General features: G+C 45.7%; 45 protein-coding genes and 1 other RNA gene (2 of these 46 running past the window's edge). 17 read left to right on the top strand and 29 right to left on the bottom strand.

Features of this window, described 5'->3' with window-relative positions; genetic code table 11:
* The 3 genes from arcB to R8N47_RS11165 all read right to left on the bottom strand — a co-directional run.
* Nucleotides 1-739 carry the 5' end (the start) of an aerobic respiration two-component sensor histidine kinase ArcB gene (arcB, locus tag R8N47_RS11175; protein WP_053306885.1) on the bottom strand. 1,616 nt of this gene lie to the left of the window's left edge, so only the first 739 of its 2,355 coding nucleotides appear in the window; its start codon is at nucleotides 737-739; the stop codon falls past the left edge of the window.
* A gap of 237 nt (nucleotides 740-976) precedes the next feature.
* Nucleotides 977-2,722 (bottom strand): GGDEF domain-containing protein, encoded by a 1,746-nt coding sequence (locus R8N47_RS11170; protein ID WP_053306884.1) that lies wholly within the window; start codon nucleotides 2,720-2,722, stop codon nucleotides 977-979.
* Nucleotides 2,723-2,757: 35 nt separating this feature from the next.
* Nucleotides 2,758-3,717 carry a TIGR01212 family radical SAM protein gene (locus tag R8N47_RS11165; RefSeq protein WP_137281717.1) on the bottom strand — a complete coding sequence of 320 codons (960 nt, stop codon included), beginning with the start codon at nucleotides 3,715-3,717 and terminating at the stop codon, nucleotides 2,758-2,760.
* A 551-nt stretch (nucleotides 3,718-4,268) separates the two neighbouring features.
* On the opposite strand from R8N47_RS11165, the gene gltB (R8N47_RS11160) reads away from it, so the two are divergent.
* The 10 genes from gltB (R8N47_RS11160) to R8N47_RS11115 all read left to right on the top strand — a co-directional run bounded on the left by gltB (R8N47_RS11160) (nucleotide 4,269) and on the right by R8N47_RS11115 (nucleotide 21,371).
* Nucleotides 4,269-8,819, top strand: coding sequence for a glutamate synthase large subunit (gltB, locus tag R8N47_RS11160; RefSeq protein WP_064353629.1), 4,551 nt, complete (start codon nucleotides 4,269-4,271; stop codon nucleotides 8,817-8,819).
* On the top strand, nucleotides 8,819-10,288 hold the full coding sequence (locus tag R8N47_RS11155) for a glutamate synthase subunit beta (protein WP_064353628.1): 1,470 nt from the start codon (nucleotides 8,819-8,821) through the stop codon (nucleotides 10,286-10,288). The genes gltB (R8N47_RS11160) and R8N47_RS11155 overlap by 1 nt, the downstream gene beginning before the upstream one ends.
* A 448-nt stretch (nucleotides 10,289-10,736) precedes the next feature.
* The gene (gltB, locus tag R8N47_RS11150) at nucleotides 10,737-15,200 is read left to right on the top strand and encodes a glutamate synthase large subunit (RefSeq protein ID WP_053306880.1); all 4,464 of its coding nucleotides are present in this window, start codon (nucleotides 10,737-10,739) and stop codon (nucleotides 15,198-15,200) included.
* 20 nt (nucleotides 15,201-15,220) lie between these two features.
* Nucleotides 15,221-16,633, top strand: a complete 1,413-nt coding sequence (locus R8N47_RS11145) for an FAD-dependent oxidoreductase (RefSeq protein WP_064353627.1) — start codon at nucleotides 15,221-15,223, stop codon at nucleotides 16,631-16,633.
* 91 nt (nucleotides 16,634-16,724) lie between these two features.
* Nucleotides 16,725-17,153 carry a DUF1499 domain-containing protein gene (locus R8N47_RS11140; RefSeq protein ID WP_025768418.1) on the top strand — a complete coding sequence of 143 codons (429 nt, stop codon included), beginning with the start codon at nucleotides 16,725-16,727 and terminating at the stop codon, nucleotides 17,151-17,153.
* 63 nt (nucleotides 17,154-17,216) lie between these two features.
* Complete coding sequence (gene mtnN, locus R8N47_RS11135) at nucleotides 17,217-17,912, top strand: 5'-methylthioadenosine/S-adenosylhomocysteine nucleosidase (protein WP_005381837.1); 696 nt, start codon at nucleotides 17,217-17,219, stop codon at nucleotides 17,910-17,912.
* Between the two features lie 11 nt (nucleotides 17,913-17,923).
* Nucleotides 17,924-18,877 carry a cobalamin biosynthesis family protein gene (locus R8N47_RS11130; RefSeq protein WP_064353626.1) on the top strand — a complete coding sequence of 318 codons (954 nt, stop codon included), beginning with the start codon at nucleotides 17,924-17,926 and terminating at the stop codon, nucleotides 18,875-18,877.
* The gene (gene btuF, locus R8N47_RS11125) at nucleotides 18,877-19,698 is read left to right on the top strand and encodes a vitamin B12 ABC transporter substrate-binding protein BtuF (RefSeq protein WP_025768416.1); all 822 of its coding nucleotides are present in this window, start codon (nucleotides 18,877-18,879) and stop codon (nucleotides 19,696-19,698) included. Before R8N47_RS11130 ends, btuF begins: the two co-directional genes overlap by 1 nt.
* 69 nt (nucleotides 19,699-19,767) lie before the next feature.
* Nucleotides 19,768-20,388: a TRIC cation channel family protein gene (locus tag R8N47_RS11120; protein WP_005387377.1), complete on the top strand. Its 621-nt coding sequence runs from the start codon at nucleotides 19,768-19,770 to the stop codon at nucleotides 20,386-20,388.
* A gap of 128 nt (nucleotides 20,389-20,516) precedes the next feature.
* Entirely contained in the window at nucleotides 20,517-21,371 is an 855-nt protein-coding gene (locus R8N47_RS11115; protein WP_064353625.1) for a LysR family transcriptional regulator, read from the top strand.
* Here R8N47_RS11115 and R8N47_RS11110 read toward each other — a convergent pair.
* Complete coding sequence (locus tag R8N47_RS11110) at nucleotides 21,313-22,092, bottom strand: TSUP family transporter (protein WP_005381847.1); 780 nt, start codon at nucleotides 22,090-22,092, stop codon at nucleotides 21,313-21,315. The two genes, R8N47_RS11115 and R8N47_RS11110, sit on opposite strands and share 59 nt — an antisense overlap.
* A 249-nt stretch (nucleotides 22,093-22,341) precedes the next feature.
* Between R8N47_RS11110 and R8N47_RS11105 the strand changes: the two genes are divergently transcribed.
* Both R8N47_RS11105 and R8N47_RS11100 read left to right on the top strand, forming a co-directional pair.
* A complete protein-coding gene (locus R8N47_RS11105) occupies nucleotides 22,342-23,256 on the top strand; it encodes a hypothetical protein (protein WP_005381852.1) in 915 nt (304 codons plus the stop codon).
* Complete coding sequence (locus tag R8N47_RS11100; RefSeq protein ID WP_169644219.1) at nucleotides 23,246-23,665, top strand: hypothetical protein; 420 nt, start codon at nucleotides 23,246-23,248, stop codon at nucleotides 23,663-23,665. The genes R8N47_RS11105 and R8N47_RS11100 overlap by 11 nt, the downstream gene beginning before the upstream one ends.
* 75 nt (nucleotides 23,666-23,740) lie before the next feature.
* On the opposite strand, the gene carB is transcribed toward R8N47_RS11100, so the two are convergent.
* From carB to secA, 5 genes are all read right to left on the bottom strand, one after another.
* Nucleotides 23,741-26,974: a carbamoyl-phosphate synthase large subunit gene (carB, locus tag R8N47_RS11095; protein WP_005381854.1), complete on the bottom strand. Its 3,234-nt coding sequence runs from the start codon at nucleotides 26,972-26,974 to the stop codon at nucleotides 23,741-23,743.
* 16 nt (nucleotides 26,975-26,990) lie between these two features.
* The gene (gene carA, locus R8N47_RS11090; protein WP_017821483.1) at nucleotides 26,991-28,130 is read right to left on the bottom strand and encodes a glutamine-hydrolyzing carbamoyl-phosphate synthase small subunit; all 1,140 of its coding nucleotides are present in this window, start codon (nucleotides 28,128-28,130) and stop codon (nucleotides 26,991-26,993) included.
* A gap of 481 nt (nucleotides 28,131-28,611) precedes the next feature.
* Nucleotides 28,612-29,421, bottom strand: a complete 810-nt coding sequence (gene dapB / locus R8N47_RS11085) for a 4-hydroxy-tetrahydrodipicolinate reductase (RefSeq protein WP_005381860.1) — start codon at nucleotides 29,419-29,421, stop codon at nucleotides 28,612-28,614.
* Between the two features lie 110 nt (nucleotides 29,422-29,531).
* Entirely contained in the window at nucleotides 29,532-29,930 is a 399-nt protein-coding gene (gene mutT / locus R8N47_RS11080) for an 8-oxo-dGTP diphosphatase MutT (RefSeq protein ID WP_005387387.1), read from the bottom strand.
* A 155-nt stretch (nucleotides 29,931-30,085) separates the two neighbouring features.
* Nucleotides 30,086-32,815, bottom strand: coding sequence for a preprotein translocase subunit SecA (gene secA / locus R8N47_RS11075; RefSeq protein WP_064353624.1), 2,730 nt, complete (start codon nucleotides 32,813-32,815; stop codon nucleotides 30,086-30,088).
* Nucleotides 32,816-33,222: 407 nt separating this feature from the next.
* Between secA and R8N47_RS11070 the strand changes: the two genes are divergently transcribed.
* Nucleotides 33,223-33,681, top strand: a complete 459-nt coding sequence (locus tag R8N47_RS11070) for a DUF721 domain-containing protein (protein ID WP_033906094.1) — start codon at nucleotides 33,223-33,225, stop codon at nucleotides 33,679-33,681.
* Between the two features lie 113 nt (nucleotides 33,682-33,794).
* On the opposite strand, the gene lpxC is transcribed toward R8N47_RS11070, so the two are convergent.
* From lpxC to rsmI, 16 genes are all read right to left on the bottom strand, one after another.
* On the bottom strand, nucleotides 33,795-34,712 hold the full coding sequence (gene lpxC / locus R8N47_RS11065; protein ID WP_005381871.1) for a UDP-3-O-acyl-N-acetylglucosamine deacetylase: 918 nt from the start codon (nucleotides 34,710-34,712) through the stop codon (nucleotides 33,795-33,797).
* A gap of 101 nt (nucleotides 34,713-34,813) precedes the next feature.
* Complete coding sequence (gene ftsZ / locus R8N47_RS11060; RefSeq protein WP_017633617.1) at nucleotides 34,814-36,052, bottom strand: cell division protein FtsZ; 1,239 nt, start codon at nucleotides 36,050-36,052, stop codon at nucleotides 34,814-34,816.
* A 30-nt stretch (nucleotides 36,053-36,082) separates the two neighbouring features.
* The gene (gene ftsA, locus R8N47_RS11055) at nucleotides 36,083-37,345 is read right to left on the bottom strand and encodes a cell division protein FtsA (protein WP_005372946.1); all 1,263 of its coding nucleotides are present in this window, start codon (nucleotides 37,343-37,345) and stop codon (nucleotides 36,083-36,085) included.
* Nucleotides 37,338-38,120 carry a cell division protein FtsQ/DivIB gene (locus tag R8N47_RS11050; protein ID WP_005387393.1) on the bottom strand — a complete coding sequence of 261 codons (783 nt, stop codon included), beginning with the start codon at nucleotides 38,118-38,120 and terminating at the stop codon, nucleotides 37,338-37,340. Before R8N47_RS11050 ends, ftsA begins: the two co-directional genes overlap by 8 nt.
* A gap of 192 nt (nucleotides 38,121-38,312) precedes the next feature.
* Complete coding sequence (gene murC / locus R8N47_RS11045; protein WP_064353623.1) at nucleotides 38,313-39,770, bottom strand: UDP-N-acetylmuramate--L-alanine ligase; 1,458 nt, start codon at nucleotides 39,768-39,770, stop codon at nucleotides 38,313-38,315.
* 23 nt (nucleotides 39,771-39,793) lie between these two features.
* Nucleotides 39,794-40,861, bottom strand: a complete 1,068-nt coding sequence (murG, locus tag R8N47_RS11040; protein WP_031781122.1) for an undecaprenyldiphospho-muramoylpentapeptide beta-N-acetylglucosaminyltransferase — start codon at nucleotides 40,859-40,861, stop codon at nucleotides 39,794-39,796.
* Complete coding sequence (ftsW, locus tag R8N47_RS11035; protein WP_005372933.1) at nucleotides 40,848-42,044, bottom strand: cell division protein FtsW; 1,197 nt, start codon at nucleotides 42,042-42,044, stop codon at nucleotides 40,848-40,850. Before ftsW ends, murG begins: the two co-directional genes overlap by 14 nt.
* Nucleotides 42,045-42,062: 18 nt before the next feature.
* Entirely contained in the window at nucleotides 42,063-43,376 is a 1,314-nt protein-coding gene (gene murD, locus R8N47_RS11030) for a UDP-N-acetylmuramoyl-L-alanine--D-glutamate ligase (protein WP_064353622.1), read from the bottom strand.
* 39 nt (nucleotides 43,377-43,415) lie between these two features.
* The gene (gene mraY / locus R8N47_RS11025; protein WP_005372931.1) at nucleotides 43,416-44,498 is read right to left on the bottom strand and encodes a phospho-N-acetylmuramoyl-pentapeptide-transferase; all 1,083 of its coding nucleotides are present in this window, start codon (nucleotides 44,496-44,498) and stop codon (nucleotides 43,416-43,418) included.
* On the bottom strand, nucleotides 44,498-45,862 hold the full coding sequence (locus tag R8N47_RS11020) for a UDP-N-acetylmuramoyl-tripeptide--D-alanyl-D-alanine ligase (RefSeq protein ID WP_005387401.1): 1,365 nt from the start codon (nucleotides 45,860-45,862) through the stop codon (nucleotides 44,498-44,500). The genes mraY and R8N47_RS11020 overlap by 1 nt, the downstream gene beginning before the upstream one ends.
* Nucleotides 45,859-47,340, bottom strand: coding sequence for a UDP-N-acetylmuramoyl-L-alanyl-D-glutamate--2,6-diaminopimelate ligase (gene murE, locus R8N47_RS11015; protein WP_064353621.1), 1,482 nt, complete (start codon nucleotides 47,338-47,340; stop codon nucleotides 45,859-45,861). The genes R8N47_RS11020 and murE overlap by 4 nt, the downstream gene beginning before the upstream one ends.
* A gap of 62 nt (nucleotides 47,341-47,402) precedes the next feature.
* Nucleotides 47,403-49,196 carry a penicillin-binding transpeptidase domain-containing protein gene (locus R8N47_RS11010; protein WP_086046525.1) on the bottom strand — a complete coding sequence of 598 codons (1,794 nt, stop codon included), beginning with the start codon at nucleotides 49,194-49,196 and terminating at the stop codon, nucleotides 47,403-47,405.
* A complete protein-coding gene (ftsL, locus tag R8N47_RS11005) occupies nucleotides 49,193-49,510 on the bottom strand; it encodes a cell division protein FtsL (RefSeq protein ID WP_005372920.1) in 318 nt (105 codons plus the stop codon). The genes R8N47_RS11010 and ftsL overlap by 4 nt, the downstream gene beginning before the upstream one ends.
* A gap of 5 nt (nucleotides 49,511-49,515) precedes the next feature.
* Nucleotides 49,516-50,466, bottom strand: a complete 951-nt coding sequence (gene rsmH, locus R8N47_RS11000) for a 16S rRNA (cytosine(1402)-N(4))-methyltransferase RsmH (RefSeq protein WP_017633610.1) — start codon at nucleotides 50,464-50,466, stop codon at nucleotides 49,516-49,518.
* A gap of 175 nt (nucleotides 50,467-50,641) precedes the next feature.
* Nucleotides 50,642-51,072: RNase P RNA component class A (gene rnpB, locus R8N47_RS10995), an RNA gene on the bottom strand.
* Nucleotides 51,073-51,239: 167 nt separating this feature from the next.
* Complete coding sequence (gene rsmI / locus R8N47_RS10990) at nucleotides 51,240-52,103, bottom strand: 16S rRNA (cytidine(1402)-2'-O)-methyltransferase (RefSeq protein ID WP_005372907.1); 864 nt, start codon at nucleotides 52,101-52,103, stop codon at nucleotides 51,240-51,242.
* 68 nt (nucleotides 52,104-52,171) lie between these two features.
* Here rsmI and R8N47_RS10985 point away from each other — a divergent pair, with 68 nt between their 5' ends.
* The 4 genes from R8N47_RS10985 to R8N47_RS10970 are packed head-to-tail and all read left to right on the top strand — an operon-like array spanning nucleotide 52,172 to nucleotide 55,622.
* Nucleotides 52,172-53,983, top strand: a complete 1,812-nt coding sequence (locus tag R8N47_RS10985) for a penicillin-binding protein activator (protein ID WP_064353620.1) — start codon at nucleotides 52,172-52,174, stop codon at nucleotides 53,981-53,983.
* On the top strand, nucleotides 53,970-54,338 hold the full coding sequence (locus R8N47_RS10980; RefSeq protein ID WP_005372903.1) for a YraN family protein: 369 nt from the start codon (nucleotides 53,970-53,972) through the stop codon (nucleotides 54,336-54,338). Before R8N47_RS10985 ends, R8N47_RS10980 begins: the two co-directional genes overlap by 14 nt.
* A gap of 3 nt (nucleotides 54,339-54,341) precedes the next feature.
* A complete protein-coding gene (locus tag R8N47_RS10975) occupies nucleotides 54,342-54,932 on the top strand; it encodes a phosphoheptose isomerase (RefSeq protein ID WP_005372901.1) in 591 nt (196 codons plus the stop codon).
* A 21-nt stretch (nucleotides 54,933-54,953) separates the two neighbouring features.
* Nucleotides 54,954-55,622, top strand: a complete 669-nt coding sequence (locus R8N47_RS10970) for a BON domain-containing protein (RefSeq protein WP_025768401.1) — start codon at nucleotides 54,954-54,956, stop codon at nucleotides 55,620-55,622.
* A gap of 73 nt (nucleotides 55,623-55,695) precedes the next feature.
* On the opposite strand, the gene sspB is transcribed toward R8N47_RS10970, so the two are convergent.
* The 4 genes from sspB to R8N47_RS10950 form a co-directional block, all read right to left on the bottom strand.
* On the bottom strand, nucleotides 55,696-56,181 hold the full coding sequence (gene sspB, locus R8N47_RS10965) for a ClpXP protease specificity-enhancing factor (protein ID WP_005387408.1): 486 nt from the start codon (nucleotides 56,179-56,181) through the stop codon (nucleotides 55,696-55,698).
* Between the two features lie 17 nt (nucleotides 56,182-56,198).
* Nucleotides 56,199-56,834: a stringent starvation protein SspA gene (sspA, locus tag R8N47_RS10960; RefSeq protein ID WP_005372897.1), complete on the bottom strand. Its 636-nt coding sequence runs from the start codon at nucleotides 56,832-56,834 to the stop codon at nucleotides 56,199-56,201.
* Nucleotides 56,835-56,930: 96 nt separating this feature from the next.
* On the bottom strand, nucleotides 56,931-57,668 hold the full coding sequence (locus R8N47_RS10955) for a cytochrome c1 (RefSeq protein ID WP_005372881.1): 738 nt from the start codon (nucleotides 57,666-57,668) through the stop codon (nucleotides 56,931-56,933).
* On the bottom strand, nucleotides 57,665-57,671 hold the 3' portion of the coding sequence (locus R8N47_RS10950; protein ID WP_005372880.1) for a cytochrome b. The gene runs 1,259 nt beyond the window's last position; 7 of the gene's 1,266 nt are visible here — the last part of the coding sequence; its start codon lies beyond the right edge, outside the window — the gene reads right to left on this strand; the stop codon is at nucleotides 57,665-57,667. The genes R8N47_RS10955 and R8N47_RS10950 overlap by 4 nt, the downstream gene beginning before the upstream one ends.

Here is a 57,671-nt window from a genome sequence, read left to right as displayed (position 1 = left end):
CTTTACGCAGCTCAAAGTAATGCTTGCGACCATCTGGGTATTCGAGCCATTGCTCGTAAGTAATCGCTTGATTATCGGCAAAAACCTTTTGGTCAGTATCAACGATATGCTCGGCGATTTCTTTGCTATACACATCCCAAGGGCTTAATCCGACTAACTGGTGCTCTTTCTTGCCCGTTAGCTCTTCCATCGCGCGGTTACAGCCAGAGAAAACACCATCCGCATTGCGGTAGTAAATTAAGTCTGGTGAGGCATCAATAAATGAACGTAGTAATGCGGTACGTTCTGCCAGCTCTAATTGAGTACGTTCGCGTTGGAACACCTCGTTTTCGAGGTCTTGCATCGCCTCTTCACGTGCTTCTTCCGCTTTAATACGCTCTTCAATTTCTTGGTTAAGCTTTTCAATGTTTTGTTGAAGTTGGTAATTCAGCTCTTGATCTCGCGAACGCATGTCCTTCAGTTTGGACACCAGCTTAGTTAAACGCTGGCGAGACTCTTCTAGTTGATCGACAACCACAGAGAGGAAGTAAACCGCCCAAGGGGTGATCAATAGACCAAAAAACACCGAACGGACAATGTCGATATCATCTACTCGCCCTTTGAGAGCTAAAGTAATCCCTACCTGCACCACAACAGCTAATGCCACCAGCGCAAGGGCTAGCAAAATAGAGAAGCGAACAATCCCCAGTTTGACTAGCAAGTCGACATAATACTGGGCGAGATTTTTCATGGGTTTCATTAACTACTCCATGGTGGTGGCTAGATAGCGCCATTCGATGATGAAAAACAGGTAAATGCACTCGACCTAACGCAATTTAGGTCTGTTTGATTAGTGAAAAACACACGGTGCGATCTGCGCTTGTGACACGAGATAGAAAGATAAACCAACGAGCACACAGGCTTCTGTAATTTTAACGTGTTTAATACGGTGATTTAAACAATCAGCTATCAACTTAGAGCAAGCGGTCACAAAGCGTTAGCAAGAACTGGGGTGAATACAGGTGCGATTACGTCCATCAGCTTTAGCTTGATATAACGCACTGTCAGCCATAGCGATGCCCATTTCGGGTTCATCACCATGCTGAGGAATGTAAGAGACCAGACCGATACTGACGGTAAGGCGTTCAGATGCTTCTGAACTGTCGTGTTCCATATCAAGCTGTAGAATTTTCTCATGAATACGCTGCGCTACGTTGCGCGCACCTTCCGTGGTGGTATTCGGCAATATAAAACCAAACTCCTCGCCACCATAACGCGCAACACAATCCGAAGAACGATTGATGACTTGTGTAAACACGGTAGCAACACTGACTAACGCTTCATCACCTTGTTGGTGACCGTAACAGTCGTTGTAATCTTTGAAAAAGTCGATGTCACATAACATGATGGTGAGCGGCAGCTTTTCTCTAGCATGGTGGTACCACAATACCTGCAGTTGTTCATCGAAACGGCGTCGGTTCGATACTTGAGTTAAGCTATCCATAAAGCTCAATTTTTCTAACTCTAGGTTGGCTTTTTCCAACTTTTGTTCTGCAAGATAACGCTCAGAAATATCACGCGCCATGATCAGCACACCATTCGTTCCTGATGCTTTATCTTTAAAAGGCGATTTCACCACATCAAACCACGTACTTTTACCATCACTACTCACGACTTTATCTATGTATCGAACTGGCTCTAACTGGCGTAATGCTTCTAAGTCACTGTCTGCTAAGCGCGCGTACATCTCTTTAGGAATCACGTCTTGGAGGCGCTTACCTATCAAATCAGAAATTTTTGAAATGCCTAACGCCTTAACAAAAGGCTGATTACACGCTTGATAGACCATGTTCTCATTGAAAATACCAATAGAGTCCGGACTGGCATCCAGAATCGTTTGTAAGATAGTATCTCTTTGCGCTAGCGCCACCTCTGTATCTTTGCGACGCTCCATTTCATCTCGCAGATTCTGTTGCATCTTGTGCCATTCAGTCACGTCATGACTAATAGACAGCGTTCCGATAAGCTCACCACTCGGCGAAACAAGAGAGTTTTGATTGACTTCCAATAAGCAACTTCGACCTTGTGGATCCGTTGTCCATTTACGTTCGCTTTTTCTGGTCATCTCACCCAAGGTCTTGGGTGCGCAAGCTTCTTCCCTTCGCCCTTGCCAGAATTGATCAAATGCTCGATTGGTCGTTAACAGATTGCCTTGGCGGTCTTGGGTACAAATCAGCTCTGAAAGTGAGTCTAATGCCGAACGTGCGATGATTAATTGCGCAAGTTCTTGTTGCTGCTCTTGGTGAGTGGCTTGATATGGCTGAGCATAAAGAATCCAAACTCGATGATTGCGCAATAAACTCTTTCTGCCTGACAGCTCCACTTTAATAGATTCACTATCAGATAGTCGCCAGTCAAAAGCCTGCTGACGAAAATGACGACTAGAGAAGCGAGCGAGAAACTGCTCAAGCTCATGAATATCGAATAAAGCAGGATACAAATACCTCGTTCCCAAAGAGCGAATGCCTAATAACTGCATCGCAGCCTGGTTAGATAGCAAGAGCTGAGCATGGCTAGTGTCCACCACTATGACTGGATAGGGAGAATCCGTTACTAGTTTCTTAAGTGACGTCTGAAAGTGCAAATAGATCAGTGCTAACGCACACACGCCTGCGATTAATAACAAGACGACATAGCCATAACCGCCTTGACCACCCCAAAGCCAATTGAGTAACTGATCCATCGTTTAAACCTTCAAAGAACACTGGTTAAAATATATCAGTTATTTATTGAGCGATCTGCTATTAATTCCGGTTTAGTATAGATAAAGGTATTCCCCGTAAGACTCCCTTGAGCACCATGAGCACTGAGATCTCGACCAATTTCCGTCATCGCTAGCCAACGGTTTTCACACCACAGAGGCGATAATAACGTGGGCCTCCTGGCTGCTGATGAAACGCGATGATAAATCACATCTGGTGGTGTCATACGAATCATTTCACTGGCGATCGCAACATATTCTTCTAATTCAGGGGCTTCTAGCTTTCCAGCACGCCAAGCTTTCGCCATGGTGCTACCTTCGACAATATGCAAGCCATGTAACTTGATGCCATCCGTTCCCACGGCCAACACTTTTTGCAGCGTTTCAATATTTTCGGCGCGGGTTTCTTTGGGTAAACCCACAATTAAGTGAGTACAAACCTTGATTCCGAGTGTTCGCGCACGCTTAGTGATTTCGGCATAACACTCAAAGTCATGACCACGATTGATACGTTTTAGGGTGTCATTGTTGGCGGTTTGAAGACCTAGTTCTAGCCAAATTTCATAACCTTGCTGTACATAGCCCGACAGTAAATCCAATACCGCATCAGGGACGCAATCAGGACGCGTCCCCACACAAAGACCAACTATGTCTGCAGCCTTTAGTGCTTCCTCATACATGTTTTTGAGAACTTGTACTTCGGCATAGGTACTGGTGTAGGCCTGAAAATAAGCGAGATACTTCTTCGCTCTGTGAATTTCACCTGCGCGATCTTTTAACTGTTCGTGAATGCTTTTTATCTGGACTTCTTCATCTGCAAACGAAGCCACATTGCAAAATGTACATCCTCCCCGCCCAATCGTGCCATCGCGGTTAGGGCAACTAAATCCACCGTGCAATGTTAACTTATGAACCTTTTCACCGTATCGACGCTGAAGATCTTGGCCGATTGTATTGACCAACTCATGTAACTGCATAAATTCTCACCAACAATAAATCGTAATCAATCTCACTACGATCTGTGTAAATAAATTACATCCCTGCAAGAAAAAACACACAATATTAATCAATTCAAACACCCATCATGCAGGTCAAAATCAATAAACTTGCATAATTAAAGACAAAAATCGTTCATGTTGCGTAAATGTTAAACTAAAAATGCATAATTAAACGAAAAAATTGGGTCACAACGCCGACTTTTTCATTGCATTCTGAAGTGACAAAATTGTAGGATACTTACACAACCCCGTTATTTTTGTGACTTTTATTACAAAGCACACTGCGGGATTTGTCGGTGTTATCCCACTCCTACCTATATAAATCACTAGATAGTGATAATAAATAAAGGGATACCACCAAGGATTGTTTTTCTCGCAAAACTTTTCCTGCGAGATACGGAAAGGAATCAAGACCGGTCAACCTAGATCGGTGGCGATAATAAATATAAAGGACAAGACGTAATCAATAGTCTAGGTAGTATTTGCTGCCCGGTACTTTTGCGTCGACATTGAACTGGAAGGATGTATCTATGGTAGATAGAGAGCAAAATCCACAGGGTCTGTACACTCCGGAACTGGAGCATGACGCTTGTGGTATCGGTTTTGTTGCTCACCTTAAAAACCGTAAATCTCATGAAGTAGTGACTCAAGCATTGGATATGCTGGCTCGCATGGAACACCGTGGTGGTCAAGGTTGTGACCCATGCAGCGGTGACGGTGCGGGTATCTTGCTACAAAAACCTCATGAATTCCTATTAGAAGAAGCCGTTAAGCTAGGCATTAAACTGCCTTCGTTTGAAAAGTATGGTGTTGGTGTCGTTCTTTTCCCGAAAGACGAATACAAACGCGAACAATGCCGTGACATTCTAGAACGCAACGCACAGCGTCTAGACCTTGAAGTTATCGGCTACCGCGTATTACCAACCGACAACTCCATGATTGGTGCCGACCCTCTAAGCACAGAGCCTCAATTTGAGCACGTGTTTATCTCCGGCGGCCCTGGCATCACGCCTGAAGAGCTAGAGCGCAAACTGTACGTACTTCGTAACTATACTGTACGTGTTTGCCTAGAAAGCGTTTCGAACATTGGTGACGACTTCTACATTAACTCCATGTCTTACAAGACATTGGTATACAAAGGTCAGTTAACGACCGAGCAAGTACCTCAGTACTTCCTTGATCTACAAAACCCGACCATGGTGACTGCACTGGCGCTGGTACACTCTCGTTTCTCTACCAATACCTTCCCGAAATGGCGTCTTGCACAGCCTTTCCGTTACATTGCCCACAACGGTGAAATCAATACAGTTCGCGGTAACTTGAACTGGATGAAAGCCCGTGAAGCAATCCTAGAATCAGACCTGTTTACTCAGGCTGAAATCGACATGCTTCTTCCAATCTGTCAGGAAGGCAGCTCGGATTCATCTAACTTCGATATGGCACTTGAGCTCCTAGTTCTTTCTGGTCGCAGCCTGCCACACGCATTGATGATGATGATCCCGGAAGCATGGCAAGAAAACAAAAACATGGATCCTAAACGTCGCGCGTTCTATCAGTACCACGCGAACATCATGGAACCATGGGATGGTCCTGCTTCAGTATGTTTTACTGATGGTGTTCAAGTTGGTGCGACACTAGACCGTAACGGTTTGCGCCCTTCTCGCTACACAGTGACCAAAGATAACTTCCTAGTGATGGCATCTGAATCTGGTGTTGTGGATATTGAACCAGAGAACGTAGAGTTCCGTGGTCGTCTACAACCGGGTCGTATCTTCGTTGCAGACCTAGAACAAGGTCGAATCATCTCTGATGAAGAAGTGAAAGACACCATCGCAACGGCACAGCCTTACGAGAAGTGGGTAGAAGAAAACCTACTGAGCTTGAAGAAGCTGCCAGATGCGAGCAACCAGTTCAGCCAACCTAAGCCAGAACACCTTCTACACCGCCAACAAGCGTTTGGCGTAAGCACTGAAGAAGTGAACGAAATCATCGTTCCAATGGCGAATGACGCGAAAGAACCATTATCAGCAATGGGTGCCGACTGGCCTCTTGCGGTTCTCTCTCATCAATCTCAGCACCTTTCAAACTACTTCAAGCAGCTGTTTGCACAAGTAACTAACCCACCGATCGACCCGATCCGTGAGCGCATGGTTATGTCGCTGAACACTTACTTGGGTAAAGACCAAAACCTTCTGACTGAAACACCACTTCACTGTCAGAAAGTAGAATTGGAATCGCCTGTTCTAGCCAACTCTGAGCTTGAAAAATTGCGTGCGATCGATAACGAGCACCTACAAGCGAAAACATTGGATATAGTATTCCAAGCTAGTGAAGATCAAGGCAAACTTGAGCGTGCATTAAAACGTATCTGCCAATACGCAGAAGACGCGGTTATCGATGGTTATTCAATCATCCTACTCACTGACCGCGCAGTGAATTCAAACCACGCGGCGATCCCAGCAATGCTGGCAGTTGGCGCAGTACACCACCACTTGATCCGTAAAGGTCTACGTGCGAAGTGTGACATCGTGGTTGAAACTGGTGACGCGCGTGAAACGCACCACTTTGCAACGCTACTTGGTTACGGTGCGAATGCGGTTAACCCTTACCTAGTGATTGAAACCATCATTGAACTTCAACGTACGAAGAAGTTGGATCCAGAAGCGAACCCTCGCGATCTGTTCAACAACTACCGTAAAGCGATCAATGGCGGTCTTCTGAAGATCTTCTCGAAGATGGGCATCTCTACGCTACAGTCGTACCATGGTGCGCAAATCTTCGAAGCATTGGGTATCCACAAATCCGTGGTCGACAAATACTTCACAGGGACGGTTTCTCGTATCCAAGGTCTAACCCTTGATGATATCGCCAAAGAAGTACTTATCCGTCACCGCATCGGTTACCCACAACGCGAAATCCCAATTCAAATGCTGGATGTTGGTGGTGTTTACCAATGGAAACAGCGTGGTGAGAAGCACCTATTCAACCCAGAAACCATTTCTCTACTGCAAGAGTCTACGCGCAACAAGAACTACGATCAGTTCAAGCAATACGCGACTGCTGTAGATAAGCAAGGTGACAACGCGGTAACCCTGCGTAGCCAACTTGAGTTCATTAAGAACCCCGCTGGTTCTATCTCTATCGACGACGTCGAGCCAATTGAAAGCATCGTGAAACGCTTCGCGACAGGTGCAATGTCATTCGGTTCTATTTCTTACGAAGCACACTCCACACTGGCTGTTGCGATGAACCGTCTTGGCGCGAAATCGAACTCTGGTGAAGGTGGTGAAGACCCAATGCGTTTCGAGCGCAAAGAGAACGGCGATTGGGAACGCTCTGCAATCAAACAGGTGGCTTCAGGTCGTTTCGGCGTAACCTCTTACTACCTAACTAACGCTGAAGAGCTACAAATCAAGATGGCTCAAGGCGCGAAGCCAGGTGAAGGTGGTCAGCTACCAGGCGATAAAGTAGATGACTGGATCGGTGCTACACGTCACTCAACTCCAGGCGTTGGCCTTATCTCGCCACCGCCACACCACGATATCTACTCAATCGAGGATTTGGCTCAGCTTATCTATGACTTGAAGAACGCGAACCGCGCGGGCCGTGTAAACGTGAAGCTGGTATCGGAAGCTGGCGTAGGTACGATCGCTTCTGGTGTAGCGAAAGCGAAAGCGGACGTTGTACTTATCGCTGGTTTCGACGGTGGTACAGGTGCATCACCAATGTCTTCAATCCGTCATACCGGTCTTCCTTGGGAACTTGGCTTGGCAGAAACGCACCAAACGCTACTAAAGAACGGTCTACGTAACCGTATCGTGGTTCAAGCGGATGGTCAGATGAAGACACCTCGCGACCTTGCAGTGGCAACACTACTTGGTGCAGAAGAATGGGGCGTGGCAACCGCAGCATTGGTGGTTGAAGGTTGTATCATGATGCGTAAGTGTCATAAGAACACCTGTCCTGTTGGTATCGCGACTCAAAACAAAACACTTCGCGAGCGCTTTGATGGTCGCGTAGAAGACGTCGTAACCTTCTTCCAATACATGGCACAAGGTCTACGTGAAATCATGGCTGAACTTGGCTTCCGCACTATCGATGAAATGGTCGGTCAAGGTCAGAAGCTGAAGATTCGCCAAGACATTTCTCACTGGAAATACAAGAACCTAGATCTGTCTCCTGTTCTCCACGTTGAGCAACCACGTGAAGCTGATGGTGTATTCAACCAAGCTCAACAGAACCACAACCTAGAAGAAGTGCTAGACCGTAAGCTGATTCAAGCAGCGATTCCTGCACTAGAGAAAGGCGAAGCGGTGAATGCCGAGTTCCCTATCGTCAACACGGACCGCTCTGCAGGTACCATGTTGTCGAACGAAATCTCGAAAGTGTACAAAGATGCAGGTCTACCTCAGCCAATGAACGTGAAGTTCAAAGGTTCTGCAGGTCAGTCATTCGGCGCATTCCTAGCTAAGGGCGTGAAGTTCGAAGTGGAAGGCGACGCGAACGACTACTGGGGTAAAGGCTTATCTGGCGGTACCTTAGTACTTTACCCAGATGCGAAATCAAGCATTGTCGCGGAAGACAACATCGTGGTTGGTAACGTGTGTTTCTACGGTGCAACTTCGGGTGAGTCTTTCATTCGCGGTATGGCTGGTGAACGTTTCTGTGTTCGTAACTCAGGCGCGAAAGTAGTAGTAGAAGGCGTCGGTGACCACGGTTGTGAATACATGACTGGCGGTGCAGCCATCATCCTTGGTTCAACAGGTCGTAACTTTGCCGCTGGTATGAGTGGCGGCGTGGCTTACGTATGGGATAAATCAGGTGACTTTGAGTCAAAACTGAACCCAGAGCTAGTAGACCTAGATCCAATCGAGCAAGAAGACAGAGATCTATTACTCGACATGCTAACTAAGCATGTTCAATTCACAGGAAGTGAAGTCGCTCAGTCTTTCCTAGACAACTTTGAAGCAAGCCTAGCCTCTATGGTTAAGGTAATGCCGCGTGACTACAAAGCGGTTCTTCAAAAGCGTAAAGCTGAAGCACAGTCTCAAGGAAACGAAACTCAAGTGGAGGCCGTATAATGGGTAAGCCTACTGGATTTTTAGAGCATGGTCGTGAACTACCACAGAAGATCGACCCAGCTGAACGCATCAAGAACAACAAAGAGTTCGTCCTGAACGAGGAGTTTGGTGACAAAATCAATACTCAAGCTTCTCGTTGTATGGATTGTGGTGTGCCGTTTTGTCATAACGGCTGCCCTATCGGTAACATCATCCCAGAGTTTAACGATGCAGTTTATCGTGATAGCTGGGAAGAAGCATGGAACATTCTAAGCTCAACCAATAACTTCCCAGAGTTCACTGGTCGTGTTTGCCCTGCTCCATGTGAAAGTGCTTGTGTACTTGGTATCAACCAAGATCCAATTACTATCTGTAATATCGAGAAAACCATCGTGGAAACGGCGTATCGTGAAGGGTACGCCAAACCAAAAACACCACGCTCTCGAACTGGCAAAACCGTTGCGATCATCGGTTCGGGCCCTGCTGGCCTTGCGGCTGCTGAGCAGTTAAACAGCGCTGGTCATACTGTGACGGTATTCGAGCGAGACGAGAAAGTGGGCGGTCTGCTACGTTTTGGTATCCCAGACTTTAAACTGAGCATGGAAGTCATTGATCGCAAGATCAATCTAATGGCAGAAGCTGGCATTGAGTTTAAAGTAAACCAACACGTCGGTGTTGATGTAAATGCTCAACAATTGCGTCAAGAGTTCGATGTGGTTCTACTAACCGGTGGCTCAACGGTTCCACGTGATTTGCCCGTTCCGGGTCGTGAACTAAAAGGCGTTCACTTCGCGATGGAATTCCTAGGTCAAAACAACCGTCGCGCCAATAACATGGACCTGAAAACGGAAGAAATTCACGCTGCGGGTAAACATGTTGTGGTTATCGGTGGTGGTGATACGGGTTCAGACTGTGTGGGAACATCAAACCGTCACGGCGCAGCAAGTGTAACTCAAGTGGAAATCATGCCGATTCCACCAGAAAAGCGTCCTGCCAATATGCCTTGGCCACAGTACCCGATGATCCTACGTACTTCGACATCTCATGAAGAAGGCGTTGATCGTCACTGGAACATCCTGACCAAAGAGTTCATCGGAAATGACAAAGGTGAAGTCACAGGTCTTCGTCTTGCTGATATCGTTTGGGAAGAGGCGAAACCTGGCGAGCGTCCAGGCTTTAAAGAAGTTGAAGGCAGCGAGCGGGTGATTCCATGTGATATGGCATTCCTAGCGATGGGCTTCCTTCATCCTGAACCAACGGGCGTACTTGCTCAACTGGATATCGCGCTAGATGATCGTGGTAACGTAGCAACTCAAGGTTTTGCTACAAACCAAGAAGGTGTATTTGCTGCTGGTGATATGCGAACAGGCCAATCTTTGGTGGTTCGTTGTATCAACGAAGGCCGTGAGTGTGCCCGTGCTATCGATGATTACTTAATGGGTGGCACAAACCTAGAAGCAAAAGCAGATTCACTGATGCTTTCTGCTTAACGAAGCAGTCATGCTTCTCTCTTTCAATTGCCTAATAGCCATCAGCAATATCGATGGCTATCGGTGAAGAAAGAAAACAATTCCTTCCAATCTTTCTATTTTGACCAGCATTTTATGCTGGTCTTTTTTATCTCCCACAGAATCAAATGTTACTTTTTTGTAACAATCAATTTTCTATCTATTTGAAATTATTAAACTATTCTAGCTTATTAAATGGTAAATCGTATATTCACGTGATGATCCACTAATAACTTGACCTTTTTTACAATAAGCTATAGCTTGTGAAGTTGATGAAAATAAAACACTCAAAAAATGTTAAATATTTCACAACTTTTACTGAATAATTATACATAAAGCTATAAAGATGACGCATAGTTAGTCATCGATATCAACGTAAGCAGTGTTGATATATCTGTCGGGATGACGGATAAGCAAAGGGAGAATTGCAATGGCTCTTTATGATCCAAGTCTTGAGAAAGACAACTGTGGATTTGGCTTGATCGCGCATATGGAAGGCGAACAAAGCCACAAGCTGGTACGTACAGCAATTTCTGCACTTGACCGCATGACTCACCGTGGTGGTATCGCCGCCGATGGTAAAACTGGTGATGGTTGTGGTCTTCTATTACAAAAGCCCGATTCCTATTTACGTCTTATTGCCGAAGAAAATGGTTTCAACCTTGGCAAGCAATACGCCGTAGGGATGATTTTCTTCAACCAAGATCCAGTCAAAGCTCAACTCGCTAAAGACATCGTCAACAAAGAACTGGCGCAAGAGACGCTAACTGTGGCTGGTTGGCGTGAAGTACCAACTAATTCAGAAGTACTCGGTCCAATTGCGGCCAACTCGCTTCCAAATATTCAGCAAGTCTTTGTCTCTGCACCGGCAGGTTGGCGCGAACGCGACATTGAACGTCGCCTCTACATCGCACGCCGTCGCATCGAGAAACAAATCACCGAAGATCCGGATTTCTACATCTGTAGCTTGTCGACTCAAGTTTTGGTGTACAAAGGCCTATGCATGCCTGCGGACTTACCGCGCTTTTATCTTGATCTTGCCGATCTACGTATGGAATCTGCTATCTGTCTGTTCCACCAGCGTTTTTCTACCAACACTCAACCGCGTTGGCCATTAGCTCAACCGTTCCGCTACCTTGCTCATAATGGTGAGATCAATACCATTGAAGGTAACCGACAATGGGCACGCGCTCGTGCTTACAAGTTCTCGTCACCACTGCTGCCTGACCTACAAACTGCAGCACCGTTTGTGAACGAGACAGGCTCAGACTCGTCTAGCTTAGATAATATGCTAGATCTCTTTTTAGCTGGCGGCATGGATATCTTCCGTGCCATGCGTATGCTCGTACCGCCAGCATGGCAAAACCACCCGGATATGGATCCGGATTTGCGTGCGTTTTACGATTTCAACTCCAAACACATGGAACCATGGGATGGCCCAGCAGGTATCGTACTGTCCGATGGTCGTTATGCTGCTTGTAACCTAGACCGAAACGGTCTACGTCCTGCGCGTTATGTAATTACCAAAGACAAGCTGATCACTCTGGCATCTGAGGTAGGGATTTGGAATTACGCCCCAGATGAAGTTGCCAAAAAAGGTCGTGTAGGTCCGGGGGAATTACTCGTCATCGACACTCGTAAAGGTAAGCTTTGGCAGTCTAGCGAGATCGATAATGACCTGAAATCTCGTCACCCTTATCGCGAATGGATGGAGAACAACGTTCGCAAACTAACACCGTTCTCTCAGCTGCCTGAAGATCAAGTAGGTGAGCGCAGCTTTGATGAAGACTTGCTTAAGACTTATCAAAAGCAGTTTGCCATGAGCAATGAAGAAGTCGATCAAGTATTGCGTGTCCTCGGTGATATGGGGCAAGAAGCCGTCGGTTCGATGGGTGATGACACCCCGATGGCGGTTCTTTCTTCGAAAGAGCGCTTGGTGACTGATTACTTCCGTCAGAAGTTCGCGCAGGTCACCAACCCACCAATCGATCCGCTGCGTGAGAAACACGTCATGTCGCTGGCGACCAGCATCGGCCAGGAGATGAACGTCTTCTGTGAAACCGATGGCCACGCGCATCGTGTAACCTTTGATTCTCCAGTACTGCTCTATTCAGACATGCAGCAACTACTAGAGCTGAGTGACGATCATTACCGTAATACCATTCTCGATATCAACTACGACCCACAACAAAAAGATCTTAAACAAGCCATTAATGATCTGTGTGAGCAAGCAGAGCAAGTCGTTCGTGAAGGCACGGTTTTAGTGGTGCTTTCGGACAGAGCCTTGGTCAAAGGTAAGTTGCCAATTCCGGCAGCAATGGCAGTCGGCGCCGTTCAAACTCGTCTGATTGACGCGAACTTGCGTTGCGATGCCAACATTGTTGTCGAAACCGCAACAGCCCGTGATCCACACCAATTTGCCGTCTTGCTTGGTTTTGGTGCCACTGCGGTTTACCCATACCTTGCTTATGAAGCGTTAGGTAAACTGATTGATGATAAAGCACTAGAGAAAGACTACCGCGATGTGATGCAAAACTACCAATACGGCATCAACAAAGGCCTGTACAAGATCATGTCGAAAATGGGGATCTCAACCATCGCCTCTTACCGCTGCTCACAACTGTTTGAAGCAGTTGGCTTGAGCCAAAATGTGGTCGATCTGTGTTTTAAAGGCGTCACAACTCGAATTGAAGGCGCGAATTTTGACGACTTCCAGCAAGATCTTACAAACTTATCTCGTAAAGCATGGGCGAAGCGCAAATCGATTGATCATGGCGGCTTGTTAAAGTACGTCCATGGAGGTGAGTATCATGCTTACAACCCCGATGTTGTCGGCACGCTGCAACAGGCCGTTAAATCTGGCGAAAGTAACGACTATCAGAGCTTTGCTAAGCAGGTAAACCAACGCCCTGTTGCCATGCTGCGTGACTTAATGTCGCTGAAAAAATCAGACTCACCGCTGCCACTTGAGCAAATAGAACCACGCACTGAACTGTTCAAACGCTTTGACTCAGCGGCAATGTCCATTGGCGCACTTAGCCCAGAAGCGCATGAAGCACTTGCAACGGCGATGAACCGTCTTGGTGGTTACTCTAACTCGGGTGAAGGCGGTGAAGATCCTCGCCGCTTCGGTACTGAGCGTAACTCACGTATCAAACAGATTGCTTCTGGCCGATTTGGTGTAACGCCTCATTACCTGACTAATGCGGATGTACTGCAAATCAAGGTGGCACAAGGTGCGAAACCGGGTGAAGGTGGACAGCTACCAGGACACAAAGTCACCGCAGAAATCGCAAAACTGCGTTATTCGGTACAAGGCGTGACTCTGATCTCCCCTCCTCCGCATCACGATATCTATTCGATTGAAGATTTGGCCCAGCTGATCTTCGACCTTAAACAAGTCAACCCGAATGCGCTGGTTTCGGTAAAACTCGTCTCCGAGCCAGGTGTCGGCACCATCGCAACGGGTGTAGCCAAGGCTTACGCTGATCTTATTACCATTTCGGGTTACGACGGTGGTACCGCAGCAAGCCCATTAACTTCGGTAAAATACGCTGGTAGCCCTTGGGAGTTGGGGTTGGCAGAGACACAACAAGCACTGGTTGCTAATGGTCTGCGTCATAAGATCCGCTTACAGGTAGACGGTGGTCTAAAGACTGGTTTAGACGTAGTTAAAGCCGCAATTTTAGGTGCAGAAAGCTTCGGTTTTGGTACTGCGCCAATGGTCGCTATGGGTTGTAAGTTCCTACGAATTTGTCACCTCAACAACTGTGCAACTGGGGTTGCGACTCAAGACGAGACACTGCGTAAAGAATACTTCAAAGGTCTACCAGAAATGGTGATGAATTACTTCATCGGCTTGGCAGACGAAGTGCGCGGATTACTCGCCGAACTTGGCGTTGAAAAGCTGACGGACTTGATTGGTCGTACCGATTTACTTGAGGCAGTAGAGGGATTTACAGCGAAACAGACCAAGCTGGATCTATCCAATATTCTAGAAGCTCCAGTATCACCTGAGGGCCATCCGCTATTTTGGACAGAGCCAAACAAACCGTTTGATAAAGCTGAGCTCAACCAAAAGATCGTTGATGATGCAATGCATGCGGTCGAAAACAGTCAATCGGCAAGTTTCTTCTACAATGTCATCAACACTGATCGATCTGTTGGTGCACGCTTATCTGGCGAAATAGCAAAACGCTATGGCAACCAAGGGTTAGCGGCTTCCCCTATCAAAATCTATCTTGACGGCACCGCAGGCCAGTCCTTTGGTGTTTGGAACGCAGGTGGTGTAGAGCTTTACCTCACGGGCGATGCGAACGACTACGTGGGCAAAGGCATGGCGGGTGGTAAAGTGGTTATCAAACCTCACCTTGGCACTGCATTTAAGTGTAATGAAGCAACCATCATTGGTAACACCTGTCTGTACGGCGCGACCGGCGGTAAACTATTTGCAGCCGGTAAAGCAGGTGAGCGTTTCGGCGTACGAAACTCAGGTACGATAGCCGTCATTGAAGGTGCTGGCGATAACGCTTGTGAGTACATGACTGGCGGTATTGTTGCCATTCTTGGTGCGACAGGTGTGAACTTTGGCGCGGGTATGACTGGAGGCTTTGCCTATGTTCTGGATGAGAACCAAAGCTTTGAAGGTCGAGTTAATACTGAGTCTGTCGAAGCCATCTCATTGTCCGATCTTTACATCCACCAAGAACATTTGCGTGGCCTAATTGCGGAACACCTTGAAGAAACAGGGTCGAGTCATGCTGAAAATATTTTGGCGAACTTTGATGAATGGATTCCAAAGTTCTATTTGGTGAAACCACAAGCGGCAGATCTTCGCACGCTACTTGGTCACCAGAGCCGCAGTGCCGCAGAGCTGCGTGTTCAAGCACAGTAATCATGGAGGATGTTTGAATCATGAGCCAGAACGTTTATCAATTTATCGATGTGCAGCGTGTAGATCCTGCGAAAAAGCCTATCAAAGTTCGTAAGATCGAGTTCGTTGAAATCTATGAACCGTTCACTAAACAACAGGCGACTGCACAAGCGGATCGCTGCTTAGATTGTGGCAACCCATATTGTGAATGGAAATGCCCAGTCCACAACTACATCCCTCAATGGTTAAAACTTGCCAATGAAGGTCGTATTCTTGAAGCGGTTGAACTATCGCATCAAACCAACAGCCTACCGGAAGTATGTGGGCGCGTTTGTCCTCAAGACCGCCTATGTGAAGGTTCATGCACGCTTAATGATGACTTTGGTGCCGTCACCATCGGTAACATAGAAAAGTACATTACCGACAAAGCGTTTGAAATGGGCTGGAAGCCAGATATGTCCAAGGTGGAGTGGACCGATAAAAAGGTCGCAATCATTGGAGCAGGCCCAGCTGGCTTGGCTGCCGCGGATATCCTAGTGCGCAATGGCGTTAAGCCAGTCGTGTTTGACCGCTACCCTGAAATTGGAGGCCTTCTGACCTTCGGTATTCCTTCCTTCAAGCTTGAAAAAGGCGTGATGGAAAACCGCCGCCGTGTGTTCACTGAAATGGGCGTCGAGTTCCGCATGAACATGGAAGTAGGCAAAGATGTCCAAATGCAAGAGCTACTTGATGAATACGATGCTGTTTTCTTGGGCGTTGGCACCTATAAATACATGCGTGCAGGTCTAGATAATGAAGATGCGCCGGGTGTGTATGACGCGCTGCCATTTTTAATTTCGAACACCTACAAAGTCATGGATCTTGAGAGTAACCAACCCTTTATCGATATGGCAGGAAAGAAAGTCGTCGTACTGGGTGGTGGTGATACAGCAATGGACTGCGTTCGTACCTCAATTCGCCAAGGTGCCTCCAACGTAGTTTGTGCTTATCGTCGTGATGAGGCCAACATGCCAGGCTCTCGTCGCGAGGTAAAAAACGCAAAGGAAGAAGGCGTGAAGTTCATGTTCAACCTTCAGCCTTTGGGAGTGGAAGTGGATGCGTCAGGCAAAGTCTCGGGGGTCAAAGTGGTGAAAACCGCACTTGGTGAACCTGATGAAGCGGGTCGCCGACGTCCAGAACCCGTTGAAGGCAGCGAGCACGTTCTACCAGCAGACGTTGTTATCATGGCGTTTGGTTTCCAGCCGCACAAAATGGACTGGTTAGCACCGTTTGATGTCGATTTGGATCAATGGGGTCGTATCAAAGCCCCAGCGAAGCAAGAGTTCCAGTTCCAGACCAGCAACGAAAAGATCTTCGCGGGTGGCGATGCGGTACGAGGTTCTGATCTTGTCGTAACCGCAATTGATGAAGGACGAAAAGCGGCAGAAGGCATTCTCGATTACCTCGAAGTTTAATCTCAGCTAACCTCACAAAAAGGGTCCTGTTATTGGATCCTTTTTCTTTTGTATCCATATAATTAGAAACAAAATTATAAGAGTAAATACAATGAAAAAAGCCGCTCTCCTTTCCATTACTTTGCTCGGCTTAACCGCTTGTAGCCAAGGAGTCACAACCATGACGGATCGTTCTCAATCACCTTGTGGTGACAAACCAAACTGCGTCTCCACCCAAGACACGCGAGAAAAATACAACCTAACGCCATTCATCTTAGTGGATTCAGCGAACATCGACGCTATTGAGCAAGTTGCGCTTGAACTGCCAGGCGCGAAAACCGCGGTGAAAGAAAGCAACTACCTTCGTATCGAGTGCACATCTAAAATCATGCGCTTCGTGGATGACCTCGAACTAAAAATAGCAGGAGACCAACTGATTGTGCGCTCGGAATCTCGTGTGGGCTACTCTGACTTTGGCGTAAACAGAAAGCGCGCCGATCAATTACGAGAAAAGCTCACTCAAGCGAAGCTCATCAAATAGAAAACTGCCAACGGGGAGTGCTATACTCTCGGCCAACTAAAATATTTACTTAAAGAGAGTGTTATGAAAGTTGGTATCATCGGTGCGATGGAACAAGAAGTGACCATCCTGAAGCAAGCAATTACAAACTGCAAAACTGTAAATAAAGCAGGTTGTACGTTTTTCTCTGGTCAAATTAACGATGTTGAAGTCGTCGTACTACAATCGGGCATCGGTAAAGTTGCAGCGGCGGTGGGCACGACAATCCTTCTTGATGAATACCAACCAGACGTTGTGATTAACACAGGCTCTGCTGGCGGTTTCGATTCAAGCTTAAACCTTGGCGATGTAGTTATCTCTACAGAAGTTCGTCATCACGATGCAGACGTAACCGCTTTTGGTTATGAGATTGGCCAAATGGCCGGTCAACCAGCTGCATTCAAAGCGGATGACAAGCTAATGGACTTAGCCGAAAAAGCCCTAGCACAAATGGAAAACACTCATGCGGTTCGCGGCCTAATTTGTACTGGCGATGCGTTTGTTTGTACTGCTGAGCGTCAAGAGTTTATTCGTAAACACTTCCCGTCAGTTATCGCTGTAGAAATGGAAGCATCTGCTATCGCTCAAACTTGTCATCAATTCAACACTCCGTTTGTTGTTGTGCGTGCAATCTCTGATGTCGCTGATAAAGAATCACCAATGAGCTTTGATGAGTTCCTGCCTCTAGCAGCAAAAAGCTCTTCCGAAATGGTATTCAAAATGCTGGAACTCATTAAGTAAACGACTCATTCATGGAAGAAGTTTTTCAGTCATTTTATGCCAACGGTGCGCTCCTTATAATGTGGGGCGCACTGCTCTTGCACCTTCTAGTGCCAATCCCCCATTCAGCGCACCCCATCACTTTATGGCGAAAGCTAGCAGAACAGCTAGCCAACAAAGTGAACAATAATCACAATTACTCACAGAGTGTAATCTCAGGCAGTCTTGCACTAGGCTTGATACTGTTTCCTTGTTTGATATTACTGATTGCAGTAAAGCCATTTGTTTGGCAAATCCCTTTATATGAACTGGTTCTATTGATCCTTGCGCTAGACTGGCGCAACAGCGAAACGTTAACGAAACAGCTCGTAACTAGTATGTCTTCGGAAGACAAAGCTCAGTGTCGAGCATTACTGAGACCATACCTTAATCGCGATACTGGTAGCCTCTCGCTCGTTGGCATAGGTAAAGCTGGCTCAGAAACCCTGATTATGGCATACAGCCGCAACGTGATCGGTGTGCTATTTTGGTACGCACTAACAGGTGGTATTGGTGCGTTAATGTATCGACTCACAACAGAATTAGCGCGAGTGTGGTCCCCTAGCCGACGCCAATATTTGCCCTTTGGTAAACCTGTGATTCAACTGGTTGCTACTCTGGATATTATTCCACTTCGTCTCTTTGCCATACTTTTAGCTGCCGGAAAGAATACAAGTAATGTGCTCTCTGGAATACAACAGCAAGCGAAGTCTTGGCCCTTACCAGGACCTAGTTGGGTGTTATGTACTATCGGACACAAACTACAACTGTCTTTATGCGGCCCTGCTATCTATCAAGGTGTGCGTGCAGAGCGCGCAAAAATCGGTGGGCGCATTGCGCCATCGGCTATTCACCTTTCACAAATACATACGCTGCTCGTTTGGCGCGTCCTGGCTTGGATCGCAATCCAAAGTTTGCTTTTAGGAATAATTTATCAAGGATTATGATGAATAAATTATGCTTCGCATTAACGCTGTTTGTTTCGACAGCGACCGTCGCTCAACCCGCTCAACGCATTATAAGTTTAGCTCCACATGCCACCGAAATTGCCTTTGCTGCAGGGCTAGGAGACCAGCTTGTTGCTGTCAGCGAAATGAGCGATTATCCAGAACAGGCAAAGCAGCTAGAAAGAGTCTCAAATTATCAAGGAATTAAATTAGAGCGCATTATTGCTCTTCAACCGGACTTAGTGATTGCTTGGCCAGCCGGAAACCCCGCTAAAGAGTTGGAGAAAATTAAACAGTTCGGTATTCCTATCTATTACTCCACTACAGGTTCATTAGAAGATATCGCCAATAATATCGAGCAACTCAGCCAATACAGCGAAACTCCACAAGTAGGAAAAAAGGCCGCTGAAGATTTTAGAACGCAGCTGAGTACACTAAAAGAACAGTACAACACGAACGAGAAAGTTCGTTACTTTTATCAGTTGAGTGAAAAGCCTATCATCACTGTCGCCGGAAAGAACTGGCCAAGTGAAGTCTTTACTTTTTGCGGTGGTGAGAACATTTTCGCCGCATCCAGCGCGCCTTATCCTCAAGTTAGCATCGAACAAGTCATTACTCGCCAGCCAGAGGTTATTTTTACTTCTCGTCACGCAATGAGTAACGATGGTATGTGGGCTGAGTGGAGTAATGAGCTTCTTGCCCTTAAAAACAAACACATCTGGTCCCTAAACTCTGATTGGATTAACCGTCCGACACCACGCACATTGAACGCGATCAAGGAAGTGTGTGAGCACTTTAAAAGCGTTCGTCAAAAACGCTAACGATTTCGTGGCAAATACCGTACAATTTCCGCCCATTTTTTCTCACACTATTTAAAGGTACTAAGTAACATGGACTCCATGCTGCTTTATATGATCGATTTGTTCGGTACCGCTGTTTTCGCTATCTCTGGCGTATTACTGGCGGGCCGTTTAAAAATGGATCCATTCGGCGTTATCGTGCTCGGCAGTGTGACTGCTATAGGTGGCGGAACAATCCGAGACATGGCGCTTGGTGCCACTCCCGTATTTTGGATAACAGATACGACTTACTTATGGGTGATATTTGTTACGTGTCTACTAACCATGCTTGTTATTCGAAGACCCAAGCGACTCTCATGGTGGGTATTACCCGTTTGTGATGCCATCGGTCTCGCTGTATTTGTGGGAATAGGAGTAGAAAAGGCACTCGCCTACAATGCATCTGGGATGGTCGCGGTGATAATGGGGGTTATTACTGGCTGTGGCGGTGGCATTATACGAGACGTGCTGGCTCGCGAAGTTCCTATGGTATTAAGAAGTGAAGTCTATGCTACGGCATGTATTATTGGCGGCATCTTCCATACGATGGCGGTAAACATGGGTTATGACCACTCAACGGCTTTACTCGCTGGTGTAATCTCAACGCTCATTATACGTCTCGGTGCGATTCGTTGGCATCTATCCCTGCCAACTTTCGCCATTAACCGTTAAACACCAACAACATCACTCACCATGGAGTCGACCAAGTGTCGGCTCCTCTCATTTATGCTCATTTGATTCGCCAATTCTTGGGCAATTCGCTAAATTATCTCAACCATTCCTAACTTTCATTAATCATTATGTTGCTTGAAGGTATTGAAACGTTACTTGTCCTCAGTAAAGAAAAAACCATGAGCCGCACAGGCAGTCAACTCTATATTAGTCAATCTGCCGTGAGTAAACGTATTTCAAATCTAGAGAAGAAGTTAGGAAAAAAATTGATAGAGCCAAATGGTCGGCACATAAAGCTGACCTCCGATGGCCTTGCCCTCATAAACACAATAGAACCCACGTTCAATGAGTTAAGAGGAAAAATCCACGATCAACAACAAATAGAAGATACTTCTTTAATCAAAATGGACTGCTCTGAAACCTTAGTGGCGGGATACCTCAGCATGATCATGGCAGAACACTTTGCCCATGATCAGTACATACGAATATCGACCAATCATACGCCACGCATTATTGAGAATGTGAAATCAGGCAAAGCAACATTGGGATTTTGCGCTGGCTATCTACCACCTCATCATGGATTAATGAGCCTTCACCTCGCCGATGAACCTTTCTCAATTGTCAGTCGACATTCACTTTCACAACTACCTAAAGCTATTTTGACCAATGACTTAACTAACCCTGCCAACACATATCAACAAGCTATTTTATCCAAACACGGAATCGAACCTTTGATGGAAATGGATTCGTATACTGCGGCAGCACAACTGGCTTTGGGAGGTATGGCTCCCGCTTTAATCCCTAAATCTATCCTAACGACACTTAATATCACATCTAAGTTCTGCTATGACTTTGAAGAGCTAGATCAGTTAGTTCGACCAATACATATCTGCTTACGTCACAGCACATATCGTAGCGAACGAGTTAAAGCACTGACAGAATCCATTGCTGATGTTGTTGCCAAAGAAGTTTCGTTGCCATAAGCATCGACATCACTATAACTAGAGGACGAATCCATTTTTGTCCTTTACTTACCACGACCTTCGCTCCTAACTGAGCACCAAGAAAACCGCCAACAGCCATGGTTAAGCCAAGCTTCCACACAGGCAACCCAGCGAAGATAAAAAAGAGTAGTGCCGCAATGTTTGACGTGAAATTGAGAATTTTGGTTCTAGCAGTGGCTTCGACCAAAGAAAAGTGACCTAGTGCAACAAAACAAACAGTAAAAATAGATCCAGTCCCAGGGCCAAAAAAGCCATCATAGAAACCGATTCCGCCACCAATGCATAGCGCAAACATCGCTTCAGATAACTTTGGTTCTCCATCGATTTTTCGCGTACTTGGCGCGAGTAAAAAATAGAGGGAAATGGCTATCAAAAGAACAGGGATCAAACTGGTGAGTACGCTAGCATCAATAAACTGCACAGCCTCGGCACCGATTGCAGCGCCTATAAAAGTGCAGAGTATCGCAAAACGCATTTCCTTTAAGCTGACAATACCGTTACGCACGAAATACCAGCTAGCAGAGAAACTGCCAAACGAACTTTGTAACTTATTGGTTGCTAGAGCTTGAGTCGGACTCAACCCCGCAGCCAAAAGCGCAGGGAGCGTAATGAGCCCCCCCCCACCAGCCATCGCATCAATAAAGCCTGCGGCAGTCGCAACCAAAAATAAGGCCAACAAAATCTCAACCGTGATTTCCACTACACTTCCTTTTTGAAGAGGTATCAAAGAGGAAGAAACGGTAGCACTTATTCACAAAACTACCAATGGAAAGTCAAGACACCAATCTATTCCTAATTTTCATCAGTCAATAAATCTAGAGAATGATACATTAAAAATATCAATTACATCCAAATATAGAGCCTCACCTCAAGAGCCTCTTAATATTTTGATAGAAAAAGAAAATGCTGTCTTAATAGGAAATATTTAATCTGATAAAAAACGAAAATAATGGAAGCCTTACTGACTCGACCATCAATAAAAGAACAGCAATTACGCTTAAAAATCGAACAGATAGTGAATGTTAATCAGCTATTCAACGTTATTGACGCTAAACCAGAGACTAGCGGTGCGGGTGTAATTTATATTGATAACAAATTCACCGTTGTACGCTTAAGAGACTTTAAATCCACATGCCATATCAATCCTACCTTTATCATTCTACGAGAACCGATAAAATTACAATCATCTCAAGAATTTGCAAAAAAAATAAAACAGGAAGAATCAAAATCAAGATTCAATCAAGAGCTTCTATCAGCGAGCATTAGCTGTATTGGTGCAGCAATTGGCTGGATTGGAGTAGTTGGTTCGGGGCTAACAATACCAGTAAGTGGTCCTGTGGGCGTAACTATGTCCTATATCTCACACGCCGCTACTGTTGCTGCCACAGCCCAATGTGCTATTGGAGTAGCAAGAACCCGTATGGTATCTAAATCACCAGATAAATTATCGGATATAGACAGTAATGAGTGGTATCAAAATACAACTAAAGCTTTAGATTACATATCCTTAGCTGGAGCGGGTGCTAGCGGATATCAAACGATAAAAATGGTTCAATCTCTTAAGCAAACCACTAAGAAAGGCGTTCCCGAGATTCTAAAAGGCTTAAACAGACAAGAGAGAACAAGATTAACTAAAGAAATCATCCGTAAAAACCTTCCGAGTATTTCGAATAAAGCTCGTAAACAGCTAATGTTGTCAGGAGAAATTCCTAAGAGGTATTCGCAAGCAACAATATCCGCATCCATTTCTCATCAGCTTCTAGATGCAATTGGAGGCTCAATTAGCATAGTAGGAAGTGGTTATTCGGGAGAGTTAAGAAATCTTGCAATTGGAATCTATGAGGAATTGAAAGTTGAATACTAAATCAATTAGCATAGCAAACATCTCACTAAGTATATGTTTATACTTGGCATTGACTATTGGTCTGGCTATTAGCTTGAGCATTTGGAATGACTGGTTTTCTTTCACTCAACACATTGCTCTAGATACTTACCTTCTTACATTGGGAGCTATTACGGTTGTTGTTGTATGCATTCCAAACATTCTGACAATAAGCAAAGGATTAAGTATTGCTGCAAAAATAAACTTACTTACTATCTCTTTTATCATTCTCACTTGCAGCATTAATTTTGTTGCAGCAAGTGGTAGTACTATTTCTTCATCTTTGGGTACATTGCTTGCCATCATTAGCTTAATGATCTTCAAAAGCGAAGCATACCAATCGTTCCTAGCACACTTTAATGCTCTTCATTTTAGAAAAACCTCGATATAAAAAAGCCCGCTCAAATGAGCGGGCAATGAGGTTGTCATGTAAGCCCTGATTAATGAGCTTACTGATTTTTATCTGTTACGCGTCTAGACTCGCTTTCACTTTAGCGTGTAACTCTTGAACCGAAGTTACTGACGCTTTTGCGTCTGCAGTATGAGACATACATGTTGCGAACGCTGCATTCAGTGTCGTTGTGTAGTTCACTTTTTCTGCCAGTGCACCACGTCGTAGAACTTTCGAATCTTCAATCGCTTGACGACCAGCAGCCGTGTTTACGATGTAGGTGTATTCGTTGTTCTTGATGCGGTCAAGAATGTGTGGACGACCTTCGTGTACTTTGTTTACCAAACGTGGGTTAATACCCGCTTCGCCCAGAATTACAGCAGTACCGTGTGTCGCATCCAACTGGTAACCCAGTTTCACTAACTTAGAAGCTAGGTCAACAACACGCTCTTTATCACCTTCACGTACAGACAGTAGCGCACGACCACCTTCAGGATAAACCGCACCACAACCTAGCTCTGCTTTCGCGTAAGCTTCTGCGAACGTTGCACCCACACCCATTACTTCACCTGTTGAGCGCATTTCAGGGCCCAATAGAGGGTCAACACCAGGGAATTTGTTGAACGGCAGAACCACTTCTTTCACTGAGTAGTAAGGAGGGATAATCTCTTTAGTAAAGCCTTGTGACTCTAGAGATTGACCCGCCATTACACGTGCAGCGATTTTCGCTAGAGGAGCGCCTGTCGCTTTCGATACGAATGGTACCGTACGAGCAGCACGAGGGTTCACTTCAATTAGATAAACGTCGTTATCTTTCACAGCAAACTGCGTGTTCATCAAACCGCGTACACCGAGTTCGAATGCTAACTTCTCGACTTGCTCACGCATCTTGTCTTGAATTTCCTGACTTAGCGTGTATGCAGGCAGTGAACATGCAGAGTCACCAGAGTGAACACCCGCTTGTTCGATGTGCTCCATGATACCGCCGATAACGACGCGTTCACCGTCACAGATAGCATCAATATCAACTTCGGTTGCATCATCCAAGAAACGGTCTAGCAGAACTGGAGACTCGTTCGATACGCTTACTGCTTCGTTGAAGTAGCGACGCAGGTCTTGCTCGTCGTATACGATTTCCATCGCACGACCACCGAGTACATAAGATGGACGAACAACTAATGGGAAGCCAATTTCTTTCGACTTCTCAACCGCTTGCTCCATCGTTGTTACTGTCGCGTTTTCTGGCTGAAGTAGACCTAAACGGTCAACAGCGGCTTGGAAGCGTTCACGATCTTCCGCACGGTCGATAGCATCTGGGCTAGTACCAATGATTGGCACACCAGCCGCTTCTAGAGCACGAGCCAGTTTAAGTGGCGTTTGACCACCGTACTGAACAATCACACCTTTTGGTTTTTCAACGCGAGCGATAGACAGTACATCTTCCAGAGTTACTGGCTCGAAGTACAGACGATCAGACGTATCGTAGTCAGTAGATACCGTTTCTGGGTTACAGTTAACCATAATGGTTTCGTAACCGTCTTCACGCAGCGCAAGTGATGCATGAACACAACAGTAATCGAATTCGATACCTTGGCCGATACGGTTTGGACCGCCACCAAGAACCATGATCTTATCTTTGTCTGTTGGGTTTGCTTCACATTCTTCATCGTAAGATGAGTACATGTAAGCCGTGTCAGAAGAAAACTCTGCTGCACATGTATCCACACGTTTGTAAACCGGATGAATATCAAACTGCTCACGAGCACGGCGAATTTCACTTTCAGCGACACCAAGCAATTTAGACAAGCGAGCATCAGAGAAGCCTTTGCGTTTCATCTGACGAAGCACTTCTTTGGTCAAACCTGCGTAGCCGCCCGCCTTGACTTGTTCTTCGAGTTTTACAATTTCTTCGATTTGAACCAGGAACCAGCGGTCGATTTGAGTCAAGTTGAACACACCGTCGACTGACATACCCGCTCGGAATGCATCGGCGATGTACCAGATACGCTCTGCACCTGCTTCTTTAAGTTCGTGACGAATCTTAGTCAGTGCATCTGGCGCTTCCAGATCGACCATCTCATCAAAACCAGTTGCGCCAACTTCTAGGCCACGCAGTGCTTTGTGAAGAGATTCTTGTTGGTTACGACCAATCGCCATTACCTCACCAACCGATTTCATCTGAGTTGTCAGACGATCGTTTGCACCAGCAAATTTCTCGAAGTTAAAGCGAGGGATCTTAGTTACGACGTAGTCGATAGTTGGTTCAAATGACGCAGGTGTTGCACCACCTGTGATGTCGTTTTGTAGTTCGTCTAGCGTAAAGCCAACAGCCAGTTTCGCGGCAATTTTCGCAATTGGGAAGCCTGTTGCTTTTGATGCTAGCGCAGAAGAGCGAGATACACGCGGGTTCATCTCGATGATGACCATACGACCATCTTTCGGGTTGATACCAAACTGTACGTTTGAACCACCTGTTTCAACACCGATTTCACGCAGAACAGCTAGCGATGCATTACGCATAAGCTGGTATTCTTTGTCAGTCAGTGTTTGTGCTGGAGCAACCGTGATTGAGTCACCCGTATGGATGCCCATTGGGTCAAAGTTCTCGATTGAACATACGATGATACAGTTGTCCGCTTTGTCACGAACGACTTCCATTTCGTACTCTTTCCAACCGATTAGCGACTCATCGATAAGAAGTTCGTTGGTCGGAGATAAGTCCAGACCACGACGACAGATTTCTTCGAACTCTTCTTTATTGTACGCGATACCACCACCAGTGCCACCCATGGTGAACGATGGACGGATGATACAAGGGAAGCCAACCATATCTAAAACTTTGTAAGCTTCTTCCATGCTCTTCGCTGTATCTGCGCGAGGACACTCAAGGCCGATAGACTTCATCGCTTTATCAAAACGAGAACGGTCTTCCGCTTTGTCGATTGCATCAGCCGTTGCACCAATCATCTCTACGCCAAACTCTGCGAGAACGCCGTGCTTCTCTAAATCTAACGCACAGTTAAGTGCTGTCTGACCACCCATAGTTGGCAGAACTGCATCAGGACGTTCTTTCTCGATGATCTTGCGTACAACTTCCCACTGAATCGGCTCGATGTAAGTCGCATCTGCCATCTCAGGGTCAGTCATAATCGTTGCTGGATTAGAGTTAACTAGGATAACTCGGTAGCCTTCTTCGCGAAGAGCTTTACACGCTTGTGCGCCAGAGTAGTCAAACTCACATGCCTGACCGATAACAATCGGACCAGCACCAAGAATTAGAATACTTTGAATGTCAGTACGTTTTGGCATTATCTACTACTCCGAATTAAGCGCTGTGTTTTTTGATTAGTTCGATAAAGTGGTCAAATAGCGGTGCCGCGTCATGTGGACCAGGGCTCGCTTCTGGGTGACCTTGGAAGCTAAATGCTGGCTTGTCTGTGCGGTGGATACCTTGCAAAGAGCCATCAAATAGCGATACGTGAGTAGCACGTAAGTTTTCCGGTAATGTTGCTTCATCTGCCGCAAAGCCGTGGTTTTGCGAGGTAATCATCACAACGTTACGCTCTAAATCTTTTACTGGGTGGTTTGCACCGTGGTGACCAAACTTCATTTTCACCGTTTGCGCACCTGATGCTAGCGCCAGAATTTGGTGACCTAGACAAATACCAAAAATTGGCAGGCCTTTTTCTAAGAACACTTTGGTTGCTTCAATCGCGTAAGTACATGGTTCTGGGTCACCAGGGCCGTTTGATAAGAATACGCCATCTGGATTTAGTGCCAGAACTTCTTCCGCTGACGTTTCTGCAGGTACAACCGTTAAGCGGCAGCCGCGGTCAACCAACATTCGTAAGATGTTGCGTTTTGCGCCAAAGTCGTAAGCGACAACGTGGTATGGCAGCTCGCTGTCATCTTTCGCCTCTGGAAGTCCACCTTCAAGCGTCCACGAACCTTGCTTCCATTGATACGCTTCTTTTGTTGTAACTTCTTTCGCAAGGTCCATTCCTTTTAAGCCTGGGAATTCTTTTGCTTTCGCTAGTGCCAAAGCTTCGTCTAGGTTGTTGCCCGCAACAATACAGCCGTTTTGAGCACCTTTTTCACGCAGGATACGAGTGAGCTTACGAGTATCGATATCAGCGATGCCAACGATATTTTGAGACTTAAGATAATCAGAGAGGGATTGTTCGTTACGGAAGTTAGAAGCGATTAGAGGAAGATCGCGAATCACAAGGCCTTGTGCATGAATGGAAGAGGATTCTTCATCTTCGGAAGTGGTTCCGGTATTGCCAATATGAGGATAAGTGAGAGTGACGATTTGCTGAGAATAGGAAGGATCAGTGAGGATTTCTTGATACCCCGTCATCGAGGTATTAAAAACGACTTCACCAACGGAAAGACCATCTGCCCCTATGGACACTCCGCGGAACACTGTCCCATCTTCTAGGACCAACAGTGCTAATTTACCCAAGACAACCTCCAGAATAAAAATGCAAAAAAAATAAATCAAACTGCAAACATGCCTTCCTTTACCTATAAAATCTACATAAATAGGTATTTCAGACAAATTGGCGGTATTCTAAAGTTGGACTCGAAACCTGTCAACCTACAATCAAAAATAAATGATTAATTTCTAGCGAGTAAGGTCATTTTGAATCAGTAAGGCCCAAAAAGATAACTTTTACATGCTATTACATAGAGAGGCATAGAGGTTTAATGAATTTTACAAATTTGAACTTTTTAGAGATCACAAAAAAGTATGAGCTTTTCACGCAAACGTTCACCCAACAAAAAAGACATTAGTTTTTAGACATCAAAACCCAAAACACCCACAAAACAACCAAAATAACAACAAAAGTAAGCACCAAAATACTTTCTGTTAGAATCATTTCATTTACAACTAATTCTATAGATATAAAAAAGCCGGCTACCGCCGGCGAATAATTATGTATTTAGAGTTCATTCAATCCCAAAACATCTGTCATGGTATAAAAGCCCGCTGGTTTGGCACTCAACCAAACAGCGGCCTTGACGGCGCCATTAGCAAACGTCATACGATCGGTCGCTTTGTGCGTTATCTCCACTCGTTCCCCGATATCAGCAAACATGGCTGTGTGCTCACCGACAATATCGCCAGCGCGAATTGTAGCAAAGCCGATCTCATCTTTAGTACGTTCACCTGTGATACCTTCTCGCGCATAGACAGCTACATCATTCAGCTTGTTGCCCATCGCACCAGCAATGGCTTCGCCCATCCCGATAGCGGTACCAGAAGGAGCATCAACTTTATGACGATGATGTGCTTCGACAATCTCAACATCACAGTAGTCGCCCATCACTTTGGCTGCTTTCTCAAGAAGCTTAAATACTAGGTTCACACCAACAGAGTAGTTAGGAGCCATGACAACAGGCACTTGCTTAGCGGCTTCGTCAATCAGTTCACGCTCTGCATCACTGAAACCAGTCGTCCCAATCACAATACTCTTTCCATGCTTCTTACACAGTTCAAGATTCGCCAACGTACTTACTGGGGCAGTAAAATCGATGATTACATCAAAATTATCGACGTCTTTAGCAAGATCATCCGTTAAGAACACATCGAATTTGCCTTCACCACAAAGTTCACCGATATCGACACCGACAAGTGAGGACTCAGGTCGTTCTGATCCCGCGCTCACTGTCGCCTCTGGATTAAGGTGTGAAGCTTTAACCAAATTACGGCCCATTCGGCCTGCTGCTCCTGCGATTGCAATACGAACCATTGCGCTTTCTCTCCTTCTCTGGATAACGAGGCTTGCTCTCGTTCTCTCGTTTCGCTTAATCTGTTTAAACTAACAACATACCGTGGTTACCACAAGCAAGTTCATCAGGCTTAAGCAAACTCTTTTACGACACGCTCCAAGATAGGCACGTTCGCTTCAGGAAAGGCATAGTTACCCAATTCTCTTATCTCAACCCAGCGACCTTCTTGACCTTCTCGGCCGTAAGGCTCATTACTGAACTTAGATACCGTAATAAAATCAAACTTAAGTGATTTGTCTGGATAGTCATATTCCAAATGCTCGAAAAGGGCTTGCTCAGTAACTTCAATTCCTACTTCTTCTTCAAGTTCTCTTGCTAGAGCATGTTCAATACTTTCTCCTGACTCGACTTTCCCGCCGGGAAACTCCCAAAACCCGCCTTTATGCTTGTCGTCTGGACGCTTTGTAATAAAAATTTTTGATTTGTCTTGGTTAAAAATAATAGCCGCGACTATGTGAATTCTTTTCATAGGGGTTCCTAACTCTCAAGCCGTTACACTTCAACGGTCTTTGCATCTCTAAAACTATCCGATGCTATCAAAACTTATGAAATTCGACAGCCACAGAATTTGCTTAAAAAAAGAGCCGCCTAGGCGACTCTTTAAAAAATTATCTGACTAATACGTTAGTCGATTTTGCCGTGACACTGTTTATACTTCTTACCACTACCACAAGGGCAAGGCTCATTGCGACCTACTTTACGTTCATCACGTACCATTGGCTGACTTGAACCTTCTTCAGATTCTTCACCTTCAGAAAGAGGATTTTGTGCTGCTGCGTGTTGCGCTTGAGCACGACGAGCGGCCTCTTCAGCTTGCGCACGACGTTGCTCTTCCATACGTTCAACTTCTTCTTGTTGCTGAACTCGAACGCGAGATAGAACAGTAATCACATCAGCTTTCAGCGCTTCTAGTAGACCTTCAAACAGTTCAAACGATTCACGCTTGTATTCCTGTTTCGGGTTCTTCTGCGCATAGCCGCGTAAGTGAATACCCTGACGCAAGTGATCCATTGCTGCCAAGTGCTCTTTCCAAAGCGTATCCAGAGTTTGAAGCATAACCGATTTCTCGAAGTTACGAAGCACTTGCGCACCCACCACTTCCTCTTTCTCTTTGTACACTTCAACGGCTAGATTGATGATCTTCTCGCGTAGCGCCTCTTCGTAAAGCTTATCGTCTTCTTCAAGCCATTGCTTCACTGGCGCATCAAGATCGAAGTCTGCTTTCAAGCGCTCTTGCAGACCTTCAACGTCCCACATATCTTCTAGTGATTGTGGCGGGATGTACTCATCAATAACCGCGGTTAGCACATCTTCACGGTTTTGCTCGATCATACCGCTGATGTCTTCAACGTTCATCAATTCGTCGCGCAGCTCGTAGACAACCTTACGCTGATCGTTCGCCACATCATCGTATTCTAGTAGCTGCTTACGGATATCAAAGTTACGGCCTTCCACTTTGCGCTGTGCTTTTTCAATTGAGCGAGAAAGCATTTTCGATTCAATAGCTTCACCTTCTTCCATACCACTTTGAATAAGGCTCGCCATACGATCAGAAGTGAAAATACGTAACAAAGAGTCTTCCATAGATAGGTAGAAGCGCGATGAACCCGCATCACCTTGACGACCAGAACGACCACGTAGCTGGTTATCAATACGGCGAGATTCGTGGCGCTCAGTACCAATGATGTGTAGACCACCAGCATCTAGTACTTGATCATGTACCACTTTCCACTCTGCTTTAATCGCATCGATTTGTTCTTGAGTTGGGTTCTCCAAAGCTTCCACTTTTGATTGCCAACTACCGCCAAGCACAATATCCGTACCACGACCGGCCATGTTGGTCGCGATAGTTACCGCACCCGGCATACCCGCTTCAGCAACAATTTCCGCTTCCTTCTCATGGAATTTCGCATTCAATACGTTGTGTTTGATCTTCGCTTTCTTCAAGGCGTTGGAGAGTAGTTCTGATTTTTCAATCGATACGGTACCAACCAATGTTGGCTGACCTTTCGCAACGCGCTCTTTGATATCTTCAATGATTGCAGCAAACTTCTCAGCTTCGGTACGGTACACCACATCCGGCATATCGTTACGAATCATTGGTTTGTTGGTTGGGATAACAACAGTTTCCAAGCCATAAATAGATTGGAACTCAAACGCTTCAGTATCCGCAGTACCTGTCATACCAGACAGTTTTTCGTATAAGCGGAAGTAGTTCTGGAAGGTAATCGAAGCCAAAGTTTGGTTTTCGTTTTGAATCTTAACGCCTTCTTTCGCTTCTACTGCTTGATGAAGACCTTCAGACCAACGACGACCTGGCATTGTACGACCAGTATGTTCATCAACAATTACTACTTCACCTTCGTCAGTAACGATGTAATCAACGTTGCGCTCAAACAACACATGAGCACGCAAAGCGGCATTCACGTGATGTAACATGCTGATGTTAGTCGGAGAGTAAAGTGTGTCACCCTCTTCCATAAGACCATTTTTCACCAACAGTTCTTCAACGTACTCTTGGCCCGTTTCTGTGAGGTATACTTGCTTTGATTTCTCATCAACAGTGTAGTGACCATCACCACGATATTCTTCAGAGTCTTCTTTGTCTTGCTTTTTAAGATGCGGGATCAAAAGGTTGATTCGGGTGTATAGCTCAGAGCTATCTTCAGCAGGACCAGAAATGATTAAAGGGGTACGAGCTTCATCAATTAGGATTGAGTCCACCTCATCGACAACTGCAAAGAAGCGTTCACGTTGTACGCGATCTTCGCTACGGAAAGCCATATTGTCACGAAGGTAGTCAAAACCAAATTCATTGTTCGTTCCGTACAAGATGTCAGCTTGGTACGCTTCTTTTTTCTCTTGAGGAGGCATGTTTGGCACGTTTACGCCAACAGTCATACCTAAAAATTCAAATAGAGGGCGGTTTGTCTCTGCATCACGTTTAGCTAGATAATCGTTCACTGTTACAATATGAACGCCTTTACCAGCTAGGGCATTTAGGTAAGCAGGAAGCGTTGCCGTCAGCGTTTTACCTTCACCCGTACGCATTTCAGCGATTTGACCCGCATTTAGAACCATACCACCGATAAGCTGGACGTCGAAGTGGCGCATACCGTAGACACGCTTAGATGCTTCACGAACCGTAGCAAAAGCTTCTGGAAGTAGTTTATCAAGAGTTTCACCCTTCTCTAGGCGCTCACGGAATTCAACCGTCTTTGCTTTTAACTCTTCGTCACTTAGAGCTTCGAATGTTGGCTCAAAGTTATTAATTTCTTTTACAATTTTTCTAAGGCGGCGCAGTGTTCGGTCGTTGCGACTGCCAATCACTTTTGTCAGTAGCTTAGTTATCATTTTTCGTGAATCTCTCTTTATTCAGACCGTTCCCGATCTACTCATAATGCCTTCAGTCTCTGCCAGTTTGGAACTAAGAATACTGAGATAAATCATTTATCAAAGATATTGAGTTCAAACATCCATATTTCAAGGCTAAGTTTTGAAACAATGTGGCTTAGTGTAAGGATTTTTAATCGATACAACCATAAATAGACGTATTTGTTTGAAGCACTCTGAAGTTTTTACTTAAAGTGGTGACTGATTAGCCGATATTGCATACCGCAATATGTGTAATCCATCCAGAGCAAACTTTGCTTTTTACCTTGCTACATTGTAAAACTGAAGCTAAAGACGTTAATGTAAACTATACCTTGATAGAAAGCTGCTCTAGAATAGCTATATCTCAACAAAATTAGATTTTACCTATGCGTGATCACCGTCCAACCTCGACTGAAGATGTTATTGCTGAGTCACAGTTCAAGCAGATTCAAGAACATGCTGGAGAAATCTTACAGCTTAACCAAGCTTTGCAAGAGGTCTTACCCACGGGGACGGCCGATCATTGCCGAGTAGCGAATGTTCGTAACGGCCATCTATTGATCGATGTCTCTAGTGCCGCGATCAAAATGAAGATCGATTACGATCGCCTCATGATCCTAAATAAACTTCGTACTCAAGGCTTTGCCAAGCTGATGAGCGTTGAAGTGAGGATCAATCCTTCACTATATCGAAACCGCTTTCAACAAGACGACAGACCTAAGCGTCCACCACTAACCGAATCTGCAGCAAAGTCATTAATGACGATTGCCGACATGGCGCCACCGAAAATTCAAGAGCGTTTAAAACGATTAGCCGATATGGCAGAAAAGGAAGATCGTAAGTGAACGTTATTTCAATATGCTGAAAGCTTGAATGTTATTGATAAATCCAGGATTAAAGCCAAATAGCAAAAAACCAGGCATAAGCCTGGTTTTTTATTAATTCTAATGCCAAGTATTTACGCAAGCACCATATTTGGTTCTGCGAATGCTACTGGTGAGCCGACTTCTTCTTCGAATGTAGTCCACTCCCACGCTTCCTGATCTGCAAGAACAGCACGTAACAGTTGGTTATTTAAACCGTGGCCAGATTTAAAGGCACGGAATTCACCAATGATTGGGTGGCCACACATGTAAAGGTCACCAATCGCATCCAACACTTTGTGAGTCACAAACTCATTTTCAAAGCGTAGACCTTCTTCATTAAGAATACGGTAATCATCCAAAACGATAGCATTGTCAAAACTACCACCCAAAACTAGGTTTTGAGATTGTAGATATTCGATATCACGCATAAAGCCAAACGTACGTGCTCGAGAAATCTCACGAACAAAGCCTTTTGACGAGAAATCAAACAGCAAACGTTGCTCGTCTGATTCAATCGCTGGGTGATTAAACTCAATTTCGAAGTCCATACGGAAGCCGTTAAATGGTACAAATTCTGCCCATTTATCACCATCTTCAAAACGAACTGGCTTTTTGATGCGGATGAAGCGTTTTGGCGCATTTTGCGTTTCGATACCTGCTTGTTGTAGCAAGTATACAAATGGGCTTGCACTACCATCCATGATCGGAATTTCAGGTGCGTCTACTTCGACAACAATGTTATCGATGCCCATACCAGCAAGTGCCGCATTCAAGTGCTCAACAGTTGAAATACGCACACCTTCATCGTTTACCAATGCAGTACAAAGCATGGTGTCACGAACCGAAGCTGGATCAGCTGGAAAATCTACAGGTGGATTTACATCTGTACGACGGTAAATGATACCTGTATTTGCAGCAGCCGGGCGCAGAGTAAGTGTGACTTTACGACCAGAGTGGAGACCCACACCAGTTGTTTTCACTATTTCTTTCAGAGTACGTTGTCTGATCATCTGCTTGCCTCTCAAAAATTTGCTACAAAACACGGCCGTCTGTAACGTCGACCGTGAATGCTACCATAATTTTGAGCCATGTCAAATTTATGGGTTAAAGATTAATCAGCCTGACGACGCAAAAATGCCGGTATATCTAAATAACCACTTTCCTTTTCTTGCTTTGGAGCCGCAGAACTTTGGCTCGACGAAGCTGGAGAAGAAGGAGCAGTGTTTGTCGGCTGAGGAGTTACCTGTGGCTTCTCTTGCACTTGATTATTCTGCAAGGTCTGTGCCGGTTTTTCTTCAGCTTGCGTTGCCGCTGCTTGTTGCTGTGGTTGAGCTTGCGGCGTCGGTGCCACTTTAGCTTTACCACCCGCAACTAGCGTGATATCTGGCTTTTTCTCATTACCAATACCTGTCGCTACAACTGTTACGCGGATTTCGTCAGTCATATCAGGGTCTAGAGAAGTACCGATAACAACAGTCGCATTGTCAGAAGCGAATGCCTTCACTGTATTACCAACCGTCTCAAACTCGTCAAGACGCATATCCAGACCAGCAGTAATATTGACAAGAACACCACGAGCGCCCGCTAGATCGATGTCTTCCAGAAGTGGGCTAGAAATTGCCATTTCAGCCGCTTCTTCAGCACGGTCTTCACCTTTGGCGATGCCGCTACCCATCATTGCGTGACCCATTTCAGACATTACAGTTCTTACGTCCGCAAAGTCGACGTTGATCATGCCAGGGCGAGTAATTAGCTCAGCAATACCTTGAACGGCATTCTTAAGAACATCGTTAGCGCTTGCAAAAGCTTCTAGTAGTGTTACACCACGACCAAGTACTTTAAGTAGCTTTTCGTTTGGAATCGTGATCAAAGAGTCAACATGCTTAGACAGCTCATCGATACCTTGCTCAGCAAATGCCAAACGCTTTTTACCTTCAAAACTAAACGGTTTAGTTACTACCGCTACTGTTAGAATGCCAAGCTCTTTAGCCACTTCAGCAATAACAGGCGCTGCACCAGTACCGGTACCGCCACCCATACCAGCTGCGATAAACACCATATCGGCGCCAGTCAGGGAATCTTTAATTCGATCTCTGTCTTCGAGAGCTGCGTCACGGCCAACCTGTGGATTAGCACCTGCACCCAGACCTTTAGTGATATCACCACCGATCTGAATTACATTGCCAACGCTTGTCTTACGAAGTGCTTGCGCATCAGTGTTGACGCTGATGAATTCCACACCTTCGATGGATTCACGCACCATGTGTTCAACGGCGTTACCACCGCCGCCACCAACCCCAACGACCTTGATTACTGCATCGTCAGACATTTCCATCATCGGTTCAAACATGTGTTGTCTCCGTTTATCCTGCAACTCAGGTTAAAACTCTTTTTGTATCCAGTTACGCAATTTATCGAAAAAGCCAGTTACAGATGAGCGTTTAGGTTCATTATAATCGCTATCGTCGCTAGACTGCATGTCTCTTGCGTAATGAAGTAATCCAACTGCCGTAGAATGGTACGGCTCTTTTACATAGTCAGTTAATCCGCTGACTTCGAGCGGTTTGCCGACCCTTACTTGATTGCGGAATACGCGTTCCGCACATTCTACCACTCCGTCCATTTGCGCAGCACCGCCGGTGAGTACAACTCCCGCAGCCAGATGGTGCTTGATACCCTCTTCGCGCAATTTTGCTTGTACAGAGTCGATAGTTTGGTTAACCAGTCCCATAAGCTCAGAGTAGCGTGGCTCAATCACTTCTGACAACGTTTGACGTTGCAGGCTACGTGATGGTCGTCCACCTACGCTTGGTACATTAACCGTGTCATCCTTACTGACCAGTTCACTCAAAGCACAGCCATATTTGACTTTTATTTCTTCAGCATCGCTCACTGGCGTGCCAAAAGCAAAAGCAATATCACTGGTTACAGCATTTCCTGCGTACGAAAATACTTCTGTGTGACGTAACGCACCGCCAGTCCAGATGGCCACATCCATCGTGCCGGCGCCAATATCAACCACACAAACTCCAAGCTCTCTTTCATCCTCGGTGATTACTGCATTACTAGCAGCAAGCCCAGAAAATACGAGTTGTTCTACTTTAAGGCCGCAGCGTTCTACCGCCTTAATAATGTTGCGTGCCATGTCATTATGGCATGAGATAAGGTGGACACTCACTTCCATTCTTACCCCAGATAAACCAAGCGGATTTTTGATTCCTTCTTGGTAATCAATGGTGAACTCTTGCGGGATCACATGAAGAATTCGCTGTTCATCACCGATTTTAATCGATTTTGCGGTATGGATAGCGCGATCCATGTCTTCTTGAGACACCTCTTCATCAGAAATCGTGCCCATACCTTTTTCAATTCGGCTTGCGATATGCTTACCAGACAACGAAATGAAGACTCGGCTGATCTGGCACTCTGCCATTAATTCAGCTTGATCAATTGCACGTTGTACTGATTTTACAACCGACTCCAAATCATTCACGCCACCTTTATCCATGCCGCGTGAGGGGCTACTACCTGCGCCAATAATATTAATTTGACCGTCTGGTAAAACCTCACCCACTAGAGCCGATACGGTTGCAGTGCCTATATCAAGACCAACAATAATGTTGTCATCAGCGGCCTTAGTCATCTGTACTCTCTTCTAACTCTTGTTCAGGAAACCAACCAACTGCGGCTCCTGTATCGTACCTAAGATCGATATAACTGATTCTTTGCGTGTCACTGCCAAGCTTGTTATAGAGCTTAAAAAAGCGCTCTATACGCTCAAGAAGAGACTCTTTTCCGAGCTCTAATCGAATACCGTTATCAAGGATGATTTGCCAAGCTCGTCGCTCGTTTAATACCAGAGACGATATCGCTAAACCCAATTGCTGAAACTTAGGACTCAAATCACGGTAAGTCTGTAAGACTTCCGGTCCGCTATCTTTGGGTCCGTACAGCTTCACTTTTTCTTCTTGCAACAGAGCAACATCTCCATCAAAAACGAACCCGTTTTTATCTAACAGTTCGTTGCCATTCCAAATGGCTTCTGGTTGATGCTCCGTCAAAAAAACTTTTACTGTATCCGGCCACTGCTTTCGGATTGCGGCATGCGCTACCCATGGCAGAGCTTCGACACTTTGCTGTAATACATCAATATCCTGAGACATAAATGTACCGATGTGATCAATTCGACTAAATGCAGCCTGCACATCGTCAGCTTGGACATACTCCAGTTTCCCCTGAAGTACTATTTTGGAGAGAGGTAACCTTTGGTCATCCCACATCCAACTGATCGCCGCGTACAAAACAGAACTAATTAAAGTCACAACCACAACGAAAAATAACGCACCCAAGATTTTTTCTTGGCGACCACGGTTGTTACCCGTGTTTGGTCGCTCGTCATTCAGTGCAATATTCAACAACGTCTTCGTTTCCTGACTTTTGTCGTGTACTTTTTACCCATATAATTACGCAGAGGTAAAAGTCTTGACTTTAACCTTGGGATTATACTGAGCTCTTGTAAACTATCAAACACTGATAGCAATAAATCACAATGATATTGACGCAAAATCGAGATCTGAGTCTTTATCTGTCCTTCGCATCAACAATATGTGTCAGCCAAGCATCTTGTTTATATTCAATTTAAGACCTGCCAGCTGTTTCGCCACTTTACCAATATCACCCGCACCTTGCGTTAAGATTAGGTCGCCGTCTTGTATAACGTTAGCTAAAACTGAAGGTAATTGCTCGATTTCTGGAACAAAAATCGGATCTACCTTGCCTCGGCTGCGAATTGTGCGACATAAAGCGCGCCCATCAGCACCTGCAATCTGCTTTTCACCCGCTGCGTAAACATCCAGCATGATCAATACATCCACCTGTTCAAGCACATTCGCGAAATCATCGTATAAATCACGAGTACGGCTATAACGGTGCGGTTGGAAAATCATCACCAAACGCTTGTCTTGCCAACCACTGCGTGCTGCATTAATGGTTACATCCACTTCTGTTGGATGATGGCCGTAATCATCAACAAGCATTGCATGGCCGTTGCCAGTATCAAACTCGCCAAGGTGATCAAAACGTCTTCCCGTACCTTGCGTACCAGCCATTGCCTTTAGGATCGCATCGTCTTCAATGTCATCTTCAGTAGCAACCGCAATCGCAGCAGACGCATTCAATGCATTGTGACGACCTGGAATATTCAGCGTGATATCTAAGTTAGCTCGCCCTTTACGTACTACCGTAAATTTGCCTTGCTGCCCCTCTTGACGATAATCTTCAATACGTACGTCGGCATCTTCAGAAAAACCGTAAGTTATCACTTGACGACTAATACGTGGGATTAACTCTCGAACCACAGGATCATCAATGCAAACAATTGCTTGGCCGTAAAACGGTAGATTATGAAGGAAATCGATGAAGGTTTGCTTTAAGGTTTCAAAGTCACCACCATAGGTATCCATATGATCGGCTTCGATATTGGTAACAATGCTCACCATTGGTTGCAAGTGCAGGAATGACGCGTCACTTTCATCTGCCTCTGCAATTAGAATACGACTCGAGCCTAGACGCGCATTTGTACCTGCGCTTTTCACCAAACCGCCATTCACAAACGTTGGATCAAGACCGGCTTCAGAATAGATTTGAGTGACAAGAGCGGTCGTCGTGGTTTTACCGTGTGTACCCGCAACGGCAATACCGTGACGGAATCGCATCAATTCAGCCAACATCTCTGCGCGGCGTACAATAGGGATGCGTAATTCACGTGCCGCCATCACTTCTGGGTTTTCTTCGTTGATCGCCGTTGACACAACAACCACACTTGCTTTTTCTACATTACTGGCTTGATGACCAATAAATACCGTCGCACCTTTTGATACCAAACGCTCTGTCACAGCGTTCTCTGATAGATCAGAACCTGTGATTTGGTAGCCTTCGTTCAACAGCACTTCTGCAATGCCGCTCATGCCCGCACCACCAATACCGATGAAGTGGATGGATTTCACGCGGCGCATCTCTGGCACCATTGCGCGAATCTGAGCTAAGTCTTGTGTATGTTGGATTGTCATCAATTCTATTCTCAATAATTCGGTTAACGCTTTTCGGTCAAAGCGACAATGGCTTGTGCGACAACTCGGTCAGCATTCAATTTTGCAGCGCCACGCGCTTGCTCAGCCATTGTAAGTAAAGCTTGGCGATCCAATTGTTGGATCTGCAGAGTCAGAGACTCAACGGTTAAATCTGGTTGTTCAATCATTTTCGCCGCGCCGCAATCCACCAAGTGGTCTGCATTAAGTGCTTGCTGGCGGTCTTTGTGCATGAATGGAACAAAAATAGCGCCTACACCTGCCGCCGAGACTTCAGATACGGTTAACGCTCCAGAGCGACAAACTAAAAGGTCAGCCCATGCGTAAGCTTCTGCAACGTCATCAATGAATTCCATTACTTCTGCATTTACCACACCATTAGCTTGGTATGCTGCATTCACTTCTTCGGCGGCACCTTTACCCGCTTGATGACGAATACAGTAATCTTCGCCCAATTTCGACATCACTTCTGGCAGAGTTTGGTTAAGAATACGTGCGCCTTGGCTGCCACCCATCACCAAAATGCGAATTGGACCTTGGCGCTCTTGCATGCGCTCAGTTGGCGCTGCTAATTGAGTCACGTCTTCACGAACTGGGTTCCCAACCACTTCGGCATTTGGAAAAGCGCCGGGGAAAGCCTGAAAAACCTTCTTAGCGATTTTCGATAACCATTGGTTCGTTAAACCTGCTACTGCATTTTGTTCATGCAGAACAACAGGAATGCCACTCATCCAAGCGGCAATACCGCCCGGGCCGCTAACATAACCGCCCATACCAAGCACTGCGTCTGGCTGCCAGCGTTTCATGTGAGCACGAGCCTGCATAATGGCATTGATAATTTGAAATGGTGCTGCAAGAAGACGTTTAACGCCTTGACCTCGTAACCCTTTCACTTTGATAAAGTCGATTTCAATGCCATGTTTTGGCACCAAATCCGCTTCCATTCGATCCGCCGTACCTAACCAACGGATCTCCCAACCTTGTTCTTGAAGCTGTTTTGCTACCGCCAAACCTGGGAATACGTGACCGCCAGTACCACCAGCCATCACCATCAAACGTTTATTTTGTTTCATTAGCTTGTTGTTCTGATTGTTGTTGCTCGCGTTTCAAGCGGCATTCGTAATCGATACGCAGTAATATGGACACTGCGACGGACATAATTATTAGACTAGAACCACCATAACTGATGAGTGGGAGTGTTAAACCTTTAGTTGGAACAATACCGGCGGCAGCTCCAACATTAACCAAGGTTTGAAACGCAAACCAAATACCAATTCCGAAAGCAAGATAACCACCGAACATTTCGCCTTCTTCAAATGCACGCTTTCCGATGTAAACCGCTTTTAGCACCAAGCTAAAAATCAGCATTAAGACCAACACTACGCCCACGAAACCAAGCTCTTCAGCAAGTACGGCAAACACAAAGTCGGTATGTGCTTCCGGTAGATATTCCAGTTTTTGAATTGAATTACCGAGACCTTGACCGAACCATTCACCACGACCAAACGCCATCAAAGACTGAGTCAACTGATAGCCACTGCCAAATGGGTCTTCCCACGGGTCAAGGAAGGAGGTTACACGTCGCATACGGTATGGCTCGACGAGAATCAAACCAACGACAGCGCCGATACCTGCCACCATCAAGGCGAGAAACTGGGTTAGTTTTGCACCTGCGATAAAAAGCATGCCAAACAGCGTGACCAGCATCACGACGACCGTCCCCAAGTCTGGCTGACCAAGTAGTAATACTGCGAAGAAGGCAAACACCATGATTGGCTTCATAAAGCCACCAAAGAACGTTTGTCGTACTTCGTCTTGCTTTCGAACTAAGTAACCAGACATGAAGATAAACAGCGATAGCTTCGCGACTTCCGCTGGCTGAAGGTTAAACAGCCCAAGGGGAATCCAACGAGACGCACCATTAACCGACTTACCCGCCAAGAGCACGATGATCAACAGTGCGAAAGAAGCCCAAAGTAAGTAATGGCTCTTCTTAAACCACTCTTGCAAAGGCACTTGCAAAATAACAGCGGAGGTCCCTAACGCCAGCACGAGAAACGTCGCATGACGAAACATAAAGTGGAACGGCTGTTCCGTTAATCGAGAGCTGATTGGAAATGATGCAGAGGTTACCATGACCAAACCAGTCAACATCAAACCCAGTGCAATCCACACTAACTGACGATCAAACATCGCCTCTGGGGCTGGATGCTTGAGCCAATTGCCAATACTGCGTTTAACGTTACCTAAACCCACGAAGTGTGTAACCTTTAATTATGCATATTTCTGAGCAAGAGCAGCGAAAGCATCACCTCTTGCCATAAAGTTGTCGAATTGATCAAAGCTAGCACATGCAGGAGACAGCATCACCATATCACCTGATTTTAACTGCGAAGATACTTGTTGAATCACATCTTCCATAGTGTCGAAACGTATTGCAGATTCATGCAGTGGCATAAATTCATCGCCATCAGCGCCAAAGCAACACAGTTGCAAGTTAAGCGTCGCGAAGATCGGTTTTAATGGCGAGAAGTCAGCACCTTTGCCAACACCACCAACGAGTAAGTAGAGCTTGCCTGTCGATTCCAAACCAGATAGCGCAGCCATGGTGCTGGCAATATTAGTTGCTTTAGAGTCATTCACCCATTTGACGCCTTGATTATCCGCAACCACCTGGCATCGGTGTGTCAGTCCCGTGTAATTTTTAAGTGCATTCAATGCTTTGTGATAGTTTACGTCCGCAGCTTTTAATAGCGCTAAAGCAACCAGAGCGTTAGATAAGTTGTGCTTACCAACCAACTTAAGCTCATCACTTGCGACAACTCGTTGACCGTGATCGAGCAGCCAAGTACGGTTGCCATCCACCTCGAGACCAAAGTCCTGATTGTCGCTGCCAAATGTCACCAATGGCATCTCTGCGTCTGGGAAGGTTTCTTGATCATCACGGTTCACGACTGCAAGAGCAGCATGGTTAAAAATACGCAACTTAGCTTGTCGATAGTCAGACATGCCTTGATAACGATCCATATGATCTTCAGAAAGATTCAGAAACGCAGCGGCTTTGAGCTTTAAGCTTGACGTCGTTTCTAACTGGAAGCTCGAGAGTTCGAGTACATATAGGTCTGCGTCTTGTTCTAACAAATCCAGTGCAGGCACACCGATGTTACCACCAACGCCAACATCCAAACCTGCAGCCTTAGCCATCACACCTGTGAGGTCGGTTACTGTGCTCTTACCGTTTGAGCCCGTAATCGCAATCACCGGTTTCTGCACCGCCCAAGCGAATAACTCGATATCACCTACTACTGCCGTACCTTTTGCTAATACGGCTTGGATCTCTGGTGTCGCTAGCGCAATACCAGGGTTGGTCACGATAAGATCCGCGTCAGAAAGCCAGTCTGTATTCCAACCACCACTATGCAGTTGAACACTTTCCGGCAAGCGCTCTGCACCTGGAGGGTTTACACGAGTATCAATGACTTTGACCACAAGTTGTGGCTGATTTTTTCTTAGGTGTTTAACGACAGAGAGCCCGGTAATACCGAGCCCTACGACGACAACACTATGTATGTTTTGCCAACGTTCCATATTTGATCACACTGTAAATCTTATTCTTGGAAAGCGCGATTAACGCACTTTCAATGTCGCAAGACCAATCAGAACAAGAACCATAGAAATAATCCAGAAGCGCACGATTACGCGAGGTTCTGGCCAACCTTTCAATTCGTAGTGGTGGTGAATTGGTGCCATACGGAAAATGCGCTGACCACGTAATTTGTAAGAACCTACCTGCAGGATGACTGATAGCGTTTCCATTACAAATACGCCACCCATGATCACCAACACCAACTCTTGACGAACTAGAACAGCAATGGTGCCCAATGCACCGCCAAGCGCTAGTGAGCCCACATCGCCCATGAACACTTGTGCTGGGTACGTGTTAAACCACAAGAAACCAAGGCCTGCACCTACGATTGCTGTACATACGACAACTAACTCAGAAGCATGTGGTAAGTATGGTATATGAAGGTATTCAGAGAAGTTAACGTTACCGGTCGCCCATGCAATAACCGCGAAGCCTGCTGCAACAAGAACCGTTGGCATGATTGCCAAACCGTCTAGACCATCAGTCAGGTTGACCGCGTTACTTGTACCTACAATGACAAAGTAAGTCAGAATGATATACATCAAACCAAGCTGCGGCATGATGTCTTTAAAGAATGGCACCACTAGCTGAGTTGCTGCTGTGTCTTTACCGTAAGCATACAATGCGAAAGCGACGACAAACGCGATCAACGACTGCCAGAAGTACTTCCAACGCGCGATCAAGCCATCGGTATTTTTTCGCACCACTTTACGATAATCATCAACAAATCCGACCGCACCGTAGCCAAGTAAGACTGTCAGTACCGCCCATACGTAAGGGTTGGATAAGTCTGTCCATAGCAAAATCGTGATTGAGATGGCCGCTAAGATCATGATACCGCCCATTGTTGGGGTACCACGCTTACTAAAGTGAGATTCAGGACCTTCGTTACGCACTACCTGACCAATTTGCAGCATTTGCAAACGCTTGATCATGATTGGTCCCATCCATAATGACAGACCTAGAGCGGTTAATACGCTTAGGATTGCTCGAAAAGACAAGTATTCAAACAATCGGAAAAAAGACAGGTATGGCTGTAGCAGCTCGGCAAGCCAAATAATCATTAATAATACTCCTTCAAAGCAGCAGCGACTTCAAACATACGTGCACCGTTCGCTCCTTTCACCAATATCGTATGGTTTTCAGGAACGGCTTGGTCTAGATGCTGCTTGATGTATTCAATCATCTCTTGGTGCGTCTCAAAATGAATGCCTTGGCAAAGATCACTGATCACCTTGGCGTCTGCACCATATGTGAGAACATGTTCAAATTTTTGTGGGGCAGCATGTTCCCCGACTTGACGATGAAGTGCAAGACTTTCCTCGCCCAATTCCGCCATATTACCTAAAATCAGCCAGCGTTGACCTGGGAAAGCGGCCAATAAATCAACTGCCGCTTTCATGGCTGGCACGCTCGCGTTGTAGCTGTCGTCAATCAATTTTATCTTTTCGCTCAGCGCTTCAACCTCGACGCGACCTTTCACTTTGTTCAAATGTTTAAGGCCAGCACGAACCTCTTCTAATGTGGCGCCCATTTGTAACGCAATAATAGAAGCAGCGATCGCATTCGCAACGTTGTGTTGACCTATAATACCCAGAGACAGTTCAATTTCTTGTGAGCTTGCTGCGATATGTAAGTCAAAGCTTGCTTCACCTGCGGCGTTCAATACGATGTTAGAAGCGAAGAAGTCTGCATCAGTATTACTTTGTGAAAAAGTAATGACTTTCTTATCTGCTAACACTTCATCCCACTTGGCTTCACCATTGCTGTCTAGGTTAACAATCGCAATACCACCAGCTGAAAGGCCTTGGTAGATTTCACCTTTGGCTTGTTTCACGCCATCAATAGAACCAAAGCCTTCAAGGTGAGCGGCGGCTACATTGTTCACTAACGCGATATCTGGTTTTACTAACTGAGTCGTGTAAGCAATTTCACCTATATGGTTAGCACCAAGCTCAATCACGGCATAATCATCATCCTGCTGTGAGCGCAATAATGTCAACGGAACACCAATATCATTATTGAAGTTACCCGCAGTGAATAACACTTTGCCTTTCAATTGCAGGATACTCGCAACCATTTCTTTTACGGTCGTTTTACCGCAACTTCCGGTGATGGCAACGGTAGGTGTTTTGCATGCTTGATGCACCCAAGAAGCAAACTCACCCAATGCAAGTTTGGTATCCGACACCACAATTTGCGGCACATTCACATCTAAGCGTTTTTCTACGAGTAAAGCACCGGCACCTGCATCTACCGCTTGTTGGCAAAAGTTGTGCGCGTCAAAGCGCTCCCCTACTAACGCGACAAATAGAGCCCCACGATCAATCGTTCGTGTATCAGTAGAAACCGCGTCGATAAGTAGATCGTCGCCGAATCGCTCGCCACGAGTGATGTCTGCAATTTGAGATAACGTTACTTTGATCATGAGGTCAATCCTAAAAGTTGCATTGCGGACTCGCGGTCGGAGTAATGAATCGTTTCGCCATTACGAATCTGATAATCTTCATGGCCCTTCCCTGCTAACAAGATAATGTCGTTTGGCGAAGCATTTTCAATGGCATAAGACAGTGCTTTGAAGCGGTCATGCTGAACAATCGCTTCAGCAGGTTTTGACAGCCCAGCTAACATATCTTTCACAATCTGAACCGGATCTTCGCTGCGTGGATTGTCGTCAGTCAACACCACTCTATCACCTAGTCGCTCTGCAATTTCCGCCATCATCGGGCGCTTACCTGCATCGCGATCACCCCCGCAGCCAAAAATAGCCCACAGCTGGCCTTCACAATGAACTCGTAAAGCTTGCAGCGCTTTTTCTAAAGCATCAGGAGTATGGGCATAATCGACCACGACTTTGGCACGATCCTCAGTTTGGAATAACTCCATTCGGCCGAGTACAGGTTGCAGTTGACCTGCGGTTTCGAGTAACGCTTGTTTCTCTTTACCTAAGCTTAATAAGGTCGCAAAAGCGAGCATTAAGTTGGTTGCATTAAACTCACCAATCAATGGCGCGTGCAATTTACCTGAGCCAAACTTACCATCGAACTTAATAGTAATCCCTGACTCCGCGTAACTGACTTCCGTCGCCCAAATTGCGCTTTCAAATTCAGTGTTCGCCTTGAGCGAAACAGCGATCGCATTACTTAACTGCGACGCCCATTGATGACCTACTTCATCATCAACATTGATAATGGCACGTTCACATTGGTGTTGCGTGAACAACCCAAGCTTTGCATTGGCATACTCTTCCATCGTGCCATGATAATCTAAGTGGTCACGACTTAAGTTAGTAAACACGCCCGCCGCAAATGATAATGCTTTGACACGACCTTGCGTCAGGCCATGAGAAGATACTTCTAGCGCGGTGTATGTGGCTTGTTGATTTGCGAGAGAGGAGAGCGTTTTCTGAATTTCAACGGCATTCCCCGTTGTATTCGCAGCTTGTTGCAAGTTATTGAGGAAGCCATTTCCTGTTGTTCCCATTACCGCCGCTTTATGGTCAAGCAGTTCTAGCCATTGCGCTATTAACTGGGTAATGGTGGTTTTGCCGTTGGTGCCGGTGACACCAATCAAATCCATATTAGGGTAAGCATAGAGCTTTCCAGCAATTGCGGATAAACGTTGGTCCAACCTATCGATGTAAATGACGGGAACATCATCAATGATTTCCACCGTACCATGTATTTTGACATCGCAGGCTTGCGCCAGGGCTGCATTTGCACCTTGCTCAATTGCAGAGGCAATGAATTTACGCCCATCCACAACATGGCCAATCACTGCTACAAACGTGGTTCCAGGTTGAACTCTTCGGCTGTCGAGCTCCAATTCAGAAACAAGAACGGACGATAAGCTAGGGCAATCCACCCAAGGGGAAAGCAGCACGTCCATACTGATGGCTTTAGTCATATTTGTTCTCCGAGCTTTGGCTCAGGTTTTCTTAATTTTGTTTGCTCAGTAAACCACAGGGCTTACTGTTGGAATTTGTTTTCGTCAGGTGCAACATTGAGTATTTGTAGCGCGCCTTTCATGATTTCAGAGAAGACAGGAGACGCTACCGAACCACCATAGTAGTCATCACCTTGAGGCTCGTTTACGATCACTACTAAAGCAATTCGCGGATCGCTAACCGGAGCAAGCCCAGCCGTGTAGGTGATGTACTCATCGCTGTACCCACCGGCAGAAGCTTTACGTGATGTACCTGTTTTCGCTCCCACTCGATAACCAGGAACTGCCGCTCTGCGAGCCGAGCCCCCTTTTTGAGTTACGGTTTCCAACATGTCTAATACTTGACGCGCATACTTCGCACTCACCACTTGACGTGACATGTCATGATCATTGCTTTCGATAATATGAATAGGCTCGTATTTGCCAAGGTTTCCAAGCGTCGCATAAGCATGGGCTAGCTGGATTGGTGTAATTGATAGACCATAACCAAACGCAATCGTGGCGCGTTCAATTGGCGACCAACGAGTTCGTGTAGGAAAAATACCCGTCACTTCCCCAACTAGGTTTAGGCCAGAAAGCTCACCAAAACCCACTGAACTGTACAGCCCAAGAAGCGCCTCTACCGGCATTTGCATTGCTAGCTTCGTCACACCGATATTACTCGACTTTTTAAGGATCGTGGTCAAGCTCGCTTTGCCTACGCGAGAGACATCTCTGACTCGACTACCACCTAAACGTAGGACACCATTACCGGTATCTACGATGGTATCTTTATCGGCTATCCCATTTTCTAAGGCGGCTAAAATAACGAAAGGCTTAATGGTCGAACCAGGCTCCATTGAGTCCGTGATCACTCGGTTACGCATTTGATAGCTTTGCCAATCGCTACGATTGTTAGGGTTGTAAGAAGGAGCATTAACCATGGCCAATACGGCGCCCGTTTTTACATCCAACATGACAACGGAACCTGAAGTGGCGCGGTGGTCCGCAACGGCTTGCTTAATCGCACGATACGCAATCGCCTGTAGGCGCTGATCGATGGTTAACTGAAGTGATTTACCTTCTTGCTTGTCTTGCCAAGCAATGTTTTCCACAACACGACCATAACGATCTTTACGAATAGTTTTCTTACCCGCCGCGCCAGTGAGCCACTCATCGTAGCTACGCTCCACACCTTCTAGGCCATGCCCGTCAATGCCTGTCACACCGACTAAGTGAGCACTAACCTCACCTGCAGGATAATAACGACGAGATTCCGACTTAAGGCCAACACCTGGCAGCTTTAACTCACGAATATAGTTCGCCATGGCCGGACTGACCTGGCGCTGCAAGTAGATAAAGCGGCGTTTTTCATTGCGCTTGATTTTGTCTATTAACCCTTGTCGGTCAATACCAAGAACATCCGCTAATGCATGCCAACTTTTGGTCTGGCTTAACGCGTTTTCTTTAAATATCGTGGCAGGATCTGCCCAAACCGCCTCAACCGGTACACTGACAGCAAGCGGCTCACCATTTCGATCCGAAATAATACCGCGAGCAGAAGGAATGGATTTAACACGAACCGAACGTAGGTCACCTTGTTTAATCAGGTTATCTGGCTCAATGATTTGGATGTAGGCTACGCGTGCCACCAAAAGGGCAAATGCACAAAAAACAAAAAACAGTAATAGATGGAAGCGCCAACGAATCAAGAAAGATTCTTCGACCGCCACTTTCACTGCTTTGTTATCGGTTTTCTTATCCCCCGTAGCCGCTTTCTCTTTTGCTACAGGTTTACGCTTATTGGCTTGTTTCGTGTTGGATTTTTTTCTAATCATTTGAGCGTGACAACCACTTCTTTATCGCCATCAGGTCGTTTCATTTCAAGTTCTTTTTTGGCAAGGTCTTGAACACGACTGTGTTCCGCGAGGGCAGTTTCTTCCAACATTAAGTTACGCCATTCGCTATCTAATCGTTCTCGTTCAACCAACGTATGGTCTTTCTCGGTAATCGCTTGACGCGCATGGTGGGTAGCAAATACCACTCCCATTGCCGATGCCACGATCAATAGCAACAACAGTAATGGCCAGCGACCAACAGTGAGGAGATCTGTTGCAATCAACTTAGCAAGATTAGGAGTGGATTTCGTCATAATAATTAAAGCTTTTCCGCAATTCTTAACACAGAGCTGCGCGAGCGAGGGTTCATTTCAATTTCTTGTTTGCTTGGCTTAATCGCTTTGCTCACCGCTTTCATATTCGCACTACCAAGAGCACGAATTTGCTCTTCCGTCATTGGAATACCGTGTGGCACTTCAGGCCCTTTGCTCTCTTTACGGATAAAACGTTTGACCATACGGTCTTCCAGAGAGTGAAAGCTAATCACAGATAAACGGCCTTCAGGAGCCAGAATGCTCGCCGCGCCTTTAAGTGCCGTATCAATTTCTTCTAACTCACTGTTGATGTAAATACGAAAAGCCTGGAAAGCACGAGTCGCAGGGTGTTTTTTCTCTTTAAAACTTTTCGGTGCGGCATCTGAAATCAATTTTGCCAGCTGACCAGTGCGAACCATTGGCTCATTTTCTTCGTCTTCACGGTAAGCAACAATCGCTTTTGCAATACGGCGCGCATGTTTATCTTCCCCAAACTCGCGAATGACCCAAGTGATATCATCGAGGTCTGCTTCCATCAACCATTGAGATACTGGAATACCTGATGTCGGGTCCATACGCATATCTAGCGGACCATCTTTCATAAAGCTAAAGCCACGCTCTGCGTCGTCTAACTGAGGAGAAGAAACGCCTAAATCCAGCAGAACACCATCCACTTTTCCAACTAGCCCATACTCTTCAGCATACTCAGCAATACCAGAAAATGGACCATGAATAATGGTGAAGCGAGGGTCATTGATTTTTCCTGCCTCAGCGATCGCTTGAGGGTCACGGTCGATACTGTACAGTCGGCCATTTTCACCGAGTTTAGATAGAATTGTCCGGCTGTGACCGCCACGGCCAAATGTTCCATCAATATAGACGCCGTCTGGTTTGATAGCTAAGCCATCAATGGATTCATTTAATAACACGGAAATATGTTGGAAGGTTTCGGTCATAGCTTTCTCGTTGAATGATCTTGAAGCGATTCTTTAGTGTACTGATTTCCTACATCATCGCCACCACAAGTCTAAAGTTAGACGTGATTTACGCCAAGTTTATTGGTAATGACATAGTTTGCGTCAATTAAATGCAAAAAACCCATCACTACCGAAGTAGAGATGGGTCTCGAATAGGTGGAGCCGACACATAAGCCGGGTTCTGTTCCGCTTGCGCGGCGGTAGCCATTCGTCTAGGCCAGCAATCACTCACTGGCTCGAGCAACCTACCCGCCTCCTTACGCGAGCAACGCAATGTGGAGGCCTATTTGGTCTTGCTTCAGGTGGAGTTTACCCTGCTACGAACTATTGCTAGTCGTCCGGTGCGCTCTTACCGCACCCTTTCACCCTTACCTGTACCCTTACGGGCCATCGGCGGTCTTCTCTCTGCTGCACTTGTCGTAGGCTTGCGCCCCCCAGGCGTTACCTGGCACCTTGCTCTATGAAGCCCGGACTTTCCTCCCCTTTGTCAGTCTCCCGAAGGACGTCAACGTCAGTCTCCCAAAGGGACTTCGACGTCAGTCTCCCGAAGGACATCAACAAAGCAGCGACTACCCAGTCAGCTCCGAGGGCGGATTGTATAGAGTTCTCACTTCAGAGTCTAGTTAGATCACAGATATGATGAAATGAATGCACCAAGTGATGACTTTTTAGTCAAAGCGCCAAAAATAGATAATAAAAAGGCCGATGCCTACACATCAGCCCTCATTGACCATTTATCTCGCTAGCGGCACTTAGTCTAAGTTTTCTAAGCCCCATTTATATAGCGCATTCTTCTTCAAGTTATGTATTTCTGCCACCAAAGCAGCTGCTTTTTTCAAAGGCAGCTCTTTGGTCAAAATCCCTAACGTGCGTAAAGCATCTTCAGGTAGTGAGTCGTCTGTTGTTTCACGATGGCCATGTACCAACAATACCATTTCACCACGCTGTTGGTTATCGTCACTTTTCACCCATTCAATCAGCTCACCTAACGGCATGCCTTGAATGGTTTCAAAGGTTTTTGTTAGCTCTCTTGCCAACACAACTTCTCTATCTGGGCCAAGAACGTCTAACATGTCTTGTAGAGAGTCTAAAATACGGTGCGGTGACTCGTAAAAAATACACGTACGCTCTACCGAAGCAATCTCTAGGAATTTATCCTTACGACCTTTGCTTTTCGGTGGTAAAAAACCTTCGAAGCTAAAGCGATCCGATGGCAAGCCAGAGGCACTTAACGCCGTAATGACCGCACAAGCACCTGGAAGAGGCACAACTCTAACGCCCGCTTGACGACATTTTGTCACCAAATGGTATCCTGGGTCGCTGATAAGTGGCGTACCAGCGTCAGAAACTAATGCGATAGACTGACCGGAAAGCAGCTTTTCTACCAAAACTTGTGCTTTTTGCTGCTCATTGTGGTCGTGTAGAGCAAAAGTTTTGGTTTGAATATTGAAGTGAGACAGTAATTTGCCCGTATGTCGAGTATCCTCAGCGGCAATGATGTCCACAGTCGACAGAATTTCGATAGCACGTTGGGTGATATCCGCTAAATTTCCGATTGGAGTCGGTACGATATAGAGAGTTGGCCCCTCATTCGGCAACTTATTTTTATCTGTCATTTGTTTACCATCACTTCAACGATTAATATAGAGACAATTTTGTACAAAATTATAGAGAACTCACGGCAATGATTAACCATAAGAGACTCAGTGTACCACGCATACTTACTCCTGTTGCACTAGCAATTACGCTCGCCGCCTGTTCTTCAGGTCCAAGACAGCCTGATGGCGTTGATGTAACACTTGAGCCTACTCAGTCTGTTCAGAACTATATGATCCAAGCTGATAGCACGGAAGGCAGTTTACAAAATGACTGGTTGATCATGGCAACCAAAGCCGCGATTCAAGCAAACCAGTTTGATCAAGCAGAAATGTTGATCAAGCGCCTGGCTCGTCAACAGTTAACCGAAGTTCAGCAAGCAGAGTGGCAACTAGCGCGTGCGACCATACAGCAAAAACAGGGTAATTACTCTCAGTTGCTGCAATTGTTGAATTTTAAACCTTGGTGGAAGTTACCAAATGAGCAATGGAAAGACTATTACTTGATGCGTGCCGACGCTTATCAAGGTCTTAACCAAGCGTTTGAGGCAAACCGCCAACTGGTTGCATTTAGCCAATATGCATCGTCCGCGGAGCAGAGAGAGATTTCTAGCCGTATTTGGATGAACTTTGGCAGCTATTCCGAGTACGAACTGACCTCATTAGAAACAGAGCCAAATGAAGATGTTTTGGATGGTTGGCTACAACTCGCTATTTATGCGAAAACGTTGTCGGGCAACTTATCTCAACTAAAAAATACCCTAGAACGCTGGTTAAACGAGAACCCATCGCACCCAGCCGCTATCTACACACCAGAAGAGATTCAAAACATTCTCTCTCTAGACATCGTTAAACCAAACAACACCGCTTTGTTACTGCCGCTTACTGGTAAATTCTCGCCACAAGCGCAATTAATTCGTGATGGTTTTGTGTTTGCGATGATGAATGATCGTAACCGTGATCCAAGCGCTACCCTCACGGTAATAGACACTAATGCGTATAACGCCGACCAAATTAAACAACGTTTGATCAATGAAAACATCGACTTTGTTGTTGGTCCCCTAGAAAAAGAAAACGTTGAGCTATTGCACACAACCATGGATGGCTCAGAAAATGGTCCTACGATTCCAGCCCTTGCGCTAAATATTCCCGAAGATGTGCAACCAGATAGCAATATTTGCTACTTGGCATTATCACCAGAACAAGAAGCCGCACAAGCAGCGAAACACTTGTTCAGCGAAGGCTATAACTTCCCTCTGATCCTGGCACCAAAGGGCAGCTTTGGTGAGCGCGTAACTGAAGCGTTCAACAAAGAATGGCGCAAGTACAGCTCTAATAAAGTCGCAGCAAGTTATTTTGGCGACAAGCGCCAACTTCAAAAAGACATCAATGAAGTATTTGGTCTGCAAGAAAGCAAACAACGTATTGCTCAGATGCAATCACTAATGCGTATCAAGCTTGAAACACAGCCACGTAGCCGTCGTGATGTCGATGCGGTTTATATTGTTGCTAGAAGCACGGAACTGACTTTGATCAAGCCATTTATTGAGGTAGCGATTAACCCAGACGCCAAAGCTCCTCAAATTTTCTCTAGCTCGCGTAGCAACAGTGGCGGCGCGACTTACGAAGATCTAACAGGCATCATCTACAGCGATATCCCATTACTGATTGACCCAGACCCTAGCGTGACCGCTGAAATGAACGAGTTGTGGTCAGAGCAATCTAACATGGAAAAACGTTTGAAAGCACTGGGTATGGATGCGTATAAATTGATTGGGGAGCTGCCACAAATGAAGGTCGTTCCGGGCTACTCAGTTGGCGGCCAAACCGGTATTTTAAGTATCGACAATAATTGTGTTGTACAGCGTGAGCTAAGCTGGGCTGAGCGTGGGGCTCTTTAGCAAGCGCCAAATCGGAAATCAATATGAAGCTCTGGCGAAGCAATATTTACAACGCCAGGGCTTAAACTTTATTGAACAAAATTTTCTGACTAAGGTCGGTGAGATTGATTTAATCTTCCAACAAGGTGAAACTATTGTGTTTGTTGAAGTCAAATACCGTAAGAACAATCACTTTGGCTCGGCAGCAGAAATGGTGACGCACGCTAAAATGCGCAAGCTAGTCAAAACCGCACAAGTTTGGCTTAGCCAACAAAAGCGCTTAAAACACAATATCGATTATCGATTTGATGTCATCGCCATTCATGATAATGGGCGAGATATCAACTGGATAGAAAACGCAATCTCTGAAGGATAAGCGATGCTAGACAGCATTAAAGACAGCTTTACAGAAAGTATTCAAATTCAAATCGCAGCAGCAGAGGCGCTGCCTGATGCCATTACTCATGCAGCTCAAGCGATGGTGTCGAGCCTGCTTAATGGCAATAAAATTTTATGTTGTGGTAATGGCGGCAGTGCTTCAAACGCTCAACAATTTGTTTCTTGTCTTTTAAACCGTTTTGAAACTGAGCGCCCTAGCCTACCAGCAATGGCCTTAACCGCCGATAATACCACCCTAACCGCAGTGGCCAACGATTACCACTACCAGGAAATCTTCTCAAAACAGGTACGAGCGTTTGGTCAACCAGGCGACATTTTGCTTGCCATGTCGACTAGCGGTAACAGTAAAAATATTATCAAAGCGATGGAAGCAGCCGTAACTCGAGACATGACGATTATCGCGCTAACAGGAAAAGATGGCGGAGAGATGGCAGGACTGCTCGGTGAGAACGACGTCGAAATTCGTATTCCATCACACCGCACTGCACGTATTCACGAAGTACATATGGTAACACTCCATTGCCTTTGTGATCTTATTGACCAAGTGCTTTTCCCTGCTCACGAAGAGTAACCAAGACTGAGAGTCAGAATTATGATACGTAGCCTTGTTATCTTATTAACAGCATTGAGTTTAAGTGGTTGCGCAGGTTTGTTTATCGCAGGTGCAGCAACCACAGCGAATATTGTCACGGACACACGCACGACAAAACAAATCTGGCAGGACAATAACATCGAATTCGAAGTTGCGGCGATCGGCAATAAAGCACCGTTTAAAGGTGAAGTTCGTGTCGTTGCCAGTTCATATAATGGGACTGTAGTCCTTATGGGACAAGCTCCGACACAAGACCTTATCCTTGCTTTAGAGCGAAGGGCTCGAGAAGTTAGTGGTGTAAAAGTCATACACAATCAAATCAAACAAAAAGAGCCACTCACTGTTACCCAGATTAGCAATGACAGCTGGATCACAACCAAAGTAAAGTCAGCTTTGCTTACTGATTCTGAGCTTAATGGTGTTAAGGTTAAAGTGATCACCGAAGATGGCGACGTTTTTCTGTTTGGTTATGTCACGCCAGAGCAAGGCGATCGAGCGACAGAAATCGCACGTAATATCTCAGGCGTAAAACAAGTCATTAAAGGGTTCCAATACGGCGAAATGGAGCCTGTTGAAGTGGACTTACCGAGTGACGGTGTACAAACAATAGAAAGTGAGGCAAGCACAGAAAATGAAGAGAACGTCGAAGTCTTTACGATTAGTGAGTAATTTCCAAAGCTTGGCTTGAAATCACCTTCAACAAAAGTTAAAAAGAAAAAAGCAGCGTTACGCTGCTTTTTTATTATTTAATCACTCTTAAGCTTGGTTTGCCTTTTGGTCGAGGAGCATCGTCCTCTTCGGCATCTGAATCAGAAACTAACTCAGAAGGCTCATCGCTAACCGTTGTGAACGATGGGGATGATTCTTCCTCGGTCATCGCTTCTTCTTCGATGTGAGTGTACGCTTCTTCTGGTTCAAACATAGTACCAGCACCATTCTCACGTGCATAAATAGCTTGAACAGCATACACAGGCACAATCACTGAGTGCGGACGACCGCTAAAGCGAGCATGGAAGGTAATCGCATCATTACCTAACTCAAGATTACCCACTGCACGTGGCGCAATATTCAAAATAATTTGACCATCTTGAATAAATTCAACCGGGACACGCACCCCTGGCATTGTTGCATCCACAACCAAGTGAGGAGTCAAGTCATTGTCTACTAACCAGTCGTAAAATGCGCGAAGCATATACGGGCGGCGAGCAGTCATTTTTGCAATATCCATAACGTGTTTTAAATCGCTTAACGAACTAGGCGCATTTCACGTTCAGCTTCAGTCAAAGAAGCAAGGAACGAATCACGTTCAAATACGCGGTTCATGTATACCTTGATTTCTTTTGAACCAGGGCCAACAAGATCGATACCAAGTTGAGGCAAACGCCACAATAGTGGAGCTAGGTAACAATCGATCAAGCTGAATTCTTCGCTCATGAAGTACTCATATTCAGCAAAAATTGGCGCTAACGTCAGAAGATCATTACGCAGCTTTGTGCGTGCTTTTTCTGATTCTTCCGCATTACCTTTCATCACTTTTTCAGCGAGTGAATACCAGTTGCGTTCGATACGGTACATCATCAAGCGGCTGTTGCCACGAGCAACAGGGTAAACCGGCATTAGAGGTGGATGAGGGAAACGCTCGTCCAAGTACTCCATGATGATTTTTGAATCGTAAAGAGCTAGCTCACGGTCAACAAGAGTTGGCACTGATTTATATGGGTTTAGCTCAACAAGCTCAGCAGGAAGGTTTGCTTCGTCAACAAGCTCAACTTCAACACTTACGCCTTTTTCAGCTAGTACAATGCGAACCTGATGGCTATACAAATCTGATGCACTTGAGAAAAGAGTCATCACAGAACGTTTATTGGCAGCTACAGCCATGGAGCCCTCCAGTACACTTACAAATAAAAACAATGGAGGCTAAGCCTCCATTGTACATCAATTAAAATTGGGAATTAGCACGGTATTTTAGCACAATTAATGCACATCGCGCCAATACTCTTTCTTGAGCATCACAACAACGATGGTTAGAAGCACTAAGAAGCCCATTACCCACCAGCCTAGAGCGTGACGCTCAAGCTGCACTGGGTCACCTGAATAAACTAAGAAGTTAACGAGATCGCCAACCGCTTTGTCATATTCGCCTTCACTCAGCTCACCCGTGCCATCGGTTTCAGTACCAACAACAACTTGTACTTCTTCGCCATCTACGATTTTCGTATCGTAAATAGGCGTCGGGATGCCCTGTAGCTCTTCAAGCACATGCGGCATACCAACACTCGGGAAGACGATGTTGTTCACGCCGAATGGACGAGATGGATCAACATAGAAAGAGCGTAAGTAAGTGTATAACCAATCAGCACCACGAACTCGTGCAACCAACGTAAGATCTGGTGGTGGAGCACCAAACCAGTTTGCCGCTTGCTTCGGTGGCATAGCATTGACCATTAGATCACCGATTTTCGCTTCAGGATTGAAAATCAGGTTTTCTTTCATTAAGTCTGTTGGAATTTCCAAGTCTGTTGCTACACGCTCGTAACGCTGGTATTGCGTAGAGTGACAAGCAAAACAGTAGTTCATGAACAACTTCGCGCCGTTTTGTAGCGAAGCTTTATCCGTAAGGTCAACATTCGCTTTATCCAGCGGAACATTGGCCCCAGCTGCCATCGCTAGTGATGGCAACATAGCAAATAGAATTACAATCCACTTCTTCATTTG

The organism is Vibrio sp. 2132-1 (assembly GCF_033344315.1).
This window is presented reverse-complemented; position numbering and strand designations above follow the sequence as displayed.

Bases quoted from the DNA above. Each gene is read 5' to 3' on its own strand.
- R8N47_RS11010 (WP_086046525.1), bottom strand. From the start codon at position 49,196: ATGATTAGAAAAAAATCCAACACGAAACAAGCCAATAAGCGTAAACCT.
- carB (WP_005381854.1), bottom strand. From the start codon at position 26,974: ATGCCAAAACGTACTGACATTCAAAGTATTCTAATTCTTGGTGCTGGT.
- R8N47_RS10970 (WP_025768401.1), top strand. From the start codon at position 54,954: ATGATACGTAGCCTTGTTATCTTATTAACAGCATTGAGTTTAAGTGGT.
- murD (WP_064353622.1), bottom strand. From the start codon at position 43,376: ATGGAACGTTGGCAAAACATACATAGTGTTGTCGTCGTAGGGCTCGGT.
- btuF (WP_025768416.1), top strand. From the start codon at position 18,877: ATGAATAAATTATGCTTCGCATTAACGCTGTTTGTTTCGACAGCGACC.
- secA (WP_064353624.1), bottom strand. From the start codon at position 32,815: ATGATAACTAAGCTACTGACAAAAGTGATTGGCAGTCGCAACGACCGA.
- R8N47_RS10955 (WP_005372881.1), bottom strand. From the start codon at position 57,668: ATGAAGAAGTGGATTGTAATTCTATTTGCTATGTTGCCATCACTAGCG.
- R8N47_RS10985 (WP_064353620.1), top strand. From the start codon at position 52,172: ATGATTAACCATAAGAGACTCAGTGTACCACGCATACTTACTCCTGTT.
- murG (WP_031781122.1), bottom strand. From the start codon at position 40,861: ATGAAACAAAATAAACGTTTGATGGTGATGGCTGGTGGTACTGGCGGT.
- R8N47_RS11020 (WP_005387401.1), bottom strand. From the start codon at position 45,862: ATGATCAAAGTAACGTTATCTCAAATTGCAGACATCACTCGTGGCGAG.
- sspB (WP_005387408.1), bottom strand. From the start codon at position 56,181: ATGGATATTGCAAAAATGACTGCTCGCCGCCCGTATATGCTTCGCGCA.
- rsmI (WP_005372907.1), bottom strand. From the start codon at position 52,103: ATGACAGATAAAAATAAGTTGCCGAATGAGGGGCCAACTCTCTATATC.
- R8N47_RS11165 (WP_137281717.1), bottom strand. From the start codon at position 3,717: ATGCAGTTACATGAGTTGGTCAATACAATCGGCCAAGATCTTCAGCGT.
- R8N47_RS11130 (WP_064353626.1), top strand. From the start codon at position 17,924: ATGGAAGAAGTTTTTCAGTCATTTTATGCCAACGGTGCGCTCCTTATA.
- R8N47_RS11140 (WP_025768418.1), top strand. From the start codon at position 16,725: ATGAAAAAAGCCGCTCTCCTTTCCATTACTTTGCTCGGCTTAACCGCT.
- R8N47_RS11070 (WP_033906094.1), top strand. From the start codon at position 33,223: ATGCGTGATCACCGTCCAACCTCGACTGAAGATGTTATTGCTGAGTCA.
- R8N47_RS11115 (WP_064353625.1), top strand. From the start codon at position 20,517: ATGTTGCTTGAAGGTATTGAAACGTTACTTGTCCTCAGTAAAGAAAAA.
- R8N47_RS10975 (WP_005372901.1), top strand. From the start codon at position 54,342: ATGCTAGACAGCATTAAAGACAGCTTTACAGAAAGTATTCAAATTCAA.
- ftsA (WP_005372946.1), bottom strand. From the start codon at position 37,345: ATGACTAAGGCCGCTGATGACAACATTATTGTTGGTCTTGATATAGGC.
- ftsL (WP_005372920.1), bottom strand. From the start codon at position 49,510: ATGACGAAATCCACTCCTAATCTTGCTAAGTTGATTGCAACAGATCTC.
- mtnN (WP_005381837.1), top strand. From the start codon at position 17,217: ATGAAAGTTGGTATCATCGGTGCGATGGAACAAGAAGTGACCATCCTG.
- R8N47_RS11170 (WP_053306884.1), bottom strand. From the start codon at position 2,722: ATGGATCAGTTACTCAATTGGCTTTGGGGTGGTCAAGGCGGTTATGGC.
- rsmH (WP_017633610.1), bottom strand. From the start codon at position 50,466: ATGACCGAAACCTTCCAACATATTTCCGTGTTATTAAATGAATCCATT.
- murE (WP_064353621.1), bottom strand. From the start codon at position 47,340: ATGACTAAAGCCATCAGTATGGACGTGCTGCTTTCCCCTTGGGTGGAT.
- R8N47_RS11120 (WP_005387377.1), top strand. From the start codon at position 19,768: ATGGACTCCATGCTGCTTTATATGATCGATTTGTTCGGTACCGCTGTT.
- dapB (WP_005381860.1), bottom strand. From the start codon at position 29,421: ATGGTTCGTATTGCAATCGCAGGAGCAGCAGGCCGAATGGGCCGTAAT.
- R8N47_RS11145 (WP_064353627.1), top strand. From the start codon at position 15,221: ATGAGCCAGAACGTTTATCAATTTATCGATGTGCAGCGTGTAGATCCT.
- murC (WP_064353623.1), bottom strand. From the start codon at position 39,770: ATGACAATCCAACATACACAAGACTTAGCTCAGATTCGCGCAATGGTG.
- R8N47_RS11155 (WP_064353628.1), top strand. From the start codon at position 8,819: ATGGGTAAGCCTACTGGATTTTTAGAGCATGGTCGTGAACTACCACAG.
- gltB (WP_064353629.1), top strand. From the start codon at position 4,269: ATGGTAGATAGAGAGCAAAATCCACAGGGTCTGTACACTCCGGAACTG.
- sspA (WP_005372897.1), bottom strand. From the start codon at position 56,834: ATGGCTGTAGCTGCCAATAAACGTTCTGTGATGACTCTTTTCTCAAGT.
- ftsZ (WP_017633617.1), bottom strand. From the start codon at position 36,052: ATGTTTGAACCGATGATGGAAATGTCTGACGATGCAGTAATCAAGGTC.
- gltB (WP_053306880.1), top strand. From the start codon at position 10,737: ATGGCTCTTTATGATCCAAGTCTTGAGAAAGACAACTGTGGATTTGGC.
- mutT (WP_005387387.1), bottom strand. From the start codon at position 29,930: ATGAAAAGAATTCACATAGTCGCGGCTATTATTTTTAACCAAGACAAA.
- lpxC (WP_005381871.1), bottom strand. From the start codon at position 34,712: ATGATCAGACAACGTACTCTGAAAGAAATAGTGAAAACAACTGGTGTG.
- R8N47_RS11105 (WP_005381852.1), top strand. From the start codon at position 22,342: ATGGAAGCCTTACTGACTCGACCATCAATAAAAGAACAGCAATTACGC.
- mraY (WP_005372931.1), bottom strand. From the start codon at position 44,498: ATGATTATTTGGCTTGCCGAGCTGCTACAGCCATACCTGTCTTTTTTC.